This is a genomic window from Spirosoma sp., assembly GCF_026391055.1.
Classification (GTDB): domain Bacteria; phylum Bacteroidota; class Bacteroidia; order Cytophagales; family Spirosomataceae; genus Spirosoma.
The window spans coordinates 1-57,671 of the sequence record NZ_JAPLET010000010.1 but is presented as its reverse complement, the minus strand read 5'-3'; the positions used below and the strand labels follow the sequence as shown (position 1 = coordinate 57,671).

At 48.2% G+C, this 57,671-nt stretch carries 50 protein-coding genes, 3 tRNA genes and 1 pseudogene (1 of these 54 running past the window's edge); 21 read left to right on the top strand and 33 right to left on the bottom strand.

Features of this window, described 5'->3' with window-relative positions:
* On the top strand, positions 1-261 hold the 3' portion of the coding sequence (locus tag NT073_RS02530; protein WP_012930300.1) for a response regulator transcription factor. 399 nt of this gene lie to the left of the window's left edge; the window shows 261 of its 660 coding nt (coding positions 400-660); its start codon lies off the left edge, out of view; it ends in the stop codon at positions 259-261.
* 145 nt (positions 262-406) lie between these two features.
* Here NT073_RS02530 and NT073_RS02525 read toward each other — a convergent pair whose 3' ends face one another.
* Positions 407-1,204 (bottom strand): SDR family oxidoreductase, encoded by a 798-nt coding sequence (locus NT073_RS02525; protein ID WP_297368287.1) that lies wholly within the window; start codon positions 1,202-1,204, stop codon positions 407-409.
* 146 nt (positions 1,205-1,350) lie between these two features.
* Between NT073_RS02525 and NT073_RS02520 the strand changes: the two genes are divergently transcribed.
* The 4 genes from NT073_RS02520 (at position 1,351) to NT073_RS02505 (ending at position 5,792) form a co-directional block, all read left to right on the top strand.
* Positions 1,351-1,932, top strand: a complete 582-nt coding sequence (locus NT073_RS02520) for a LemA family protein (protein WP_012930302.1) — start codon at positions 1,351-1,353, stop codon at positions 1,930-1,932.
* A gap of 93 nt (positions 1,933-2,025) precedes the next feature.
* On the top strand, positions 2,026-2,460 hold the full coding sequence (locus NT073_RS02515) for a TPM domain-containing protein (RefSeq protein WP_297368284.1): 435 nt from the start codon (positions 2,026-2,028) through the stop codon (positions 2,458-2,460).
* Positions 2,461-2,467: 7 nt separating this feature from the next.
* On the top strand, positions 2,468-3,316 hold the full coding sequence (locus tag NT073_RS02510) for a TPM domain-containing protein (protein ID WP_297368282.1): 849 nt from the start codon (positions 2,468-2,470) through the stop codon (positions 3,314-3,316).
* Between the two features lie 118 nt (positions 3,317-3,434).
* Positions 3,435-5,792 carry a DUF5916 domain-containing protein gene (locus NT073_RS02505; protein WP_297368279.1) on the top strand — a complete coding sequence of 786 codons (2,358 nt, stop codon included), beginning with the start codon at positions 3,435-3,437 and terminating at the stop codon, positions 5,790-5,792.
* A gap of 33 nt (positions 5,793-5,825) precedes the next feature.
* Here the strand turns inward: NT073_RS02505 and lpcA are convergent, their stop codons facing one another.
* Both lpcA and NT073_RS02495 read right to left on the bottom strand, forming a co-directional pair.
* Positions 5,826-6,398, bottom strand: a complete 573-nt coding sequence (gene lpcA / locus NT073_RS02500) for a D-sedoheptulose 7-phosphate isomerase (RefSeq protein ID WP_297368277.1) — start codon at positions 6,396-6,398, stop codon at positions 5,826-5,828.
* A gap of 92 nt (positions 6,399-6,490) precedes the next feature.
* Positions 6,491-8,287 (bottom strand): hypothetical protein, encoded by a 1,797-nt coding sequence (locus NT073_RS02495; RefSeq protein WP_297368275.1) that lies wholly within the window; start codon positions 8,285-8,287, stop codon positions 6,491-6,493.
* A gap of 133 nt (positions 8,288-8,420) precedes the next feature.
* On the opposite strand from NT073_RS02495, the gene upp reads away from it, so the two are divergent.
* Positions 8,421-9,068 carry a uracil phosphoribosyltransferase gene (gene upp / locus NT073_RS02490; RefSeq protein ID WP_297368274.1) on the top strand — a complete coding sequence of 216 codons (648 nt, stop codon included), beginning with the start codon at positions 8,421-8,423 and terminating at the stop codon, positions 9,066-9,068.
* Between the two features lie 97 nt (positions 9,069-9,165).
* Here the strand turns inward: upp and NT073_RS02485 are convergent, their stop codons facing one another.
* From NT073_RS02485 to cysM, 4 genes are all read right to left on the bottom strand, one after another.
* Positions 9,166-9,807 (bottom strand): outer membrane lipoprotein carrier protein LolA, encoded by a 642-nt coding sequence (locus tag NT073_RS02485; RefSeq protein ID WP_297368273.1) that lies wholly within the window; start codon positions 9,805-9,807, stop codon positions 9,166-9,168.
* Positions 9,808-9,933: 126 nt separating this feature from the next.
* On the bottom strand, positions 9,934-12,504 hold the full coding sequence (locus NT073_RS02480; protein WP_297368272.1) for a DNA translocase FtsK: 2,571 nt from the start codon (positions 12,502-12,504) through the stop codon (positions 9,934-9,936).
* A gap of 158 nt (positions 12,505-12,662) precedes the next feature.
* Complete coding sequence (locus NT073_RS02475) at positions 12,663-13,712, bottom strand: quinone-dependent dihydroorotate dehydrogenase (protein ID WP_297368270.1); 1,050 nt, start codon at positions 13,710-13,712, stop codon at positions 12,663-12,665.
* 34 nt (positions 13,713-13,746) lie between these two features.
* Complete coding sequence (gene cysM, locus NT073_RS02470) at positions 13,747-14,619, bottom strand: cysteine synthase CysM (protein WP_297368267.1); 873 nt, start codon at positions 14,617-14,619, stop codon at positions 13,747-13,749.
* A 272-nt stretch (positions 14,620-14,891) separates the two neighbouring features.
* Here cysM and NT073_RS02465 point away from each other — a divergent pair, with 272 nt between their 5' ends.
* The gene (locus tag NT073_RS02465) at positions 14,892-15,329 is read left to right on the top strand and encodes a LytTR family DNA-binding domain-containing protein (RefSeq protein ID WP_297368264.1); all 438 of its coding nucleotides are present in this window, start codon (positions 14,892-14,894) and stop codon (positions 15,327-15,329) included.
* A 153-nt stretch (positions 15,330-15,482) separates the two neighbouring features.
* On the opposite strand, the gene NT073_RS02460 is transcribed toward NT073_RS02465, so the two are convergent.
* From NT073_RS02460 to NT073_RS02450, 3 genes are all read right to left on the bottom strand, one after another.
* Positions 15,483-17,186, bottom strand: coding sequence for an AMP-binding protein (locus NT073_RS02460; RefSeq protein ID WP_297368262.1), 1,704 nt, complete (start codon positions 17,184-17,186; stop codon positions 15,483-15,485).
* A 484-nt stretch (positions 17,187-17,670) separates the two neighbouring features.
* Positions 17,671-20,223: an FdhF/YdeP family oxidoreductase gene (locus NT073_RS02455; RefSeq protein WP_297368259.1), complete on the bottom strand. Its 2,553-nt coding sequence runs from the start codon at positions 20,221-20,223 to the stop codon at positions 17,671-17,673.
* A 1,033-nt stretch (positions 20,224-21,256) separates the two neighbouring features.
* Positions 21,257-21,805 carry a hypothetical protein gene (locus NT073_RS02450; RefSeq protein WP_297368256.1) on the bottom strand — a complete coding sequence of 183 codons (549 nt, stop codon included), beginning with the start codon at positions 21,803-21,805 and terminating at the stop codon, positions 21,257-21,259.
* A 396-nt stretch (positions 21,806-22,201) separates the two neighbouring features.
* Here NT073_RS02450 and NT073_RS02445 point away from each other — a divergent pair, with 396 nt between their 5' ends.
* The gene (locus tag NT073_RS02445; RefSeq protein ID WP_297368253.1) at positions 22,202-23,386 is read left to right on the top strand and encodes a type IIL restriction-modification enzyme MmeI; all 1,185 of its coding nucleotides are present in this window, start codon (positions 22,202-22,204) and stop codon (positions 23,384-23,386) included.
* 21 nt (positions 23,387-23,407) lie between these two features.
* Positions 23,408-25,672, top strand: a pseudogene (locus NT073_RS02440) (DNA methyltransferase); the annotation flags it as partial.
* A gap of 107 nt (positions 25,673-25,779) precedes the next feature.
* On the opposite strand, the gene NT073_RS02435 reads toward NT073_RS02440, so the two are convergent.
* The 8 genes from NT073_RS02435 to NT073_RS02400 all read right to left on the bottom strand — a co-directional run bounded on the left by NT073_RS02435 (position 25,780) and on the right by NT073_RS02400 (position 30,344).
* Complete coding sequence (locus tag NT073_RS02435) at positions 25,780-25,986, bottom strand: hypothetical protein (RefSeq protein ID WP_297368246.1); 207 nt, start codon at positions 25,984-25,986, stop codon at positions 25,780-25,782.
* 72 nt (positions 25,987-26,058) lie between these two features.
* Positions 26,059-26,991, bottom strand: a complete 933-nt coding sequence (locus NT073_RS02430; protein ID WP_297368243.1) for a hypothetical protein — start codon at positions 26,989-26,991, stop codon at positions 26,059-26,061.
* A gap of 91 nt (positions 26,992-27,082) precedes the next feature.
* The gene (locus NT073_RS02425; protein WP_297368238.1) at positions 27,083-27,538 is read right to left on the bottom strand and encodes a hypothetical protein; all 456 of its coding nucleotides are present in this window, start codon (positions 27,536-27,538) and stop codon (positions 27,083-27,085) included.
* Positions 27,539-27,614: 76 nt separating this feature from the next.
* On the bottom strand, positions 27,615-28,049 hold the full coding sequence (locus NT073_RS02420; RefSeq protein WP_297368235.1) for a hypothetical protein: 435 nt from the start codon (positions 28,047-28,049) through the stop codon (positions 27,615-27,617).
* The gene (locus NT073_RS02415; protein WP_297368232.1) at positions 28,046-28,378 is read right to left on the bottom strand and encodes a helix-turn-helix domain-containing protein; all 333 of its coding nucleotides are present in this window, start codon (positions 28,376-28,378) and stop codon (positions 28,046-28,048) included. Before NT073_RS02415 ends, NT073_RS02420 begins: the two co-directional genes overlap by 4 nt.
* A gap of 84 nt (positions 28,379-28,462) precedes the next feature.
* Entirely contained in the window at positions 28,463-29,374 is a 912-nt protein-coding gene (locus NT073_RS02410; protein WP_297368229.1) for an RteC domain-containing protein, read from the bottom strand.
* A 25-nt stretch (positions 29,375-29,399) separates the two neighbouring features.
* Positions 29,400-29,684: a hypothetical protein gene (locus NT073_RS02405; protein ID WP_297368226.1), complete on the bottom strand. Its 285-nt coding sequence runs from the start codon at positions 29,682-29,684 to the stop codon at positions 29,400-29,402.
* A 426-nt stretch (positions 29,685-30,110) separates the two neighbouring features.
* A complete protein-coding gene (locus tag NT073_RS02400) occupies positions 30,111-30,344 on the bottom strand; it encodes a hypothetical protein (protein ID WP_297368223.1) in 234 nt (77 codons plus the stop codon).
* 190 nt (positions 30,345-30,534) lie between these two features.
* Between NT073_RS02400 and NT073_RS02395 the strand changes: the two genes are divergently transcribed.
* A complete protein-coding gene (locus NT073_RS02395) occupies positions 30,535-30,822 on the top strand; it encodes a DUF3892 domain-containing protein (protein WP_297368220.1) in 288 nt (95 codons plus the stop codon).
* A 106-nt stretch (positions 30,823-30,928) separates the two neighbouring features.
* Here NT073_RS02395 and NT073_RS02390 read toward each other — a convergent pair.
* The 5 genes from NT073_RS02390 to lipB all read right to left on the bottom strand — a co-directional run bounded on the left by NT073_RS02390 (position 30,929) and on the right by lipB (position 35,806).
* Positions 30,929-31,000 (bottom strand) — tRNA-Arg (locus NT073_RS02390).
* A gap of 115 nt (positions 31,001-31,115) precedes the next feature.
* Positions 31,116-33,593 (bottom strand): ribonuclease R, encoded by a 2,478-nt coding sequence (gene rnr / locus NT073_RS02385; RefSeq protein ID WP_297368217.1) that lies wholly within the window; start codon positions 33,591-33,593, stop codon positions 31,116-31,118.
* Positions 33,594-33,792: 199 nt separating this feature from the next.
* Positions 33,793-34,530: a 3'-5' exonuclease gene (locus NT073_RS02380; protein ID WP_297368214.1), complete on the bottom strand. Its 738-nt coding sequence runs from the start codon at positions 34,528-34,530 to the stop codon at positions 33,793-33,795.
* A 51-nt stretch (positions 34,531-34,581) separates the two neighbouring features.
* The gene (locus NT073_RS02375) at positions 34,582-34,986 is read right to left on the bottom strand and encodes a hypothetical protein (RefSeq protein WP_297368210.1); all 405 of its coding nucleotides are present in this window, start codon (positions 34,984-34,986) and stop codon (positions 34,582-34,584) included.
* 82 nt (positions 34,987-35,068) lie between these two features.
* Positions 35,069-35,806 (bottom strand): lipoyl(octanoyl) transferase LipB, encoded by a 738-nt coding sequence (lipB, locus tag NT073_RS02370; protein ID WP_297368203.1) that lies wholly within the window; start codon positions 35,804-35,806, stop codon positions 35,069-35,071.
* Positions 35,807-35,907: 101 nt separating this feature from the next.
* On the opposite strand from lipB, the gene NT073_RS02365 reads away from it, so the two are divergent.
* From NT073_RS02365 to NT073_RS02345, 5 genes are all read left to right on the top strand, one after another.
* Positions 35,908-36,261, top strand: coding sequence for a YraN family protein (locus NT073_RS02365; protein ID WP_297368198.1), 354 nt, complete (start codon positions 35,908-35,910; stop codon positions 36,259-36,261).
* A 104-nt stretch (positions 36,262-36,365) separates the two neighbouring features.
* A complete protein-coding gene (locus tag NT073_RS02360) occupies positions 36,366-37,838 on the top strand; it encodes a S41 family peptidase (RefSeq protein WP_297368194.1) in 1,473 nt (490 codons plus the stop codon).
* 88 nt (positions 37,839-37,926) lie between these two features.
* Positions 37,927-39,417 (top strand): TonB-dependent receptor, encoded by a 1,491-nt coding sequence (locus NT073_RS02355; RefSeq protein WP_297368190.1) that lies wholly within the window; start codon positions 37,927-37,929, stop codon positions 39,415-39,417.
* A gap of 93 nt (positions 39,418-39,510) precedes the next feature.
* Positions 39,511-39,744 (top strand): hypothetical protein, encoded by a 234-nt coding sequence (locus tag NT073_RS02350; RefSeq protein ID WP_297368186.1) that lies wholly within the window; start codon positions 39,511-39,513, stop codon positions 39,742-39,744.
* 408 nt (positions 39,745-40,152) lie between these two features.
* A complete protein-coding gene (locus NT073_RS02345) occupies positions 40,153-40,431 on the top strand; it encodes a hypothetical protein (protein WP_297368183.1) in 279 nt (92 codons plus the stop codon).
* Positions 40,432-40,791: 360 nt separating this feature from the next.
* On the opposite strand, the gene NT073_RS02340 is transcribed toward NT073_RS02345, so the two are convergent.
* Together NT073_RS02340 and NT073_RS33280 are read right to left on the bottom strand one after the other, a co-directional pair.
* Complete coding sequence (locus NT073_RS02340) at positions 40,792-41,031, bottom strand: hypothetical protein (protein WP_297368180.1); 240 nt, start codon at positions 41,029-41,031, stop codon at positions 40,792-40,794.
* Between the two features lie 301 nt (positions 41,032-41,332).
* Positions 41,333-41,605 carry a LytTR family DNA-binding domain-containing protein gene (locus NT073_RS33280; protein WP_366107221.1) on the bottom strand — a complete coding sequence of 91 codons (273 nt, stop codon included), beginning with the start codon at positions 41,603-41,605 and terminating at the stop codon, positions 41,333-41,335.
* A 469-nt stretch (positions 41,606-42,074) separates the two neighbouring features.
* Here NT073_RS33280 and NT073_RS02335 point away from each other — a divergent pair, with 469 nt between their 5' ends.
* The gene (locus tag NT073_RS02335) at positions 42,075-42,911 is read left to right on the top strand and encodes a retropepsin-like aspartic protease (RefSeq protein WP_297368177.1); all 837 of its coding nucleotides are present in this window, start codon (positions 42,075-42,077) and stop codon (positions 42,909-42,911) included.
* A gap of 123 nt (positions 42,912-43,034) precedes the next feature.
* Here NT073_RS02335 and NT073_RS02330 read toward each other — a convergent pair whose 3' ends face one another.
* Positions 43,035-43,304, bottom strand: coding sequence for a hypothetical protein (locus NT073_RS02330; RefSeq protein WP_041617694.1), 270 nt, complete (start codon positions 43,302-43,304; stop codon positions 43,035-43,037).
* 312 nt (positions 43,305-43,616) lie between these two features.
* Between NT073_RS02330 and NT073_RS02325 the strand changes: the two genes are divergently transcribed.
* A tRNA-Arg gene (locus NT073_RS02325) sits at positions 43,617-43,688 on the top strand.
* Between the two features lie 142 nt (positions 43,689-43,830).
* On the opposite strand, the gene NT073_RS02320 is transcribed toward NT073_RS02325, so the two are convergent.
* Positions 43,831-44,475, bottom strand: coding sequence for a VWA domain-containing protein (locus tag NT073_RS02320; protein WP_297368171.1), 645 nt, complete (start codon positions 44,473-44,475; stop codon positions 43,831-43,833).
* Positions 44,476-45,105: 630 nt separating this feature from the next.
* On the opposite strand from NT073_RS02320, the gene NT073_RS02315 reads away from it, so the two are divergent.
* A complete protein-coding gene (locus NT073_RS02315; protein WP_297368168.1) occupies positions 45,106-45,963 on the top strand; it encodes a PfkB family carbohydrate kinase in 858 nt (285 codons plus the stop codon).
* Positions 45,964-46,200: 237 nt separating this feature from the next.
* Here NT073_RS02315 and NT073_RS02310 read toward each other — a convergent pair.
* The 3 genes from NT073_RS02310 to NT073_RS02300 all read right to left on the bottom strand — a co-directional run bounded on the left by NT073_RS02310 (position 46,201) and on the right by NT073_RS02300 (position 48,141).
* A tRNA-Gly gene (locus NT073_RS02310) sits at positions 46,201-46,273 on the bottom strand.
* Positions 46,274-46,328: 55 nt separating this feature from the next.
* Positions 46,329-47,600, bottom strand: coding sequence for an adenosylmethionine--8-amino-7-oxononanoate transaminase (bioA, locus tag NT073_RS02305; RefSeq protein WP_297368165.1), 1,272 nt, complete (start codon positions 47,598-47,600; stop codon positions 46,329-46,331).
* Between the two features lie 28 nt (positions 47,601-47,628).
* The gene (locus NT073_RS02300) at positions 47,629-48,141 is read right to left on the bottom strand and encodes a 3-deoxy-D-manno-octulosonate 8-phosphate phosphatase (RefSeq protein ID WP_297368163.1); all 513 of its coding nucleotides are present in this window, start codon (positions 48,139-48,141) and stop codon (positions 47,629-47,631) included.
* Positions 48,142-48,188: 47 nt separating this feature from the next.
* Here NT073_RS02300 and NT073_RS02295 point away from each other — a divergent pair, with 47 nt between their 5' ends.
* The 3 genes from NT073_RS02295 to NT073_RS02285 all read left to right on the top strand — a co-directional run bounded on the left by NT073_RS02295 (position 48,189) and on the right by NT073_RS02285 (position 51,648).
* The gene (locus NT073_RS02295) at positions 48,189-49,649 is read left to right on the top strand and encodes an RNA methyltransferase (protein ID WP_297368160.1); all 1,461 of its coding nucleotides are present in this window, start codon (positions 48,189-48,191) and stop codon (positions 49,647-49,649) included.
* Positions 49,646-50,698 (top strand): alpha/beta hydrolase, encoded by a 1,053-nt coding sequence (locus tag NT073_RS02290; protein ID WP_297368157.1) that lies wholly within the window; start codon positions 49,646-49,648, stop codon positions 50,696-50,698. The genes NT073_RS02295 and NT073_RS02290 overlap by 4 nt, the downstream gene beginning before the upstream one ends.
* Positions 50,699-50,832: 134 nt before the next feature.
* Complete coding sequence (locus NT073_RS02285) at positions 50,833-51,648, top strand: SDR family oxidoreductase (protein WP_012930345.1); 816 nt, start codon at positions 50,833-50,835, stop codon at positions 51,646-51,648.
* A gap of 166 nt (positions 51,649-51,814) precedes the next feature.
* On the opposite strand, the gene NT073_RS02280 is transcribed toward NT073_RS02285, so the two are convergent.
* The 3 genes from NT073_RS02280 to NT073_RS02270 form a co-directional block, all read right to left on the bottom strand.
* On the bottom strand, positions 51,815-52,837 hold the full coding sequence (locus NT073_RS02280) for an alkaline phosphatase D family protein (RefSeq protein WP_297368151.1): 1,023 nt from the start codon (positions 52,835-52,837) through the stop codon (positions 51,815-51,817).
* A gap of 196 nt (positions 52,838-53,033) precedes the next feature.
* Entirely contained in the window at positions 53,034-56,123 is a 3,090-nt protein-coding gene (locus NT073_RS02275) for an SMC family ATPase (protein WP_297368148.1), read from the bottom strand.
* Positions 56,120-57,346 (bottom strand): exonuclease SbcCD subunit D, encoded by a 1,227-nt coding sequence (locus NT073_RS02270; protein ID WP_297368146.1) that lies wholly within the window; start codon positions 57,344-57,346, stop codon positions 56,120-56,122. The genes NT073_RS02275 and NT073_RS02270 overlap by 4 nt, the downstream gene beginning before the upstream one ends.
* Positions 57,347-57,671 lie beyond the last annotated feature (325 nt).

Here is a 57,671-nt window from a genome sequence, read left to right as displayed (position 1 = left end):
GCCATGCTCCGAAAAATGACTAACAAGACAACCATAACGAAGCCCGTCAATGCATTTTATAACAGCAAGATACTGCTTTCCGAACGCGAGAAAGAAGTGCTGATGCTAATCTGCGAGGGCCTTTCTACGCTGGAGATCAGTGAGAAGATATTCCTTAGCCCCCGAACAGTTGAAGGCCATCGGTTACGGATATTAGAAAAAACAGGTACCAAAAATACAGCGGGCATGGTCGCCTACGCCTTTAAAAATAGCCTCGTTTAAGGGTGGTTATTGGTTAATGAGTTATTAAGTTAATGGTTATTAGTTGATGAGTAGACGCTTCTGAGGTTAGACTGTTTTCATTAACCATTAACCATTAACCATTAACCATTAACCATTAACCATTAACCATTAACCATTAACCGGATCAAAGACTGCCCGTTCGTCCGCCATCTACCGGCAAGTTGATACCGTTGATCGACGCGGCTGCGGGGGTGCATAGGAAAGCGATAGCGGATGCCACCTCTTCGGCTTTGACAAAACGCCCAGTCGGAATTTCACTCTCCATTTGTCTGGCTATCTCTTCTTCCGTCTTTCCCGACGATTTCGACGATTTCGCCCGCATGGCAAGTACAGCGGCCAAACGCGCCGTTTCTGTGTAACCAGGCAGTACATTATTGACCGTAATACCAAAGTGGGCAATCTCCAGCGAAAGTGTTTTGGCCCACTGCGCCACCGCTCCCCGAATGGTGTTCGACACACCCAGCCCTACAATGGGTTGTTTTACGGACGTTGAAATGACATTAATAATCCGTCCGAAACCGGCATCCTTCATGGCGTGAAAAACCGCCTGAACCAGCGCCTGATTATTGAGCAGGTGATTGTGAAATGTCTGGGTAAATTCATCTGGTTTGGCGTCGATCAATGCGCCACCTGCCGGCCCGCCGGTGTTATTAATCAGAATGTGCATGGCCGGAAACTGCGCCAGGTGCTGGCTGAGTACCGCCGGGGCTTCGCCCGGCTGGCTGAAATCTGCCACCAGATACCGGTGCATTTGGCCCTGGCTGGCATCCAACTCAGCCACTGTTTCGCGGAGTGTTTGTTCGTTGCGGGCCATCAGCACAATATTGGCTCCCAAAAGGGCCAGTTCAACAGCCGCAGCGCGGCCAATGCCTTGTGTACTGCCGCAAACAAGGGCAGTCTTTCCAGTTAGTGTAAGATCCATTACAAGAGTATTATTGCGTATACCAGTCATCAATACAAATCCGATGCAAAATGGTTAAAAAAACCACTGGCGTAGTTTTGCGTTTACAAAGTATTAGTTTTGACCAACTTTGAATCCAGTATCAACTATTTGCATTTCAACAGACCATGTCAAAGACATTAATTATTGTGGTGGTTCTTGCCCTTATCCTGGGCATGTACGGCTGTAGCTCTTATAACGGTTTAGTCCAGTCAGACACAAACGTGCAGGAAAAGTGGGCACAGGTGCAGACCCAGTACCAACGCCGGGCCGATTTAATTCCTAACCTGGTTCGGACAGTACAAGGCGCGGCTAACTTCGAAAAAAGTACGCTGACGGCTGTTATTCAGGCCCGTGCCAGTGCTACACAGGTGAAATTTACAGCCGACCAGTTGACGCCAGAGAACGTCCAGAAGTTTCAGGCCGCTCAGGATCAGTTAAGTGGTTCGCTGTCGCGTTTGCTGGCGGTGGCCGAAAGTTATCCTAACCTGAAAGCCAATCAGAACTTCTCGGAGTTACAGGCTCAGTTGGAGGGAACAGAAAATAGAATTGCTGTGTCCCGGAATGATTTTAACGGCGCCGTAAAGACCTATAATCAGTCTGTTCGGTCATTTCCGAATAATATCTTCGCCGGTATTTTTGGCTTCCCGGTTAAAGGCTTCTTCGAAGCATCGCAAGCTGCTCAAAGCGCTCCGACAGTACAGTTTTAAGTAGTGATTGGTGAAGTAAGTCGATTACGTGAAGAAAGGCTAATTGCCTACACCACTTGATCGGCTTACTTCACTTACTTCACAAAGCATCCTATGCAAAACAATCCATTCACCCAGGACGAACAACAGCGCATTGTGGAAGCCATCCGTCAGGCCGAAAAGGCTACGTCGGGTGAAATTCGGGTGCATGTAGAGCCACACTGCGCCCACGCCGACCCCGTACAGCGGGCCATTGAGGTGTTTGCGCAATTGGGGATGCACCAAACAAAAGAACAGAATGGGGTGCTCTTTTACCTGGCACATACCGACCGCAAATTTGCCATTTTAGGCGACAAGGGAATTGACGCCAAAGTACCCGATAATTTTTGGGAAAGTACAAAAGAGCTGCTTCGAAGCTATTTTAAATCAAGTCGATATGCCGAAGGGTTAAGTCTTGGTATTGAACGTGCCGGGCAACAATTGAAACAGTACTTTCCCTACGCCAGCGACGACGTTAACGAACTCGCCGACGATATTTCGTTTGACTGACACTGCCGTGAACGTACTCACCTTTATCTCATCGATTGCCCGATGGCTACGCCTGGGACTGCTATTGGTTCTCCTTGCAGTTTCACCGTCTATCATACAGGCACAGGACACCGCAACCGACAACGGTGCATCCGCGAATGATGTTATTCCTGACAAGCCGAATCCACCCCGTCTGGTTAATGACTTTGTCGGGATCTTAAACCCGACCGAGCGCAGCCAACTGGAACAAAAACTGCGTGCGTATAACGACTCCACATCGACTCAGATTACGATTGTTATCGTCAAAACTACAGAGCCTTATCCCATCGGCGATTTCGCCTTTCAGGTCGGACGCAAATGGGGAGTTGGGCAACAGGGCAAAAACAATGGGCTGGTGCTGGCCTGGGCTACCCAGACCCGTAAGATTTTTATCGCCCCTGGTTATGGGCTGGAGGGAGCTATTCCCGATGCGATTGCCAAGCGGATTATTACCAATACCATCGCTCCGGCTTTTAAGCAGGAGCAGTATTACCAGGGACTGGACGAGGCAACGACCGAAATCATCAAACGTGCTCAGGGTGAATATAAGGCTGAACCAGACACCGACTCAGACGGCGGCCCAGGGGCATTCCTGATCATACTCATCGTTTTCATGGTTATTATATTCATTATTTCCCGACGCAATCGGGGTGGGGGTAATAGCGGCAATCGCGGTGGTGGTTGGGGTGGTCCCATCTTTTTCCCAACATCTACATTCTCTGGTTGGGGCGGCTCCAGCGGGGGCGGCTGGAGTGGCGGAGGGGGCGGCAGTGGTGGCGGCTTCGGTGGATTTGGTGGTGGTAGCTTCGGTGGCGGTGGCGCTGGTGGCGATTATTAGCAGGTAGATAAGTATTCATATAGACTGCCGGTGAGTGGGCCTTATGGGCCGCTTATCTAAAAATAGGTACATGTACTTAAGCATGTGCCTATTTTTGTTGGTAAGCCATTCCCAGCGTATGTTTCTTTTTACTGTTCGCAACGTTTTATTGTTCGTTTTTTTGCCACTCCTGTCGCGAGCACAAACCAATCCTATTACCCCAACTACAACTCAATATAATGTCGTTGCTCAGTCAGATTCTACTGGTGATGCGATAACCGAAGAAACTACACCTTCTACAAACGTGGGTGCTGGGCAATCGGTCATCTTTGCGCCCTCCACCCGTCGCCGGGCTATCCAGGCGGTTGAAATAAAGAATAGACTGAAAATTGATGGTCGTCTCGACGAAGCTGAGTGGAAGCAGAGTAAACTCGCCCGGCGATTTATACAGGTCGATCCGCAACAAGGACGTCCGGCTACGTTTGGCACCGATGTACGCATAGTGTACAACCGCCACTTTCTGTATATAGCCGCTATAAATCACGATTCACTCGGCCAGAAAGCCCTACGCGTGCCTAACTTCAAGCGCGATTTCAGCAGTCGGGCGCACGACTTGTTCGGGGTGTCTATCGATGGTTTCAACGACCAGCGAAACGCTATGACCTTTGTCACGAATCCGCACAGTACACAGCGTGATTTGCTTTCGTTTGATGATGTACTTTACGACGAAGACTGGGACGGCTTTTGGAAAGTGCGAACCACGAGGACCGATTCGGGCTGGGTGGCTGAGATGCAGATTCCGTGGCAGACACTGCGCTACGCGCATTCGACCGATTCGACTCAGTCGTGGGGGATTAATTTCTTTCGTAACCGTCGATACTCCAATGAACTATCAGCCTGGTCGCCGTTTCCCCGCGCCTTCACATCGAGCCGGATGACATACGCCGGGTTGCTAACTGGCCTGAAACCGCCCCCGCCATCACCCAATATTCGTATTCAACCCTATGTATTGGTAAGCGATGACCGTTACAACGGAACGGAAGTTGGCTACGGTCAGAGCGCTAACGTAAAACTTGGTGGTGATGCCAAGTGGGCGATCAATCCTAATACGGTGCTCGATTTGACGTTAAATACTGATTTTGCACAAGCTGATGTTGACCGTCAGGTTAATAACCTCACGCGTTTTTCGGTGTTATTCCCTGAACGGCGGGCCTTCTTTCTGGAAAATGCGAGCCTGTTCGGGGCGGGTTTACCGGGCAACAATATCACGGGTGAGGGAGGAAGCATGGTGATCAAGCCGTTCTTTAGCCGTACAATTGGTCTGGCAACGTTAGCCGATGGCACCAGCGGTCCTGTCCCGATTGATGCCGGTGCCCGGCTGGTGTATCGTTCGCTCAACCGTAACTATGGCGGCATGGTTATCCGGCAGCGTGGCGTTCCTGGTAGCCCAACAACCGACTTTGTTGTGGGGCGCTATGTCGAAAACATTGGTCAGCGAAACCGCATCGGAACGCTGTTTACCCTAAAAAATGTACATGGAACGGATAGTATCGGCAGTCGACAGAACGGGACGCTGGCGCTGGACGGTTTCTTTCGGCTGAGTGAGAAATGGACTTATAGCGCTATGGTCGTGGGTTCCCTAAGCTCGGCCGGAACGGATAAGGGGCTATCTGCCTATAGCCAGGTTATCTACCGCACTAATCAGGTAGTTGGCTGGTGGACACAATCTCTTGTTACCAGAACATTTAACCCGGAAATGGGCTTTGTATCGCGCAGCGATGTGATCGCTACCACGCCGGGACTGTATCTGGTTAACCGATCGAAATGGTTGCCAAAATGGGTACGTAACTTTGAGCCCGGTGCTTTCTTCGAGATCTACCATAAAGCGTCGACCGGTTATTTGCAGGAAACCCAGGCAAACTTTAACCCAATCTGGCTAACGTTTCAGAACGGGGGTAGTATAGGGATTTTCGCCAATTCAACGTTTCAGCGGCTGGACGATGGCGACTATCGACCGCTGGGTTTGGGGATTGCTTCGGGAAAGTATCGATATGTTCGGTATACAACTATGTTCAGCACCGATCCATCCAAGAAGGTGTCGTTTCAGTTCAACGGGGAGACGGGGGCCTATTATGATGGCCATCTGAATTACGGCCGGGTTACGATGCTTGTTGCACCGATCCCACATGCGGCTTTTACGTTCAGTGCCGAAGCAAACGACTTTAAGAAGGTAGGCGGTTACACCGGCACCATTTCCCTGTACAGCGTAGAGAGTCGGCTGGCGGTTAATCCCCGGCTGCAGCTGATCAGCTTTTTTCAGCGAAATACATTTACCGAAAAGAACGCTTGGAACATCCGGCTGGCCTGGGAGTTTCAACCCCTTTCGTTTCTGTACATCGTCTATAACTCGGGAACCTACGCCGGTTCTATCCGCACCATCGACCGCCAGCGGGAGCAGCACGTAATTGGCAAGCTGTCGTATTTGAAGCAGTTTTAACCGTCGGGCGGCCCCTCGGGATTTTAACAAGATTTAAAGGACCTGTTTCTCGATCAGCAGGATAAACAGATGAATAACCTTTATGTGAATTTCCTGAATGCGGTCGGCGTAACCGAAGTGGGGTACCCGAATTTCAACATCGGCTTTGTCGGCTAGCTTGCCACCGTCTTTGCCGGTAAGCAATATGACTTTCATCCCTTTTTCGCGAGCCGTTTCAACGGCGCGGACAACATTGGCTGAGTTACCACTTGTGCTCAGGCCCAGCAGAACATCACCTTCATTGCCCAGACCTTCGATGAAACGGGAGAAGACGAAGTCATAGCCAAAATCATTGCTTACGCAGGAAATATGGCTAACGTCAGAAATGGCAATAGCCGCCAGCGACCGGCGATTGTCCCGGTAACGACCCGAAAGCTCTTCGGCAAAGTGCATGGCGTCGCAGTGAGAGCCACCATTACCGCAGGATATGATCTTGCGTCCGTTTTTGAGCGCATCGGCCATCAGCACGGCGGCCTGTTCAATGGCCGAAAGGTTATCGGGATTGCCAAGGAATGTCTCTAAAACAGTCTGAGCTTCGGTCAGCTCCCGGCGAATAATATCAAGCATTTTTAAATCGTACGTAATAAAGTCCTAAGTCGTCAACAAGCACGGCGCCGTAAACTTAGTTACGACTGGTGACTTTTCGGCTGTTGACGGGCTTAAAACACCCAATTTCGGTAGGGGAGATTCCAGCGAAGGGCAAAGCTGGCCGTCTGATCTGTATAGCTCTGGGCCTTATTCTGGCTGTCCTGAAACCTGTACAAGTAACGGCCTTCCAGAAAAATATTGTGCCGTATCATATACGAGAGCCGTAAATCGGCGTAGGTAGTAACCGTTTTGCGGCCCTGGCCAATAAAATTCCCTTCATCTCGAAACCGAAAGGTGTAATCTTTTAAAATGTTGCCGCCATAATTAATGTCAACTGCGGGATCGGCACCAAACATCATTACTCCGAATATGCCGTTAGCCGATAGCTTCTGGCGCTGAAAGCGAACAATACCCAGCCCTTCCATAAAGTTACTCCCCAACGGATGCGCCAGTGGTTGGCTATAATGCGCATAGTTGGTTTGACCAGAGGTAACGGTAGGGGAGGATTCGTGCGAATACGTATAGGGGCGTGCCAAATTAAATTCCGTTTGCAGATCGAGATTTGGCACGCCGAAGGCATCAATGTATTTAGCTCCGATTTGAACCGCAAATTTGTTTGTCCAGTCGCCTTTGCCCGCCAGCAACGGTCTTAATCGGAATTCATCCAGCATAAACTGGCTGTATACTAGAAAATGCGACAGGAAATTAGCTTTGAAGTCGATGCCAATAAAGGCGTTGTCTCTACTCCCCAGACTCGACTCTACATATCGGTATAGAATGATTGGGTTCAGATAGCTTAGATCAAGGCGGTCACGACTAAATACTTCCGCTTCAAAAACGCCTACGTTTATATGGTCGCTTATATTGATACTAACATGGTGCATGGCCGCAAACTTGGGCGGAATAAGCTTATCGTCCTGAACGCGGGGCGTTTGTGTGTTCTGCAGCGATGTAAACAGATTTGTGTACTGAATACGGCTTCCCAAGCGAGTCGATAACTTCAGGAAGAGATAAGCCGGACTATTGTCTGACAGGAGCAGCGATCGAAAGCCATTTCCGAAGAAGTTTCGGTCGTGGCCAAACTGGACGTTGATTACCTTAAGTGTGTTAAAGGTAATGTACCCTCTGGCCGTCAAAAAATCGGCTCCGTTGGTGCGAAAGGGCTTCACAAATCCTTCGCCCGGTGCTGTAGTCTGTAGTATCCCCTCAGCGTTATAAGTCTGGCCGTAAGTTTGTCCGTAACGTTGAATGTACTCGGGGTAGATCGCCTGATTATCCGCAAAAAAGGTGTAGAAGCCCAACTTACGGCCAATGGTTCCACGCACTTCCAGCCCACGCGTATTGACAAACAGCGGGTCCGGTTTGTTGGTTGTTGCCGTTGCCAGCCCGGAAAGTGTTTCAGCGCCGAAGCCAATGTTAAATACCGGGTTTACATGCAAATCAACGTCCGGCGTTTGCAGATTATAAAAGTCCGCCTTCTTTTTATAAAAATAAGTTAGAACTGGCTTCCGGCTGTCACCTGCTGCTGTTGAAGTGGCCGACTCTACCCTTGTAAAGAGGTTTGGATTAAGCGAATCGGCGGGAGAAACCCATTCCCAACTGTCATTCAGCAGGTAATTGAAATTGAAATAGTCGGTATCCGAAAAATCACGGCTTGGGTGCGCGGCAACACTATCCGCCAACTGAACAATACTTTGGCGATTGTAAGGCTTTACCGAACTGTGAAACCCCTCAGCCCAACTGTTTTTGCGGATTTCGAGCCGGTCGATGAGGTGGTAATAATCTGCATTGAGCGGAGCAAAAGGACTCTGTGCCCGAACTGACAACGAAAGCAGAAGAAAAGAAATTAAGTAAACGTTGATGCGCATGTAACTACTGACCGGGGGTCTTATCGTGCTTATCTTGTGGCTGATTAGGTCATAAAAGCCGCTTAAATTAGCCATTAAGTTTGGATATACGCCAACCTTGCAACTAATTTACAGGCAAAGACGTCTCCAGACTATGTTTGTGTTTACCCACCAGCCTTCGTTGGCCAATCAGTACATTGCCGAACTCCGGGATGTATCTATCCAGCAGGACAGACTTCGGTTTCGTCGAAATCTGGAAAGATTAGGGGAGTTGATGGCGTATGAAATCTCCAAGAATTTGTCTTATCAGGCAATTGCTGTGCAAACACCCCTGGGGGTTTCCCACACGCAAGTACTTCGGACGCAACCTGTTCTGGCCACCATCATGCGGGCTGGCCTACCCTTTCATCAGGGGTTTGCCAATTATTTCGACCAGGCTGAGAACGCCTTTGCGGGGGCTTACCGGGGGTATACGCCGGATGGAGATGATGAGTTTGAGATTGCCATGGACTACATTGTGAGCCCCGACCTAAGCGGCAAAACACTAATCCTTTGCGATCCGATGCTGGCCACGGGCCGTTCGCTCGAAAAAGTTTATCATGCGCTCCTTCGCTACGGAATTCCGGCCCAAACGCACATTGCCGCTGTTATTGCCAGTCCGGAAGGCGTGCGCCATGTGCAGCAGCAATTGCCCCAATGCCATTTGTGGCTAGGCGCTATCGACGACCACCTGAATGAGCATTCTTACATAGTGCCCGGACTTGGTGACTCCGGCGATCTGTCCTTCGGCCCAAAAGTGTAAATAGGAAATATTGGTTGTACTTATGGGCCGGGCCGCGTTTGGCTTCAGCCCGTAACTCAGCCCATTTATTAAAGCCCATAGTTACAACCAATACACCTTATCTCAAGTCTACTACTTCTACGCCGGGATATTTTGATTTGTCGAAGGCGAAAAAGGAATCGGGGACGTTCACGTTTGGCGTGAATTTGGTAATCGTATACGACGTTTGCTTACCATCTCTGTTGCTGATCAGCCAGTTGCGTACCGACTTGTCTGCCTTGTCGACTGCGATCTGCACGGTTTTGATGGCGCTTTTCGGACGGTTGGACGTCAGCTCAATAACCTCTAGTGTGCGTCCTGCCTGTTTCTGCTCTTTTAAAAAACGATAATCGAAACCACGTTTGTAGATGGTATAGATCTGCGTTGGATTTAGCTCACTGTTGTTACCAGCATCGTAGTCCTGTACGTTGACTTCGTTCGACTCTTTGATGTATGTAGACATCGTTTTGCCGTCGGTAAATACTTCCTGGCCACCGAGCAGCAACCGAAATTTCTCGCTTTTTACAGTCAAATCGCCTTTATAGGATTCTTTTGCTCCGCCACCGGCACTGGCAAACGTAAAACTTGCCTGATACGATTTCAGCGATTTATATTTTTTACTCATCGCATCCAGAATACTCTGTGCCCGTTTGTCTTTTTGAGCGAAAGCAGGCAGCGTCATCACAAACGCTAAACTAAGCAGTACTGCAAATTTCTTCATTGTTAGTGGAATTACTCGTCAAGCCAACTCATGGATTCGTTTCCTGAGCGAATCTCTATTTTCTTAGACGGTAAAATAAAGGGAAAAGTTTAATATAGAATTTAAACCACTTTTGTGCCGTGCCAGTTACTCACCTTTCAGTCGCTTCAATATCTCTTCCAGCGTCTGTAAATCCTGTACTAGCACATCGCGGGCTTTGCTTCCCTCAAACGGCCCGACAATTCGGGCCGCTTCCAACTGGTCTACCAAACGGCCCGCGCGGTTATAACCGAGTTTGAGCTTACGCTGAATGAGTGAGGTGCTTCCCTGCTGATGAATAACGATAAGTCGGGCGGCCTCATCGAACATCGGGTCGCGGTTGGTCATGTCTACGTCCTTATCGTCTCCCTGACCGCCCTCGTCGCCAACAAATTCCGGCAGCGCATACGCGTCATCGTAGCCGCGCTGATTGCCGACAAACTCACAAATGTCTTCAATCTCGTTGGTGTCGACAAAGGGGCATTGCAGCCGGATAATATCGGAGTTGGAGGATAGCAGCATATCGCCCATACCTACCAGTTGTTCAGCGCCACCCGTATCCAGAATGGTGCGGGAGTCGATTTTTGACGTAACCTTAAACGACAGACGTGCCGGGAAGTTGGCTTTGATGAGGCCGGTAATAACGTTTACGGACGGCCGCTGCGTAGCGACGACCAAATGGATACCAATAGCCCGCGCCAACTGCGCCAATCGGGCGATGGGCTGCTCGACCTCTTTGCCCGCCGTCATCATGAGATCGGCCAGCTCGTCGATAATCAAGACAATATAAGGCAGGAAATGATGGCCCTTGTCGGGGTTGAGTCGACGTTTTATGAACTTGGCATTGTACTCCTTGAGGTTCCGGCAACCGGCATCTTTGAGCAGGTTGTAGCGGTTATCCATTTCGATACACAATGAATTCAGCGTATTGACAACCTTCTTGGTATCGGTAATGATTGGCTCTTCCGAATCAGGAAGTTTAGCCAAAAAGTGCCTTTCCAGCTTATTGAATAGGGTTAATTCCACCTTTTTCGGATCGACCAACACCAGCTTGAGCTGTGAAGGGTGCTTTTTGTAAATAAGCGATGTTAGCAGCACGTTCAGCCCTACCGACTTACCCTGTCCGGTAGCCCCGGCCATTAGTAAGTGCGGCATCTTGGCCAGGTCGGCTACATAAATTTCGTTCGAAATGGTTTTTCCCAGCACAATTGGCAGGTCGAACTTGCTGCTACTGAAAATATCGCTGGTGATAACCGACCGCATTGAAACCATTTCCCGGTTTTTGTTCGGTACTTCAATACCAATGGTTCCCATACCGGGCATGGGGGCAATAATCCGAATGCCCAGTGCCGAGAGGCTCAGTGCGATGTCATCTTCCAGGCTTTTGATCTTGGAAATGCGCACGCCTTTGGCCGGAATGATTTCGTACAGCGTAACCGTTGGTCCGATGGATGCCTGAATCGAGTCAATTTCAATCCCGAAGTTGCGGAGCGTATTCTCGATCTTCTCTTTGTTGACCGTCAGCTCATCGTCCGAAACCTGCGCTTTACGGCTGTTCGGATAGTCTGTCAGCAACTCATTAACCGGATATTGGTACTGAGGTAAGTCAATGGTTGGGTCGTACAGGCCATGAAGCGCAACCAGATCGTCTTCTTCGAATGGGTCTGGCTCAAAAGTAGGAGCGGGGGTTGCACTCAGCTCTTCTGCCGAATCGGGAGTGTCTGCTACGGCTTCGCGGTTTTTGATCGTAAGCGTAACCCCTGTTGTTTGAGCGATAACCTCCGGCAAAGGCGTTTCCTGCTCTCTGGCCGGTGGCGCTACCGGCGTATTGGCAAAAGTATTTATGACCGGAGATGGAATGGACTCGGGTGCCGTTTCCAGTGAATCGTCGAGGTCCTGCTCGTCTTCTTCGTCGGGTTCTTCTTCACTCTCTGAATACGTTTGCAGAGGATCGGACGACCGCCGGTTGGGCTTGGGTGACGACGGGCGGGAGAAAGTTGGCAGCTTGATCGATCTTACATCGAAGAAATAAATAACGAAGGCGAAAAGTGCAAAGGCAATAAAGGCCAGGTTGCCCCACCCAAAGAGGCTATACAACGCTACATTGAATTCGTACCCAATACCTCCGCACCAGACACTGGCCGTTTCGGCAGAATCGGTAACGAGTACGATGTAGCCCAGCATGAGGCTGATCCAGACGGCGGCAAACAGAAGCCCCGTTGTTGTTCGGCTCAGGGGGAGCAGTTCACTCCCAAAGGTCATTTTGTAACCCGCCAGAAAAACGATGATCGGTAGAGCCAGCGCCCCCACTCCGAACCAGCGGAAAACAAAGGCGTGAGCCACATACGCGCCCACCAGGCCGACCCAGTTACGGGTTTCGCTGCCAGATTCTGCTAGCGGTTCGGAGAATGCTGCGCCCACTACACTCTGGTCGGCAGGGCCGTTTAGCAGGTAGGACATGAAAGCTACCATCAAACCGAGCGCCAGGCCCATCAATAACACGCCAAGTGTTAAGGTCGAACGCTGGTCGGTAAGCCATCGGTCAAGTGCCGCCCCCCAGTTGAACGACGTACTTTGCGAACGACCGGGCGACGGATTACTATCGCGGTTTACGCGCGGACGCGGTTCAGCAGGTCGTCGGAGTGTATTCTGGCGGGGCGATGTTGTTGGTTGTGCCATGCGTTGATGTTAGGCGGTAGCTACAGGTAAATTTCTCACTTTTTACTGAGAAACTACGATGAGAACGGTGTATACACACAAAAATTTGACTACCTGATTATCCGGTACATTCATGCAATAAGGGCTTGCCTAAAGGTAACGGCTTTCAATGGGCTGCTTTACAAATCGTTCAGCAAAGCTTTATTAATTCGTTTGGCCAGAGCAGGCCCTTCGTAGATAAAACTGGTGTATACCTGCACCAGACTGGCACCGGCGCGGAGTTTCTCCTGCGCATCCTCAGCCGAGAAGATGCCCCCAACGCCAATGATCGGAAACGCTCCGCCCGATTGCTGGTGAAGGTACCGAATTACCTCGGTAGCCCTTTCCCGGAGAGGTCGGCCACTTACACCACCCGCACCCATTTGGGTAACCGTGGCTGTGTCGGTTGCCAGGCCATCCCGGCTGATGGTTGTGTTGGTGGCAATAACCCCTGCAATGCCTGTTTCGGCAACGATCCCGATGATGTCGTCCAGTTGACCATTGGTTAAATCGGGGGCGATCTTTAACAGAATTGGCTTAGGTACCGGACGCTGCCGATTTTCCTGCTGAAGGGCCGTCAGGAGTTGGGTGAGGGGCCCACGTTCCTGCAAATCGCGTAGACCCGGCGTATTGGGCGAACTGACATTAACCACAAAGTAATCGACCGCGTCGAACAGTTCGCGAAAACAGATCAGGTAGTCGCTCAGTGCCTGTTCGTTAGCTGTGTCTTTATTCTTGCCGATGTTGCCGCCAACGATCACCTGCCGTCCGCCCCGGTTCCTGGCAAAATGCCGAAGTCGTTCTGCGGCCGGGCCAGCCCCTTTGTTGTTAAAGCCCATGCGGTTGATCAGGCCCCCATCGGCTTTCAGCCGGAAAAGGCGTGGGCGTGGGTTGCCGGGTTGAGGGCGGGGGGTTACCGTACCGATCTCCACGAAACCAAATCCCAAGTCGCTCAGCTCACTGACCAGCTCCGCGTTTTTGTCGAATCCGGCGGCCATGCCTATCGGGTTCTGAAACGTCAGGCCAAAAACCGTACGAGCCAAGCGTTGGTCGTTAACGACGTAGAGCGAACGGAAAAGCGCCGACATGCCGGGAATTGACAGGGCTATTTTCAGAAATCGCGTTACGGTATGGTGAATGGTTTCCGCGTCGAAACGGAAAAGTAGGGGCAGAATAATATGCTTGTACATAAGTACAAAGATAACTGTAGCGTCGGTACTACACTCAACCGAACAGGTCTGATGAAAGATAGCGGTCGCCCCGGTCGCAGATGATACAGACGATAACGCCTGATTCGAGTTCCTGCGCCAGCTGCACAGCCGCGTGAACAGATCCGCCACTACTCATGCCCGCAAAGACACCTTCTATGTTGGCCAGTTTACGGGTCATGTGGGTTGCTTCGTCGGCAGAAACCTCTATAATGCGGTCTACGCGCTGTGGTTCGAAAATTTTGGGCAAATATTCGACCGGCCATTTCCGGATTCCCGGTATCGAAGAACCATCGGTAGGCTGGCATCCAACGATCTGGACATCGGAATTCTGTTCTTTCAGAAAGCGCGACGTACCCATAATGGTGCCCGTAGTGCCCATTGATGAGACAAAATGCGTGATTTCTCCGGCCGTGTCGCGCCAGATTTCGGGACCTGTTGTCCGGTAATGCGCCAGGTAGTTGTCGGGGTTGGCAAATTGGTTGAGCATCAGAAAGCCACCTTTCTGAACCTGAGCATCGGCGTAATCGCGGGCACTTTCAATCGTTTCAGTCAGGGTCACTTTAGCCCCGAAAGCTTCCATAGTCAGTACGCGTTCGCGCGTTGAGTTTTCGGGCATGACCAACTCAATAGGAATGTCGTAGAGCCGGGCAATCATGGCCAGGGCAATACCGGTATTCCCGCTGGTGGCTTCAACGAGCGTCATGCCGGGCTTAAAATCTCCTCGGGCCAATGCGCCTTGAATCATGCTGACGGCGGCTCGATCTTTTACACTACCTCCTGGATTATTACCTTCGAGTTTACCGTATAACGTAACGTTGGGATTTGGATTTAGTCGGTTGAGTTCAACTAAAGGCGTATTGCCGACCAAATCAAGCAGGGTTGCCATGCTGATGTATGAAAAAATGTCCTGTAGTTTTCAAGGAGAAAGAAGCTCAATAAGTTCGTTCGCCGGGCTGTTTCCCTAAAAATGAGCGCCAGCCAACCAGAATTCAACTACCCAGATCAGGGTATTTTTTTGTTTAACAAGGTATTTTTAGACGGTAACTGATTGGAAGACAGGTAAAAATTTGTAAACTTGATTGCTTGTTCAGGAAGCTACAGGATCTCCTGTTAGTCTGTTGACGAGTCTATTATTCACACCCATATTGCTAAAATAGTATGAAAACTCCCCTAGTGGCCCGTCCTCTTTCCAAAGTAGCCGTCGAACAGCTTGCGGGCGAGTTTGACCTGTCTGATTTAACGCTGCCTTTTTGGGGATATCGTAAAAAGATGCCCATGCACCGCATTGTTCGGTTAGAAGGTGAAGGGAACTATACCTTGTTTCACTTTGCCGACGGAAGCCAGTTAATAGTATCCCTGACGCTGAAAAAAATGGAGAGCCGGTTATCTTCGAAAGTGTTTGTCCGGCCGCATAAAAAAAACATTATCAACCTACTGTATCTGGAAGGTATTTACCCCGGTCAGCAACTTTGCGCCGGTCTTGTCAACGGCGACCGTGTCGAAGTGTCGCGCCGAAAAGCCAGTCGCTTTATTAAGCAGGTGAAAGGGTTTCAGCAGGAACTGAAAACAATGTATACACCCTGGCCAGTAGCGTAGAAGTCTGAACTTATACAGTCAGTATTTATAGAAAAGGCGTTCTCTTATCAAGAGAACGCCTTTTCTATAAATACTGACTCAATTACTTAATTCATTGTATAAGGCATGGTGTATTGGGCAACCGAATGCGGTCCGTTACACCATGTCTGTTGACTACTTTTTCAATTTGGCTAGCTCTTCGTCCCGTAGAGGTTTGCGAAGGATTTTGCCAACGTTTGACTTTGGTAGCTCCGTTCTGAATTCGATAATTCGGGGTACTTTATAGGGTGTCAGGTTCTCACGGCAAAAAGCTTTGATTGTGTCAGCCTCAAGCGCCGGGTCTTTCTTTACAACAAAAATTTTGACAACCTCCGTCGATTTCTCGTCGGGAACGCCAATACACGCCACTTCGAGCACGCCCGGACACTGGGCCACCACATCTTCTATCTCATTCGGATAAACGTTAAAGCCAGATACCAGGATCATGTCTTTCTTGCGGTCGACAATCTTAAAGAAGCCTTCCTCATTCATAACACCCACATCGCCGGTTTTAAACCAGTCACCCAGCATGGATTTGGCGGTTTCTTCGGGCCGGTTGTAATACCCGCTGAACACCTGCGGGCCACGAGCTACAATTTCGCCGGGTTCGCCAACGGGGGCATCGCTGCCATCGTCGCGGATGATCTTCATTTCTGTACTCGGCCAGGGGATGCCAATCGTGCCTACCCGTGCAGTGCCATCGGTAGGGTTAGAACAAAGGACCGGCGATGTCTCCGTTAGGCCATAGCCCTCGCAGGGGGTATTTCCGGTCAGTTTCGCCCATCGTTCGGCAACAGATGTTTGCAGAGCCATACCACCGGCCGATGTGATTTTAAGGTGGCTGAAGTCGACTTCGCCAATTCGAGGGTTATTCAACAGGCCATTATAAAGTGTGTTGACGCCTGTAAAAGCAGTGATCTTGTATTTTTTTAGATCGTCGATAAAGGCGTTCATATCGCGCGGATTGGTAATCAGCAGATTCATGGACCCGCTTTTCAGTGCCGCCAGTGCGTTGGTCGTGAGTGCATATACGTGGTAGAGTGGTAAAGCCGCCACAATGATCCCTTCGCCATCGGGAATACCACCCGGTTTCATCCAATAATCCTGCCCTTCAACATTAGATAGGATGTTTCGGTGCGTTAGTACAGCACCTTTCGAAACACCCGTGGTGCCTCCCGTGTACTGAACAAAAGCCATGTCCGTATTTTTGATCGCTACGGGTTTGAAAGGCTGGCTGCTGCCCCGGCTCAGGGCATCATTGAATGAGATTGCGTTGGGGAGGTTGTAAGCCGGAACCAGCTTTTTCACATACTTGACAACCGCATTAACGATCTGCTTCTTGGGGAAACCCAGCAAATCGCCGAGCGAAGTGACAATAACGTGCTGTATGTCCGTTCGGTCCAGTATTTTCTCCAGATTGCTGGCAAAGTTGGCCAGGATCACAATGGTTTTTACTCCGGAGTCCTTGAACTGATGCTGCATCTCGCGTGGTGTGTACAACGGGTTTGTGTTCACAACGGCCAGACCCGCACGCAAAGCACCAAACATTGCCACCGGATATTGCAGCGTGTTAGGCATTTGAATCGCTATGCGATCCCCTTTCTGGAGCTTCAGTTCGTTTTGCAGAAAGGAGGCAAACTGCGCTGAAAGCTTATCGACCTCACCAAAGGTGATTTCTTTCCCCATGCAGGAATAAGCAGGCCGGTCCGTGAATCGTCGAAAACCCTCATCCATCAGCGTTGCCAGCGATGAATAAGCATCTGGGTTTATCTCGTCCGGCACCTCTTTGGGGTAAAAACGGCGCCAGGGATAGGGATTTAGTGTTGACTCGGTGTTCATGTAGTGCGTAGGTTTTAGCGCGAAAATGAATTCGTCTGTCTTAGATAGGTATAGTAGGTATGACTTACGTTCCTCAGCTTAGGTATCCATAAATCATTGATACGTACAACAAAACTAAGGAAATTGTTCAATCTGGTGCGTATCTCAAAAACCTTTCTGTAATAACGCACAAACGCCGGACTTGGTAAAGCCCGGCGTTTGTATGCTGCCCATTTGTACAGGAATTATACCGTTTGTACAAAATGGACATCTTGATGCAACGCTAGAGACGAAAATTTCGTCATATACCCAGCGCGTAACAGCGTTTAAGTTAAGAAAAGAGTGCAGAAACGCCGGGCCTTTAATGAGTTCGGCGTTTTTAGTTTGGCACTATACGCAAGTTACACACTATTTTAATGACTTCATCTATGCTGCCTTATTTTTGTAACCAGTTGTAACCATAATCAAGTGACCTCCTTGCTTTATGTAGGTTGGAAACCGACAACTAACTGGCTTCTAACACCATGGGAACGGCTGATGTACTGCCTTCGGGCAGGCGTTCGGCAACGGGCTCTACCGTAACAACGATAAACTTAGACGTTGGGGTGTTGCTGATATACGCGACGCTGGCAACGGGAACCAGCGGGTTTACTTCTGGATAATATGCGGCTGTGTCGCCCTTCGGAATGTGATAGGGTATGGCTACGAACCGCTCCAATTTCCGTTGCTGCCCCTCAAAATGGCTGGTGATATTGACCAACTGCCGTTCCTGAATACCCCGCTCCTTCATATCCTGCGGGTTCATAAAAATAATCCGGCGTTCGCCATATACACCCCGATACCGGTCATTATAATCATAAATCGTGGTGTTGAACTGGTCGTGGCTGCGGATTGACATCAGCACGAGCTGGCCTGGTTCAAGGGTATGTTTGACCATGTCGGTCACCGTAAAATTGGCTTTTCCGTTCTCGGTGGTGAAATTCCGCTCGCGAGGTCCGTTGGGCAGATAGAAACCGCCGGGTTTGCGGATTTTCTCGTTGAACTTGTCAAAGCCTGGAATCACACGGGCAATAGCATCCCGGATTGTGTCGTAATTTTCGGTGTAGGCTACCCAGTCGACTTTGGTGCGCTCCCCCAGGGTAGTTAGGGCAATGCCCGATAGGATAGCAACTTCACTGAGCATTTCACCTTCTAATGGCTCCAATACGCCTTTGTTTTGGCTCACCACACCCATGGAGTTTTCACAGGAGGTGAACTGATGCCCTGATTTCTGCATATCAATATCCAGATGAGCGAAGCAGGGCAATATCAGCGACGTTTTACCCGTGACGAGGTGACCACGGTTGAGCTTGGTACTGACAAAGACGGTCAGACTCTGTTTTCGAAGCGCTTCGGCTACCAGTTCGGTATCGGGTGAGGCCGACAGGAAATTGCCGCCCAGACTCATGAATACGTTCGTTTTTCCTTCATGCATCGCCTTAATCGACTCTACGGTGTCGTGACCATGTTCGCGCGGTGGTTCGAAGCCATATTCTTTCTTGAGAGCGTCCAGAAAATCATCATGCGGGCGTTCCCAGATCCCCATTGTACGGTCGCCCTGCACATTGGAATGACCACGGACGGGACAGGTACCGGCACCGGGTTTGCCCACCGCTCCTTTCAGCAGGTGCAGGTTAACAATTTCCTGAATGCTCATCACACCGTTTTTCTGCTGGGTCAGGCCCATAGCCCAGCAGGTAATGATCTTCTGTTTGGGCGCAATGATGTTGGACGCTTCGAGCAACTGCCCGCGCGACAGACCACTCATTTCTTCTATATCTTCCCAAGCGGTGTTGCGAATTGTCGTTATGAACTCGTCATAACCGGCGGTGTATTCCCTAATGAATTCATGATCGATAACCTGACCGGGATTCTGCTCTTCAGCCGCGAGCAGGTGTTTCATAATGCCCCGCAGTACAGCCATATCGCCGTTGATTTTCACCTGTAGATGCAGGTCAGAAATGGGCGTACCCTTGCTGAGCAACGTTCCCACCGCTTTGATAGGATTCATGAAATCCTGCGGGTTCTTGAAGTGGCTCAACCCGGCTTCGTGCAGGGGATTAATGGCAATGATCTTGGCCCCTTTTCGCTTGGCGATCTGCAAGGCCGTAAGCATACGTGGGTGGTTGGTGCCAGGATTTTGGCCCATAATCAGGATAACCTCGGCATCGTGAACGTCATTGAGCGTTACCGATCCTTTGCCCAGCCCGAGGGTAGGACTCAGCGCCGAACCACTGCTTTCGTGGCACATATTAGAACAGTCGGGCAGGTTGTTTGTACCAAACTCCCGTACAAAAAGCTGATATAGATAAGCCGGTTCGTTAGGCACTTTCCCCGACGTGTAGAAAATAGCTTCGTCGGGCGATTTGAGCGCGTTCAATTCATCAGCTACCACCTGAAAAGCGTCCCGCCAAGTAATAGGACGGTAGTGCGTATCGCCGGGGCGGAGTACCAGCGGGTGCGTTAATCGACCCGAATTGTTCAAATCCCGGTCGGTCATATGCGACAAATCGACCAGACTATGCTTCGCAAAAAATTCGGGATCAGCCCGCCGTGAATCGGCATCGGAGGCCGTGGCTTTGGCACCGTTTTCGCAGAACTCGGCTACCGACCGATGATCGTCGGGGTCAGGCCAGGCGCAGGACGAACAGTCGAAACCGTCTTTCTGATTAAGTTTCAGGAGTGCATGCGTACCCCGGCCAACGCCCGCTTCGCTCCACGAAAACTCCATGGATTTAAGGACGGCGGTAACGCCAGCGGCCACCGTGGCGGGTTTGCCAAGTTTAAGGCCGGTGAATTCTTCGGGTGGCTGTGCCAGCACCGGGTTTTTATGTTTTGCGCCCACGTTATCGGGAGTTGGGAAAATACGTTTATCGGCATCGGGTTTTCCCTGCGGGTCGTAATGGTCATTGGTCCGCTCGCTACCCTGACCGGGTCGATCACCGCTTTGGGGAACGTTGTTAACATCCTGTTCGGCCGGATTACTGGGCCTGCTCTCGTTTTTAGGCGTCTTTTCCATAGTATAGGGCGGCCTGCGGCCGATAGTAAAATGTTGATAAAGCACGTATCTATCTAACGAAATCCAGGAACTGATGGCCTGACAGGGTATCCATTTTTGCTGTATTTTAATGGCATCCTCAAAACAATGCATTGTTGAGCCAACTTGTTTTGAGGGAAAAGATAAAGTAAAGGCATGGTTACTAACGAAACGGTGAGTATATCTTGTCCAGCCTCCTGTACCCGGCAACGTAGTATGGAAGGTGAGTATGTTGCGTGTGCGGTTTAAGCTAGTATCTGAGCTATGCCTGCATAGAAAACAAACGTCTGAAAACAGTAAAAACATTCACACATATAGTATGAAGGCTTTTACTGTTGTTTTGCTCCCGAAGGGACTTGAATATTTATTGTAAATAGCTGATTTACAGATTCCTTTTTAAGGATTTTAAAAGTGGTTGACGGCTTAGTTGACGGTTTGCTAAATATGCCTAACTATTTATAAGATAGTTGACGAATAGGTTGACGCTGGGTTGTATTCTTACCTCTTCATTGGTCTTTATTGGCTAGTTTGTTTGGTCAGAGCCAGGCGGGTGGGTGTTTTTAATGATAGTTCTGCCGGGTTGATTGACATCACAGTCTAAATTGGAAACACCTGTTACGTCACATCACGAAAACCGAAACATTTCAAAATGAGACGAAAAAGTTTTTACGTGCTCAAAGTCAGCTCATTTATAAACAAAGAAGCCCGCGAATTTTCTGAATTTGCGGGCTTCTCTTATGGCAATTATAGAAGGATGCCATCATAAGTTTTGTAAGTCTCTAATGCCAGCTATGAGTTGTAGCTAAACCACCTGTTTGCCTAGTTCTAGATCCCTTACGCTTTGTGTCGTTTTTTTCTTGTCGATACGTTTTAAATGAAACGTCGCCTTTATGAGATCTTTTTTGTATCTGTATTCGTCTGAAGACTATACACAGCGTCAATACTTGCACAAGCACTACAATAGCGATTTTAACGATAGTTGCTAATTGTCCCACAGTATTCAAGTCTATACTACTCATACTAATTCCTTGCGATAGCTCATATATAACGACAGCCCATAAACAGCTATTGTCAATATGAGATTGGTCCAAAAATCGAATAATTCACCTTTAGCCGTAGCTACATTTGCCAACGTCCATATCACAAACTCTACAAATAACAATAACCAACACCAACGGATAATGTTGTGATCGCGCTTGTGAAAACGGCCATATTCGAAGCCTAGATTATCTACGTATTTTGCAGTCTCTTGGTTTGTTGGCAATTCTTTGGGCTTCAGATTGCCAAGCAGTAACCCCATTGCAGCACTAATAGTGCCCACAATCCAAAACGTGCCGAGTTCTCGACTATTGGTAGCCCATTTAAGAATCCATTCAGCTCCGATTAAGACGAATGGAAACATCGCATTGACAATCAAATAAAAATAATCCCTCCCTTCAAGGGGTTCATCATCGTTTTTAGCCGTATTGATGAGCCTTCTTAGTAAATAGAAAGTGGGTACAAGTATAAGAGTTATAACAATGCCAAGAAAAATAACAACTAATAGTGTGGAAATATTACTCATTCGCAATTACTAACAACTTACTCTTGTTACTTTGACCCACTGATTACGAGTGCAATATAATATATTTATGAACTAATTGTTCCCATTTGATTAAACGGCTGACTCAACTATGCTTTGTTATGCAATGATCCTCATTTCCCTAATCTGACTTGCTGCTATGATGCTAAATTTCCGTCCTTTTACGACATATGAAAGGACAGTGGTACCCCCTTTCTAATTTTGACGGTGTTTCTTTTTGCCTAGACTAGCGGTCGTTAAAGGGCCTGTTTCCAAAGATTTCACCTACCCCTCCCCATTATATCCCAAGCACAACTAATGCTATTGAAATTATTATCATTATTTCTTAGGTCAATTTGCCTTTCCTGTTCAGTGTACTGATTATTATTCTATTCACCCGTGACTTACTTAGACTTTGAAGCCCGATGGAAACCGGCCGGAGGTGCCGAACGCGCCAACTATAGCCTGTTTCTACAAGACCTTTGCGACCTTATCGGCGTTACCCGTCCTGATCCCACTACTGACAATCCTATACAAGATGCCTATGTACTCGAACGGGCCGTTGAGTTTAACGACCACGGCAAACGAAGTATAGGCCGTATTGACCTTTATAAACGCGGTTGTTTTGTATTGGAAACTAAACAGGGAACTGAAACGCCCGACCAACAAAAGACCGCTGAACGCGCTGAATTAGGTTTGCCGCCTGAAAAACGCCGGAAAGGTCATGCCGTACGCGGCACAACGAAATGGGTACAAATGATGCAGACCGCCCGCCAACAGGCGTTAGGGTATGTACGGGCGTTACCAGCCGATGAACCCCGGCCCCTGTTTGTTCTGGTGGTTGACGTTGGTTATTGTATTGACCTCTATAGCAACTTTGCCGGGGTAGGTGATCAATTTGTACCTTTTCCTGACCAAACCCGCTATCGGCTCCCTTTGTCGAAACTGGCAGAGGAAGAAACGCGGGAAATGATACGGCTCATCTTCGACGACCCCCGCGAACTAGACCCTAGCCGACGTGCGGCCCGCGTAACGCGTGAATTGGCTGAATACCTAGCGAAACTATCTACACAATTAGAACGGGCGGGACATTCGCCCGATTTGGTGGCTCAGTTCCTTATGCGTTGTCTGTTTACGATGTTTTCGGAGGATGTAGGTTTGATACCTAAAGAATCGTTTACGGGCATGTTACGGCAATACGCACAACCTGACCTACGCGAATTTTTACCCGATGCCTTACAGACCCTTTGGCGTACAATGGATACAGGCGGATTTTCGCCCGACCTAAAGGCCCGTTTACGCAAATTCAATGGCAAACTGTTTCATGATGCCAGGGCGTTCACATTAACGGCCGATCAAATAGCCTTATTACTAAAGGCGGCTGAAGCTGATTGGACGGCCGTAGAACCGGCTATTTTTGGTACCTTACTGGAACGGGCGTTAGACCCCCGCGAACGGCATAGTTTAGGTGCTCACTACACCCCGCGCCGGTACGTTGAACGGTTGGTACTGCCTACGGTGCTGGAACCCTTGCGCCGGGAGTGGGCGGCTGCTCAGGCTGCGGCCGCACAGCTATTGGACTAGGGCAAAGAGAAAAACGCCCGCGCCGAACTGGAACGGTTTTTACGTCGGCTGACGACAATTAAAATACTAGACCCGGCCTGTGGTTCGGGTAACTTCTTATACGTTACCCTAGAACATTTAAAACGGTTGGAGGGTGAAGTATTGGCGGCTATCAACTCATACGGACAAACCGCCCTACTCAATCTTAGCGGAGGTACGACCATTTCGCCCCGGCAATTGTTGGGCCTTGAACTGAACCCCCGCGCGGCCGCTATAGCCGACGTGGTACTAAAAATCGGTTATTTACAATGGCATCTACGGACACACGGCGTTAGTGAATTACCGGAACCACTTTTAGACGAATACGAGAACATACGCCAACAGGACGCTGTATTGCAACACGGCCCGCCCGTTCCCCGTCTGGACGCAAACGGCCTACCCGTTACGCGTTGGGATGGTGTAACGACTAAATTACACCCCGCAACCGGCCAACCCGTACCAGACGAAACCGCCCGTACTACGGTTTATGACTATCCAAGCCCTCAACCCGCCGAATGGCCGCAAGCTGATTTTATAGTTGGAAACCCCCCGTTTGTTGGCCCCGCCCGTATGCGCGACGCATTAGGCGATGGCTATACAGAAGCGTTACGAAAGACGTATAAAGGTAAAGTTCCTGATTCGGCTGATCTGGTTATGTATTGGTGGTATAACGCGGCCGAACAAGTCAAACAGGGCAATACCGAACAGTTCGGTTTTATCACGACAAACAGCCTTAAGCAAACGTTTAACCGACGTGTAATGCAACCGTTTTTAGATGGTGATGCACCTACGTTAGCGTTAAAGTTTGCTATACCTGACCATCCATGGGTTGAAGGTGCAGACGGTGCGGCTGTAACTATCGCTATGACTGTTGCTGAAAGAACTACGCCTTCACGTTCAGGCGCAAACCTTTCAGGCCTGTTGTTAACAGTTAAAACGGCTACTGTACCTACCGGCGACGAAGCCGCTGAGGTTACTTTTGAAGCAAAAGAAGGAAGAATTTTATCTGATTTGACAATTGGTGCAGAATTGGATTCTGCTACCCCATTGAAGTCAAACGAAAATTTAGCTAATCGGGGAGTAAGCCTATTCGGTTCAGGGTTCATTGTAACGCGTGACAATGCCAAAACTTTAGGGCTAGGTCAGATAGTTGGACTCGAACGGTATATCCGTGAATACCGTAATGGAAGAGACTTAACGGATAGGAACCGTGATGTACTAGTTATTGATTTATACGGCCTTACTATAAAAGAAGTTTTAGAAAAATACCCTTCTGTTTATCAACATCTAGTAGAAACGGTTAAACCTGAGCGTGACCTTAACAATCGTGCATCCCGTCGCGAAAACTGGTGGCTGTTTGGGGAAACCAATCCCAAACTACGGTCTATGTTGAAGGGCATACATCGGTATATAGCAACAGTTGAGACCGCCAAACATCGTATTTTTCAATTTTTAGATACAACAATATTACCTGATAACAAGTTGGTCGCTATTGCTCTAGACGATCCTTACTACTTAGGAGTTTTGTCTAGCAATATTCATATGGTGTGGGCTCTAGTAAGTGGAAGTGACTTGGGGGGTAATACGCCCGTTTATGTTAAATCGCGTTCTTTTGAGCCTTTCCCTTTCCCTAATGCAACAACGCAACAGCATGCCCGTATTTGTGATTTAGCCGAACAGTTAGACGCACACCGCAAACGGCAACAGGTAGCAAACCCTACCCTAACACTAACCGATCTATATAACGTCGTAGAAAAGTTGAGGGCGGGGGAATCCTTAACTACCAAAGAGCAAACGATTAATAAAATGGGGTTGGCGTCGGTGGTACTCAGTTTACACCAACAGATTGACGCGGCCGTTGCCGATGCCTATGGTTGGCCGCACGACTTACCAGAGAGCGAAATATTAAACCGCCTTGTTCGGCTGAACCATGAACGAGCCGCTGAGGAAGCTGCCGGGCATATTCGCTATTTGCGCCCCGAGTATCAGGCCCCCGGCCAACAACAGTTAGGTATTGACCTGCCTACTACGGCAACAAAAACAAGTGCTATCGTTACTGATACAGTTAAACAGGATTGGCCTAAAGAGTTGGCCCAACAGATGCAAGCCGTTCGGGATACCGTACAACAGGCGGGCGTTCCGCTAAGTACAAAACAGGTTGCCGCCTTTTTCCAGAAAACCCGGCCCGAAAAAGTACAACCGTTATTAGATACGTTAGCCGCCCTAGCGTTGTTACGTCAAACGCCCGAGGGTTCCTATGCTATGTGATTGACCCAAAATGTTACGCCCCTTTAAGATTACCTAAACGGGTATCTAAACGAGATATATACATTCAGCAGAAAAACCTGACTGGGTTAGTTAACCTAGTCAGGTTTCTAGGTCAATTCCTCAACAAACACGTACTGACCTTGTTGGTCGGGTTGTACCGAAGTATGTGCATCGGCTCCGCCAAATACAATCCGGTCGGGGATTTCGGTAGGATAAGCCGAACACGTCATTTTGCCACGCTCATTAAAACTATAGCGGCAACGCAAACAAGTAGGGAGGGTGAATAGTCGTAGCCCGGTTAGATCGTTAGTCATAGAACTTAAGATACACTTTTTGCGGAGTATAAACAACCTATCAAACCCCTTCTTTCGTTTTATACAGCACGTTCAAAATTGCACTTCGTAGGGCGTACCTTTCCAGTAATCGAGCGCGGCCCGCTGTTCGGGTGTAAGCCGTAGCGTGTCGGTTACGTCGAACAGTGTAGGGGTATTGTAAATCCTGTTAACATCACGTCGGAGATTGTTACGCTGGTTACTTTCCCTATTCCTGACGTTGTGAGCCGCCCGACTGTATTGGTCCTCTTTAGAGCCTTTGGTGTACTGCCGGTGTTGGCGTTCGAGCGTCAGTAACAGGTCATCATTATTGCGTAGCATAGCCGCCGATACAAACCTTTGCTGCGGCTGTGGCTGATCAATTGTCACACCCGTAACCGGACAGATAACGCCCCCCGCCGTGGATGTGCCCAGTTTTCCCTTGTCACAATGTACCTCGGAATATAAAGGGTTAATTCGTGACATACCGGCATTTTGGAAGTCGGTTAATTTGTGACTCGTTGCCCCCGGAGTGATCACTGTTTTATCACTGTTTTTAGTCTCAGTAACCCCGTCCAAGATGTCAGGTTTTGACAAGTTTTGCCAGACCTTTTTACGGTCGTTAAACCGTGTCAGAAGATTGTCATCTACGGCCGTTAGCTGCGTCCATTTTTGCTCAATGAGCGTAGAAACATCTTCCTGCCAGTTGTTACCGTATTGATTAAGTAAGACACGAAAACGGTCTTTATTGCGGCTCAGGCGTTGGTGGTGGGTTGCGGCCTGTTTTGGAGTTAAATCATTGGGTGTATACCAATAGCGCGGATTACGGCATTGTTGATAAACGGCCCGTTCTTTAACCGGTAAGGTTTTTAAGTTGATTGCAGGATCATCAAACAAAATGTTGTTAAACGTATTGACCAGTAAGGATCCCAACGGTCTATAATTCGCTACATTTAGCAAGTCAGCCAACGTGCGTAATTGAACGCCAGTACCATTAAAGTACTGCATCTTTCTAACCCGAATCTCAAACCGTAGCAGGTCACTGCCTAGCCCCTTCTGTTTGCCTTTATCATAGATTTTTACAGTGTAACGTTTTCGATTACAGGCGTAATACGGCGTCTGACTGCATGAATCTAATGCAAAAGGCTGTTTTTTTGTAACAGATGAGGTTAGCAAATACCTGGCTAATGGCAAATGGCAATTCAATGTTAACGCCGAACTCAATGTTATTGATTTTCGACTCAGACAGGTTGAATCCGTAGTCAGTTACTAGCCGGTTGAGCGTCAATAACAGGTCGTTTGCCGTGTATTGGTCGGCATTATGAATCCCATTGTTATAGAATTTGTGCAAACTACCTTTTACCTCAACTCGATACCCCTGCCCTGTTTGGTACGGTATGAGCCGAAAATTTAACCCCTGATCCTGCGCCCTACGTATTGGACTGAGTATAAAACCGGTTTGCGTATCAACCAATCCCCCAAACGTCAGGCGGTCGTTTTTTAGCAGAGCGTCAACGTTTACCGAAACGTCTTGCACTTTGATTCCGTCGAACATGGTATAGTGAACCCGCCCCCACGATTAACGCGTAGTACTTGCCCAAGTGGGGGCGGGTCGATACGTGAGAAATGAATCAGAGTAGCCCCCGGTTGACGATAGCCGACACAAACGCGGCCCGGTCTTTAGGAAAAGGGTAGTAAGCCGGGAAATAGCGGAGGACCATACGCCCGGCGTCGGCTGAGAAGTGAATTAGTACACCGTTACGGACCTTGCTACCGCCCTGTCCGAACGTCATAACATTGCCAATATAAACGCCTGCATGGTCGGTGCGTTGCAGTCCAGTAAAGAACTTGATTGTTCGCCCTGCGCCTTTGCCCGTTCCTTTCTTCTGCGTTTCGGGACCTCTCAAGATAAATTCTGCGTCTATCTTGTCATTGAACCTTCGTTCTTCAACAGTCAGCTCACGCGGAACCTTACAGAAACCCGGCTCACATTCTTTGACAATGTAACGCCCCCTGTCAACGTCAAGGCGATACGTCAGGCGGTGGGAGGTTGGTATATAGGTCATGCTACCCGCCCCTCCCCGGCCTTATTCTTAAAACGACGTGACTCCTTGAGTGCGGCCAACACGTCAGCGCGACTATAGCGAACCCGCCCGTTAATTTTGAGGGGCACCAATACAGCCGGGCGTTCGTCTGAATCTTTTGCCCACTCGTGTAGTGTTGTAAGAGATACTTGCAACGTTTCTGACGTTTGCCGACGGGTCATTAGGTCAGGCAGGTCTGAGCCTTCCGGCGCGGGTGGTGTGTAGTTCGCTAACTCTGAGCGAACGGCAATCCGTACCAGTTCCGTTAACTGGTCGGGTGTTACTTGTATTTGTGTTACTGTGCCAAACATGATTCGTAACTGATTTAGTACGAACCAAAGTTGGTGGGTCTGAATAAGGGGAATGTACCAGTGGTATGAAGGTGGTATAAAGTATTAGTCTAGTACCCGTTTATCTAGGAGTGTTTGCAGATCATTAACAAACGTTCTGCCTTCTTGTGCCTTGTATGTCGTTGGCTTTCCTTTTGTTCCATAGCGGCCCTTCATCAGATTTGCCACGTCCAACGAATCAAGACCCAACATGGCCATAACTTGGTTTGCTAATTCTTTTTGTGTTACAGGTAGTCCTGTTGAGGTGTCACTAATACGGCCTGTTTTTGCAAGTGCATACACCAATTCCGCTAGATCGGTTTTATCTCCCTTCCATTCGAGTCTTATACCCGACTCTTTCATGGGAGAATCTGCATCAGTTATCTGCTCAATAAAATCTTCAAATGTGATTTTAGAATAATTAGTGTCAATGACAGTTGATAGTAATTTTTCAAGTTTATGCTCGTAACCACCACTGAACGACATATTAGCGAACACCTCGTCAAGATGTATGTCTATTGCCTTCTCTAAGTCAACAGTTGCTATATTCTTTCGATAAGTGTCTATTTTTTTATGCTCGGTCCTAAGTGGAGTTTCGTTTAGTTCAGCAACTGTTTTACCAGCATAGTATGCTTCAAAAATTTTCTTGTCTCTTGCTAATATAATCGGCTCAAGCTGTTCAATTGGTGCGATGGTTCTCCCGTTGTAATGACGATAACCTTTGTATGTGATGGTATGAGTATGCTCGTTGATTAAGTCGATCTCAAATGAATCTATATATTGAGTTGAAAATAAGTCTTTTATAACCCAATGTAGTTTTGTTGCATACTTGATTTTACTCGCTGTCGGGCCAAATTTCGCATCACTGACAATTTCGTAAATAAGCTCATAAGCTGGTAGACCATATTTCTGTTTATTGAATAATCGGAAAAGGTGAGCATTAATCTTTTCTTGTAGTTGCGTCGTTGAGTCCTTCATTATGAGGTGCGCCTAATGCCGGGGTTTATTTTCTCTTTCTGACTGATATTATTTTATAATCGAATCCTAGCAGGTACTCTTGCACTCTCTCGGGAACGAGTGCCGCGTAAGTAGCGGCTTTGGCTTTCTTACCACGTTCTGAAAATAGTAAGTACAGATCGAAGGCGGCTCCAGCAGGGGTAATAAAACTGCGATAGACTGATTCTGTTATTGGTTCTGGAAATTGGATGCCATGGTAAATGCAGTGCAATGTGTCTAAGTAAATTAGCTCTTCGGCTGGCGTCAGGCTGTGGTCAAAAACTGTTTCCATTAAGTTAAAATTTATCCCAGGGTGATCTTTTTGGATGATAAGTTATTCCACTCAGACACATAATGACGTTCATCTTGTATGGTTAGACCCATGTTTTGGAGCGCATTTGTTAGCGGAATATTCAGAGAAACTAGTTGAAACAAAGCAAAGTCTGTATGTTTCTTTTCGGTTTCTGGGCTAATCAGAAATTCAGAGTGCAAACCTTCAGTTAATTCATCTTCCGCATTGAGTTATGATAAAGGAAGAAGGTAAAAAGTAGACAAAAAAAGTAAGCATAAGTAAGCATTTTGCTACAGTTGAAGGGAAAATGGGATAGACGTAACGGAGAAATGTAACGGATAGTAACGGAGTAGCTCTATCGCCTTTAATCAGATTTAGCCACTACTGTATAGAAACACTAACCTTAGAAATCTGATGCTATGCCGCCTACCGCTGAATAATCAAGCCGATAGGTTGCACCAAATCAGCAAACTCCTGTACGTATTCGTCCCGTAGTTCGGTATACTGCCGAATCGCTAGTTTATCGGGTTGTTCCTGATTCGTATGCCGATCAATAGCCGCGTTTGTGTGTTCAATCAGGTCGAGTAACCGGGCCACCAGTGCGGCCCGATCATCCGTGTTATTTGGGTCTTGGTCACGTGCTATTAAGACTGTCTTCATGATTAGAAAAGATTAGAGGTTACGCAAGATGACTGATTATAAGCAAATGCTTAATTCCATACAAAGGTCGATGCCTTAATAAAATCTTGTAAAAATAGTGGTAGTAAAGCACTTACCTTTTGATGGCTCATTCTATACATAATTGCTGCCAGAATGGTAGTGCTAGAATTCACTGATAGACAAGAAAGACATGGCACAACGAGTAGAGATTAAGTGCATTAACAAAACTGATCGTTACAATGCGCACGAACGAATTAGAAATATTGGAGGAACCAACGGGGATGGGAGTCGTTGGAGAATGAGTGTTTCAGATGCAATCGTCAAAATCGAAGACGGAACCTATTCTTTTTACGTAAGTCGTGGCGGAGCATCTGTAGATGTGATTGTTGCTAGTAACAACGGCAATAAATACATTAAAACAAAGAATGATGGCCTACAGCCCGACAATCTGTTGAGCTTACCAGAATGCCCTGTCTAGTCATGATGCCTTATTGGCTTTGATGCAGCCCAAAGGAGGATGTGATAATTGGTCGGAAACGAAAAAAGCCTTCACACTGTATGTATGAAGGCTTTTACTGTTGTTGTGCTCCCGAAGGGATTCGAACCCCTATCGTCGGTACCGGAAACCGAAATTCTATCCATTGAACTACGGAAGCAGGCAATGTCCCTGTTTGGGAGTGCAAATATAGCAGATTACACTACTAAAACGCAAGCCCTTTTCTAAACAACCGACAGGGATTACACCATTTTTTAGCGTAATCCCCATAAACACTATCGGCGACCGCGCCCTCCGCGTCGGTTTTCGCCTTTCGCAGCTACGCTTTCTTTACCCCGGCTGCCGCCTGCTTTGCGGCTGGACGACGACCCGCCCGACCGGCTGCTGTCGCTGCGACCCGACCGGCGGCCTGAGCCCGCATCGGTGGCCCGACCGGCGCTGTCGCTGACGAGTGCAAAGTCCATGCTTCGGCGGGCGAGGTTGGTTTCTTTCACCCGAACCACTACTGCATCGCCAAAGGTGTACATCTTTTTGGTACGGCTCCCAATGATGCGGTAATTGTCTTTGTCGAACTCGTAGAAATCGTCGCTCAGGTCCTGCATACGCACCAGGCCTTCGCAACTGTTCTCGGTAATTTCAACGAAGATGCCGAACTCGGTAACGCCCGAGATAACGCCTTCAAAAACCTGATCGGGAGCCATTCGGCTCATGAATTCAACCTGCTTGTACTTAATACTGGCACGCTCGGCATCTGAAGCCATTTTCTCTCGTTCAGACGAATGCCGACACTTCTCTTCGTATTCGTCGCGGTCGGCGGGTTTGCCTTTGTCCAGGTAATGCTGCAACAACCGGTGCGCCATCATATCGGGGTAGCGACGAATGGGCGAGGTGAAGTGCGAATACCGTTTGAAGGCTAGGCCGAAGTGCCCAAGGTCTTCGGTGCTATAACGCGCCTTCGACATGGTTCGTACGGCCAGTTGCTGAAGCATATTGGCTTCCGGTTTGCCCTCAATGCTTGCCATAAAGCGGTTCATGGAGTTCGACAGATGCTCATCGTCGACATTCAGTTTATAACCCAGCCTCCGGGCGAAGTCCGAAAAACTGCGGAGTTTGTCTTCGGCAGGCGACTCGTGTACCCGGTAGACCATCGTATTTTCTTCGCCCCCTTTGTTGCGCTTCGAGAGCGAATGGACAAACTCGGCTACCCGTTTGTTGGCCAGCAGCATAAACTCTTCAATGAGTTTGTTGGTATCCTGCCGAATTTTGGGGTAAACGGCCAGCGGAACGCCATTCTCGTCGAGCCGGAAGCGTACCTCAACCGTTTCGAAATTGATCGCTCCATTTTTGAACCGCTCGTCGCGAAGTTTGTAGGCCAGCTCGTTCAGCAGGCGCAGTTCTTCAATGTAGTCGCCACTGTTGCTGTTCAGGATGTCCTGCGCTTCTTCATAGGCGAATCGTCGGTTTGAGTGGATGGCTGTCCGGCCAAACCATTCGTTCACGATTTTGGCATCGGACGTCATCTCGAAAACGGCCGAGAAAGTCAGCTTATCTTCATTGGGCCGGAGCGAGCACAGGCCGTTCGACAGTTTTTCGGGAAGCATAGGCACAACCCGATCCACGAGGTATACCGAAGTGGCCCGCTTGAACGCTTCTTCTTCCAGTTTCGAGCCGGGCAGCACATAGTGCGTGACATCGGCAATGTGAATACCAATTTCGAAGTTGCCGTTGTCGAGTATTTGCACCGATAGGGCATCATCAAAGTCCTTGGCATCAATCGGGTCGATAGTGAAGGTCGTCACATCACGCATATCGCGCCGTTTCGCCAAATCCTTTTTAAGGATTTTAGTCGGGATGGCCTCGGCTTCTTTCTCCACATCGGCGGGGAAGTGAATCGGCAAACCGAATTCCGCCAGAATGGCGTGCATTTCGGTGTTGTTCTGACCGGCCACACCTAGCACGGTAATCACCTCGCCCTCAAACCGCTGTTTGCTGCTGTTGGGATCGGGGAATTTTGTCAGGCGAACAATGACCTTTTCGCCGTCATTGGCACCCCCGAGTTTTTCTTTCGGGATAAAAATGTCATCGTATATCTTCTTGCTGTCGGGCACTACAAAACCGTAAGTTGGCCAGACTTCAATGCGGCCTACCAGTTCTGTACGGCCCCGCTCTACTACGCTGGCTACTTTGCCTTCAATCCGCCGTCGGGCCGCATTACGTCCTCCGTTGCGCGAATCCTGAAAACGTACCACGCGTACGCGGTCACCATCGACGGCACCGGCGAGGTCGTCGGATGATACCCAGACATCGTCGTCGCGGTCGCGGGCGGTGCCAGCGGCTGTATCGGGAATAACAAAAGCAAAGCGTGAGTTAACGTGATCGACCACGCCTTCAACAATGTTGGCGTCGGCATCGGCGCGGTAAGTGCCGTCGGGCTGGCGCACAATGGTACCTTCGTCGGTCAGTTCGCCAATCAGGCCGTGCATAATAAGTTTCATGCGCCGGTCGCTGGTGTCGAAATGTTCGAGAACCTGCTCCTGGGTAAACGATTGTTCGTCGTTAATTTGAAAAAACGCCATGATGTCGTTTTTCATCTCATCCAGAAAGGAGTCTGCCTGTTGAATGGGGCGAACATGGTTTTTGCCTGATTTTTCTACCCCTTTTTCGCGTGGGCGTGCTGTGTGAGATTGCCTGCCGGCCGGTTGGCTGGCAGCATCCTTTGTATATTTAGTTTGTTTCGGTTTTCCGTTTCTCATGTTAAATGCCGGGTATGATTGGCCCGACTGAAAATTACAGACTGCTGTTGCAGTCATTCGTTATAAAGTTATCCGTCATTGAGTTCCTGACGTTTGGGTTAAGGCTATCGATGTCGAGAGAAGTACGGCTAAAACTCAAACGACAGGTTATTGTTGAGTACATGCATAATCAACTAATAACCAGATAACTACTAACTGCTCAATCACTCAATACAATATGCTCGTCGGCCACGAGCGGGGCACCCACCATTTTCAGGTAAACCTGCACCAGCATCACCATCGAGTCGCGGGCGTATTTCTCAATACGTGGCCAGTCGTGTTCGCGGTAATACACCTCGCTGGTGCGGTCGCCGGTCCATTCGAGGGGGCGGGTGGGTACATTAAGCACGGCGGCAAGCAGGTCGAGGGGCACAAAATGCCGTTTATCGCCAAATTGCCAATACTCAAGCGTGTCGCGGTGGGGAATATCCCAAGGTTTCTTACCGGAAATCTGGAGGGCTGGCGGTAATGGAAGTCCATTGGCCATCAGCCGCCGACACAGATAGGGAAAGTCAAATTCCTTGCCATTGTGAGCGCAAAGGGTCAGTTCGCCGGGTGGGTACCGATCCACGATGGCCAGAAATTCGGTGAGCAGGGGTACTTCATCGTCATTGCTGAGCAACTTCACTTTCAGGTGGGGTTTGTCGTCGTCATCGAAAAACAGCCCACCTACACCAATGCAGATAATCTTGCCAAATTCGGCGAAGAACGAAGCTCGTCGGTCGTACCAGCCTGCGGGCGAAAGTTCATCATCATGTTTAAAATACCGGCTCTTCTCTTCCCACTGTCGCTGCAATCGGGGATCAACCGATAGGAGCGATGGCTCTCCCGCCACCGTTTTGAGGTCGATAAACAAAAAGTTTTTAAGACGACGTTTCCAGGAGACGGGTTGAGGCATACGGTATTTTGAGTAGCGAAGGTAATCTGTTGTGCGGAGAGTCCGCGTTACTTAAGCGTGCAGAATTCCCTCCAGACCCAGTGCGGGGACGGTAACAAGATTTTCTTCAACGATGCTGTCGGGCACGAAGATGAATTTCTTGTCGAAAATCTGATCGTCGATAAAATAGCTGACCCAGTATTCATTATTCAGATGAAATACGTCGGGCATGATCGTTTCGACTACCTCATGGGCACCTGGCAGCACTTCTACAAAAAAATGCCGCAAGGTCGACGTTTTCTGCTCTTCGTCGTTTTTGAGCCCGTATCCCTTCGAGGTGACAAAGACCGTTTTAATCGGCACGTCGTTTTGATTAATCAGAAACACCTGCCAGTCGTAGCCATCAAGCTCATTCTCTTTCCGGGCAATTACTATCTGTACGCCCTCAACGGGCAAAAAATTAATGTCTTTTTTCATTGTCAAGGTTTAGATAAAAGCAAGGCTATAAAGATGGGGCCGGGTCATGTCCGGGCATCGGGCCACGTCTTGTATCACGATCTTACTGAGTAACCGGTTCCATGTCGAACAGAGTGAACAGATGCTGCTGCACTTTGTCTGACACCTCGTCCAGCGGCACCTCATGACCCAACTCAAGCGCCAGTGAGGTGACGGCTTTGTCGGTGATGCCGCAAGGGACAATATGGTTAAAATAACTCAAATCTGTGTTAACGTTCAAGGCGAAACCGTGCATCGTTACCCAACGGCTTGCTTTTACGCCTAATGCACAGATTTTTCGGGGGTTGTTTCCAGCCACATCGAGCCACACACCGGTGAGCCGCTCGGCTCCGACGCCCTCGATCCGGCCCGCCTGCAACCCGTAATCGGCCAGCGTCAGGATAATACTTTCTTCCAGCAGCCGCATGTACCGATGAATATCGGTGAAGAAATTATCCAGATCCAGAATTGGGTAGCCTACCAACTGGCCGGGGCCGTGGTAAGTAATATCACCCCCGCGCCGAATTTTGAAAAGCGACGCACCAAACTCCGAAGCGAGCCGGTTTTCATCGACTAAGAGGTTTTCTTCGTGCCCACTTGTGCCGATGGTGTACACGTGTGGATGTTCGCAGAACAGCAGGTAATTGGCGGTTGACTGCTGCTCATCCGGAGAACCAGCGCGGTTTGCCAGTTTCCGGTCAACGATAGTACTGAACAGACGCTCCTGTTCATCCCAGGCTTCCTGATACGCGATTGAGCCTAATTTACGAACGTCAACTTGTTTATTAATAACCCTGTTCATTGCTTTACGTAGGAACCAGCCTTTCATAAGGCAACTTCCTTGTATTAACAATCAGACGAGGCTGTTTCGTTCGATTTTGTCCCCGTAACCTACTTAAACCGATGGCGCAACACAATGAAACCGGCAAACAGGGCGAAGCCGAAGCCGCCCGTTACCTGCGTGAACAAGGCTATGAAATCGTGGCTCAAAATTACCGTTACCAACATGCCGAGATTGACGTGATCGCCAAAAAAGGGAAACTGATGGTCTTTGCCGAAGTAAAAACCCGCACCAACATCAGCTACGGTAATCCAGAGGAGTTTGTATCGTACACAAAGGCCAAACTGGTTATGAAAGCGGCCGAGCACTATATATTCGCTCACGGCTGGATGTTCGATATTCGGTTCGATATCATCGCTATTACGATGGCTAATAACCAAATGGCCGTAAAGCACATTGAAGACGCGTTTGCCTGAGAGGGCCAGCCGATTTTGGGCGTTAAATAAGTAGATATAACTAAATTTTTTCGCCACTGATTACGTTACTAATAGGCATTGAATTTGCACATCAGCAACTTACTATGAAGGTATCAAACGTTTGGCGCCCGGCTCTGCTTGTAGCGGTTTCGGCTACTATTCTTCTTACGTCCTGTAAAAAGACAGAAGATGGGTCGGTCTCACCCGGTAATGTATCATCTACAACGGCTGTAGCAGACGCGGAAGTAAATGACTGGATTCTGCAAAATATGCAGACGTACTACTTCTGGAACGATAAAATACCGGCGAATCCCAATAAATCGCTCAGTCCGGATCAGTTTTTTGCCTCCCTGCTAAATACTTATAATGCTACGAGTAATGCCGACGGCGACCGCTTTTCGTGGATTCAGGCGAGCGCCGAAGCATTGAAGGCTTCGCTGAGCGGACAGTCGAAGACAACGGGTATGCAATACAAGTTGTATTACCGGGATAATGCCAAGGCCACGGTTATTGCGTCGGTCCTATATGTGTTGCCAGGCTCACCAGCCGCCAAGGCAGGTATTAAACGGGGCGATGTTATCTCAAAAGTGAATGGGCAGATGTTAACGGGCACCAATTATTCCGAACTGTTGTCGGGGAGTAGCTCGGACACTTACACGTATGGGTTCGCTACAGTAGCCACTAACGGCTCAATAATCGATACCGACCAGACCAAACAGGTAACTGCTATTGTCTTTCAGGAAGACCCCGTTTTTCTGGATACGACTTACACTGTCAATGGTAAAACAATAGGGTATGTTGTTTATAATCAGTTTATTCCCGGTGTATATAAGTCGGATGGTACGACTGACAAGACGTATGATCTGAAGCTTGACAATATTTTTGCGAAGTTCAAGCAGAAAGGTGTGAATGAACTGGTGCTTGATCTGCGCTATAACCGCGGAGGGTATGTAAGTTCATCGACTAATCTGGCTAGTTTAATTGGTAAAAATGTAGATGCCTCCAAAGTGTTTTATGCCCAAAAGTGGAATTCTACAGCAGCGGCTATCTATGCCGCCAAGTATGGAGCTAACTGGAACGTTCAAAACTTCGTAACAAAATCCACGACTATCGGCGCGAATCTGAGCCGGGTATTTGTATTAACGACGGCTAGTACTGCTTCGGCCAGTGAACTGATTATAAATGGGTTAAGGCCATTTATGACCGTTACGACCATTGGTACTACAACCGTTGGTAAAAACGTCGGGTCCATTACCATTTCAGATGCTGCAGGACGTATCAAATGGGGGATTCAACCCATTACGTTCAAATCGGCCAATGCGCAGGGATTTACCGAATACGGCAATGGATTTACTCCGTCCGTTGAAGTGAAGGAACCAACCATAGCGATGAAAGCCTTTGGCGATTTGACCGAACCCATGCTAAGTGAAGCTGTTTTTCAGATTACGGGTACACGAAGTGCCCGTCGGGCAGCTACTGTAGAAATTGACCGGCCTTTGATTGGATCATCTCTCGACGAAAAAGCTGGTGGGGGGAACATGTACATCAGCGATACCGAGTTGGGACGAGCACATTAATATTGTATTATTTTGCGTTTAAGGCAGCCCAGAAGGCTGCTTTTGGCGTTTTATACTGTAACTTTAACATCAGCAAGCTAACGAGACTATGTACGAAAAGAATATAGGTACTAAGCAAAAAGCATTACGTATAAATCTTGACCGTCGTATTTATGGCTCCTTTGCCGAGATCGGAGCCGGTCAGGAAACTGCCGCTATGTTTTTTAAAGCAGGCGGCTCGTCGGGTACTATTGCCAAAACCATGTCGGCCTATGACATGACCTTTAGCGACTCTATCTATGGGGTTGAGGAAAGTGGACGGTATGTGGTGGAGTCCCGATTAGTGAAGATGCTCAACAAAGAGTATAGTTTGCTGGAAAAAAGATTAGCCGAAAAGCGCGGGTCCGACACTACTTTCTTTGCGTTTGCCAATACGGTTGTTGCGCTGAATTATCAGAAAACCAATGAAGCGCATGGCTGGCTCGGCTGTCGGTTTCAGTTGAACCCGCAGTCGGGTTACAACGATGTCATCATCCACGTTCGGATGATCGACAACGAGAACATTTTGCAGCAGCAGGCTCTCGGTATTATCGGTGTTAATTTGATTTATGGGTGCTATTATTACTCGAAATCGCCCGAAACACTTGTCTTGTCGCTCATGGACGATCTGGCTCCCGAACGGATTCAGATTGATATGATTCGGTTCAGTGGTCCCGATTTTGCCGATGTCGATAACCGACTGATGAGTTTACACCTCGTTAAAAACGGGTTTACCGATGCCGCACTCTTCGGACCCGACGGGCAGGTGCTCCAGCCATCGGAAGCCCTGTATAAGAAGCATATTCTGGTCATGCGTGGGCGACTTCGGCCCGTAACGAACGTCCAGATGGATATGATTGAAAATGGGCTGAGGCAGTTTAAGGACGAACCCGATGTCGACTCGAACCGGGTGGTGTCGATGGCTGAGCTGACACTGCACAACCTGAAAGCCAACGAACAGGGAATCGACGAGAAAGACTTTCTTGACCGGGTTGATATCTTGTGCTCGATGGGGCAGACCGTGATGATCTCCAACTACCTCGAATACTACAAACTCGTTGCTTATCTTGCCCGGTTAACGCGGCTCAAGATTGGCCTGATTGTGGGTATTCCGAACCTGGAGTACATTTTTGAAGAAGGGCACTATGAGTTTTTGCCGGGCGGTATCCTGGAGTCGTTTGCTACACTGTTTAGCCGGAAAGTCAAGCTGTTCGTGTATCCGACCCTAAAGCACGGAGCTATTTATACCTGCAACGAGTTCAAGCTGCCACCCACTTTAGAACCCTTATTTCAGTATCTGGTACGGAACGACAAAATCGAAGACATCACCGATTACAACGAACAGAACCTGCATATTTCTACGGATCATGTGCTCGAAATGATTCAGCAGGGTGAAGATGGGTGGGAAAATATGGTGCCTGCCCGAGTGGCTGAGCAGATAAAAACCAACTGTCTGTTTGGTTATCCGTGCGAGATAGAATATGTACCTATCGGTCAGCAGGTACGCCAGCAACAGGTAGAGGAACAAACGTCAACTACGTTATCAGCTCCTGTAAATTAACTCTCTTACTAACCACTGGATAGCTTTTTGGGGATAGCGGATGTATTGTGTGCTGCAATTAAGTTGATGAACAAACTAACGTTCATTTGAGCAATGGCAGTAAGGAAAGAGCAGGTAACATTAACCGTTTGGACGGGACTCGCCTATGGCGCAGTAAAACGGATTGTTGTCCCTTATGAATATGGCCTGATTATGTCGGAAATGATGAGCCAGTACGCCGAAGAAAATGGTTTTGTACTGGCTCTACGGGGAGAAAACAATACTGCCGGACTATTCTGGAATAGAGAAGGCCAGATCGTACGACTGGCAATTGAGGAAGCCATTTGAGTTAGTGATAAGTTGTATAACGGAGTGTTTAGCTTATAAGTCCACTCCGAAATCAAGCGTAACAAGAGGCTGATTTCGGGCAACGGGCAGTGAAAGTACTCTGTTTCTGATTTGACTAGTGTAATCCTGACCTAACTAATATCCGCTAGCACACCGTTATTGTCTCTAATCTTACTATTTTAAACTACCTTGCCCATTGACTATATATCTTATTTAGTTGGGATGGTCCGTAGAATAAAGAAAATCACCTGTTGTATATAATTATGCCTTTAATGAACTAAATAATTGCAATTTAAGATACATTTTTAGGTTATAAATTTGCTTAAAAAGTTTTTATATTACATATAGCTAATTATAAGTTACAAAAATACCTTTAGGTGGTACCCCAAATACACGCAACATATAGTTATGATCATCACCTTCGCTCAATATTGTATTCTTACTGCAACCTACAATGGAGCAACTGCCAGCGAGGTTCAGTGTAAAACAACACTTAACCCGTTGATGATCAATTTTCATCTAAATGAGCTACTGAAAAGCGGGTTCGTGACGATTTTGGAAGAGAAGGATGCAGAACCGCTGCGATATGAGGTAAATGAACTGGGGTTGATGTACATCGAAGATTATGAGCGGGCTAATCCAGAACTGGTTATCAGACGAGCTACGTACAAGGCTGGAATAATATAACTTCTTTAGCCGGCACCCCTCGCCAATGGTAGTTAAACAAACCTATACGCCCTTTTACGGGACCCTCTGAATCCGTGACTGTAGGTTACAATGCTAGTTCATTCATACACGTTAGCTACTGGTTGCCATCATCATTATAGGACCAAGGCAGGAGATTAAAAAATAACGCGTATTTGTTGTTTTATTTTTATTTTAGTTAACATGTTGTTAAATTTATATCGAAAAATTAAAAAGAATGAAGATATATAAACCCGTGAACATTTTGATTTGCGGGTTTTTTCTACGCGTTAAAAAAAGGTATTGAAATACCAGTGCAAGGGCTACTTTGGGGCTAGAACATGGATACCAGTAAACCGCAGACTAACTGGGCACTTGATCTGCATCGGCTTGCTGAAGCAACCACTCTCGAACTTCCTGCAACATTACAGCCGCCGATTTCCTGGTAGCGGCTACTTCACTATGTAACCACTTAACCTGGGTGGCTACTGCACCCGGCAGGTTAAGAAATACGCTGTATTCATTAATGTGCTGTGGGCCAGTGGGAAGGGATCGGCCATTGAAAAAACGTTCTAATTCTTCGTGTTCGTTACTAAGATGCATAGGACGAAAATAGACATCAAATAATTTATATGCACTATGACCGGGTAGATAGCTAGGTTCTGGCTAGAGTTTATAGCCCGTTTCGGCTGGTTGCCGTGGTTTGATCAAATGGCCCAGAAATGTAACAGATTGGATCGTACACGCCATAAAAAAACAAAAGCCAGGCATTGCCCGGCTATGTCGCACCTAACCCTTGAAATAAAAACCCCTATCTAAATACTTATTGATTTTGCTTCTGACTATTAATGTGTTATCTATTGTATGGCTACTACTATCTATGTAATCTGTAATTTAATTTAAACTAATTTCTTCTGGTACTAGAATGAGTTTCGAGTTGGCTGATAACTAAAGGTACTCGTCTCCGACTTACATGAAGCCAGTTTCCGGCCACTAGTACTTCTGCTGATCGATCACTATTCCGGCGAATTTGTAAAATATGATTTGGATTCACAGCCAGGCTTTTGCTAAGCCGAATAAATCCGGGCAGCATATCAACACATTTTTTTAAAGTAGTTGCATTAATTGTAGACGAGGAATCGACCAGAAACACTCGTGTGTAATTTCCCCAACCCATCAAATACATAATGCGAATGTTGTTGGTACTTAGTTTACCAAAAGTCATGTATTGTATGCGTTGAGCGGTAACTAATAGTTAATGAAAATGTTTCTTATGCAAACTTAATCATTTAAATATGTTATCCAATAGGAAAAGAAGAAATTATTTATTGACCTGTAAAAGAACTCAGTATGTACGTTTAGCGAAGTTGCCTGGATGTGCTTGCCTAGATAATTTGTATCACTTTTCGAAAAAAAGTAGATCGAAAATAAACAGTGAATTTTGTGCCAGCTTAGTGCATAACGGACGTTTACTATACAGTCATACAACCTTGCAATTGGCTGTTCGGTAAAAGCCCCTTACATTTATACAGTTGCTGACAATGCTGATATACAATATCTCAGTGACAGAAACGCCAGTCCGGCGACAGATAAAGCAGAGTCGCCCTGCCATTATTAACTCTTCTCATTGACCGCCGATTCAAGCGATGTTACTCCATATTGTGCGGATATTCACGGCAATTGTGATTGTACTGCTATCGAATTATGCGGTCGTTGCTCAGCCGTTCCGGCAGCAAAGTCCGATCATCATCAGCGATGACTTGGTCTATGTGAAAGTCAACGTCAATGGCCGGGGCCCCTTTAATTTTATTCTTGATTCCGGTACGGCCGGTATCGGGCGGATTGATCGTCAGCTGGCTAAAGAGATTGGATTAAAAATTATCGGTTACCAGCAGGTTTCGGATATTTACCAGTCAAAAATTGAAATTCTGGTTTCTGTGGAAAGCCTTGGCCTGGGTCAGGTTACACAGTCGGGGCTTAGATTGATGATTGGTGATTACAACACCAAACCCAAACAGATACGGATAGATGGCGTATTGAGCCGGGATTTCTTTTACAACTACCTGCTTACCATTGATGGACCAACACGTCAACTAATTCTTTCGAAAGAAACATTGGAGATGGGGGCAGAAGGCGTTCTCAGCTATAGTAAAGCCTTTCTGATTCCGGGTAAGATCGGGCAAACAGATTTGCTGTTCAACCTGGATACCGGATCGAACTTACCCCTCCATTTTCCGGTGGCTAAATTGACGGGCATTCGCTACGAAAACACCCTGAACAAGCGGGAAGAAACAAAAGCCAGTGCAACCTTTATGGTACAGGAAGCGGTAATAAAAGACGAACTGGTAGTAGGATCAGTCCGGATAAAAAACCAAAAAGTGTATTATTCCGACAAAGCCCACCAGATCAATGTAGGGGAGGGTTTTCTGAAAGACCATGTCGTTACGTTCGATCAGCGCAAGAGGTTAGTCAGAATAGACTAAAAGCTCCCGGCCGTTTAGCCGGGAGCCATTGTGTTCTCCAAAATCGAAGGGACCTGAATAGGTGTTGTCTACGCTGAAGGAAGCAAAGCGGGTAACTGCTGCACGTCGTTTGAGCTATCTTACTTAATAGGCCAGATCAAACATGTCTTTTTCTACATTGTCACCCTGTTGCTCCAATGCTTCGAGTACAAGCGTTGCAAAAGCTACTTTATCTGATTTACGATAGTCGCTCTGACGTAATCGACCGGAGGGAGCTTTAAAGTCCTGACTCACTCGCTCACACATCGCCCACACTTTAGGATTCATTCTGATTTTGTATTGCCGAATTGGAGTGTCTTCACCGAACCAAAGAGCAATGACATTTTTCGTTGTTAACTTAATAATAGCGCCCACACCCAAAATTTTAGATGAAAAGGATAAACGTGATATTTTTTAACGATAAAATTATCTAAATAACATAAATATTCTGAAAAAGTTAGTGATAGCCAGATGCATAGGGTTCACAAAGTCATTCAAAACTGCCTAATTCGAGAGAATTAGGCGGTTTTTCGTATTTTCAAATTTATTTAGACGAACTACGTCTGCAAAGTAAACTAAAGCCAAATTAAGGCGTTGTTAATTTTTGATCGTCTCCCGTTTGATGGACTAAATAAATGGGAAAAGTTTTCTGACGGCATTAAGAAAATAGGTTTATTTTTGTGCCATGGCTTTATGGTGTAATGGATAGCATCACAGTCTTCGGAACTGTTGGTTGGGGTTCGAGTCCCTATAAAGCCACTTATTCAACTGCCCCTACAATCCGACGCTCCTCGTTCGGGTATTAATTCAGACCGTTTATTATAATCTGACTGTCCCCATGTAGAAACGCGGGTTTTGCGTCGCTACATGGGAAAACAGAATAGCCGTCAGACCTGCGTCGCTACGGTTGAATAAAATAACTACTCTCAGCACTCTGAACCGTATCGCCTTTGCTGCGTTTGTCATAAAAGGCTGTACGCCCCTTGCGTTCCTGCGCAAACAGATTCTTCATGTCGGCCTCGTTGGTTTGAAACGCAATCGACTGTGTGATGGAAAGCGACGAAGCCACTTTCTGAACGTCCTGGTTGGCACCCATGTAGGTAAATGACCAGTTGTGCTGTTTAAGCCTTTCTACCATCGCCTGAATCTGACGGCCGGTAAATTCGCGTGATGCGTTTTCTTCCCCATCGGTTAGGATGCTTACTAGTACCGTATAGTTCGTTTCATTCTCGGTCAGCCATTCCATACGCATAAGACTGCGCCCCATAGCATCGTAGAGCGGTGTACCAGCATTGGGGTTAAATAACGCGTCGGTCAGTTCGGTCAGTTGATCAGCGGGCTGATTGTCCAGTCGGGTCCGAATACCCAAGCTATTAAAGGTTACCAGCGTAATAGAGTGCTGCTGTTCTGCAAACTGCCCGCTAACTCCTCTAATGGTTTGTACGACCTCATTAAAGCCACTGAGCGTTGGTACTTTAATGCTTTCCATAGAACCGCTCTCATCGAGAATAATCAGGTTAAAAATTTTGTGTGTTGTTGTGTTCATTGTATTTGAAGGTTTTATGAAACTATAATTTACGCATAAATAAGCAGAGAAGGAAACTATTGTTAGTATTTAAGTATTTGATATTCAATGGTTTGTTTATTTATTTTTAGTTGAATTACCTGGATGGAAACGCTGATTACTTGTATGGTCTTCAGAGAACTAAGTCATTAGCAGTTCGAAAAAATAAGGCCGAAAGTATATGGCCTGCTGGGATTAGGAAAAGGCAAAATCATGGCTCAGGAGTAGTACAACTAATTTTTGGATTAGAGGGACGCTCTCGATAAATCAATAAATAGGATAATTTTAAGAAAGAGAGTGGCTTTTTCTAACCGGGCGTAAATGGAAGCAACTCGCTGCTGAAGTGATTATGTTAATAAATAAATTAGCTGATAATCAGGGTGGTATACTCCTTTTGTATGTTACGTAGCGCCTGATTCTCTCATGAAATTTAACGCAATGAAACTAGTTTGCTCGGGAAAGGTTTGAGATAATAATCACATAAAGTCTGTAAACTGTAAACTTTACAAAAAATGGGCTCGGCGTTGGACCCGGGCTTTAAAGAATAGTTGATTCGTTCCAGTGAAAAACTGATACTTAACGTAACCTGCCATGCATTGGTAGGCTTAAATTATGATAGATATTTGTGCAATTGGCCACATATCGCTCGATGAGGTTATTACACCTCTTTCCGTGAAGCATATGCCAGGAGGAACCGCATTCTACTTTGCTAAAACGCTTTTACACGCTGATATTAACTTTAAGCTGGTTACCGCCCTTGGCTTGCAGGAATATCAGGTCGTTGACGATTTAAGGCAGGAGGGCTCAAGCGTGTATACCTTACCAAGCAAGTCGACGGTGTATTTTCAAAACAAGTACAGCGACGACCAGAATCATCGCCAACAACGTGTTCTCCGGCAGGCATCTCCATTTGCTGTCGCTCAAATGCCGGCAGTAAACGCAAAAGTTTATCATTTAGGGCCGCTGCTGGCCAATGACATTCCCATTGAATTGATCGAAAACCTATCAAAGAAAGGATCGGTATCACTCGACATACAGGGCTATCTGAGACATGTATGGCACAATAAAGTAGTTTACAGAGATTGGGCTGATAAAAAGAAAGTACTTCCTAACGTAAGCATCTTGAAAGCCAACGATCACGAAATGGAGGTTGTGACAGGACGAAAAAATGTGAAAGAGGGAGCCGCTTACCTGGCAGACATGGGTGTTCGCGAAGTGATCATAACGCTTGGCAGCAAGGGGTCTTTAATTTACACAGGAGGTATTTTTTATACCATTCCAGCCTTCAAGCCAACGGCTGTAGTCGATGCAACGGGTTGCGGTGACACGTATATGGCTGGTTATCTGTGGAAACGAGTGCAGGGCCAAGACGTACAGGAAGCTGGAGAATTTGGTGCTACCCTGGCTACGCGTAAAGTCAGTTCATCGGGTCCTTACACGGAGACTCCTGTTAGTGTTCAGGTTAAATAAACAAGGGCTCTCGTTGGCAACGCCTAAGTGTCACTTCTATTGGTCAACGTATATGGATAAGAAGTTCAACGCAAAGTTCGCTTTCCAGCATGCCGGATTAGACTAAATTACTAGTTACCCGATCTTACTCGTTAGAGGACTAACTGTACAATTAACTTTAAACAGGCATCGCTAATAAAAAAAACAAGCCTGTCAATCACTTCGATTAACCGGCTTGTTATCAGTATTTTACACTTGAGCGGGAAATGGGTCTCGAACCCACGGCCTGCAGCTTGGGAAGCTGCCGCTCTACCAACTGAGCTACTCCCGCACTGATTGGTAAAACAAAGGTGTATTATTAAAATTAAAATGTCAAGCCGTACTGATCAGAGGGTCGTTAAGAAGGCCTGTATCTGCTCATGCGTATAGGCAAGCTGCTCATCGGTGGTGCAATAAGGCGGCATCATGTACAGCACATTGCCCAATGGACGCATCAAAATACCCCGATCAAGCAAAAAATTATAGGCAGTATCGCGGATGTTGTTGAAATAGGACGTTTGCTCCCCAGCCTTTATATCAAATGCCAGCAAAGTACCGTGTTGCCGAATGCTTTCTACGGTTGAAAAGGTCGCTAGCTGCCGAGCAAATGTTGCATGGCTGGCGGTGATGCGTTCAATATTAGCCTGCGTTTCGGGAAGTAGCAACACATCCATACTGGCAAGGGCAGCCGTGCAGGCCAGCGGGTTTGCCGTGAAGGAATGACCGTGAAAAAGTGTCTTGTGCTTATCGTCAGACAGGAAGGCGTTGTAAATGCTTTCCGCGCAACTTGTAACACCCAGCGCCATGGTGCCGCCAGTTAAGCCCTTCGATAAACACATCATGTCGGGCTTTTCGGCCAGGTAATCAGATGCGAACAGTTTGCCCGTTCGACCGAATCCTGTCATCACTTCATCGGCAATAATGAGGGCACCTTTGTCGCGGGCTAATCGAAATAACTTATCGAGTACGTCGGGTTGGTACATAACCATACCGCCAGCGCCCTGCACGAGGGGTTCCGCAATGAAAGCAGCTACCTCCTCATCAAACAATGCCTCGGCCTGTTGTAGAACGACCTCCTCCTGCCCTGGAATGGGTACTGGCAGATAGACGACATCAAACAAAAACGGGGTAAATGGAGCAGTGAACGCACTCCGGCCACTGACCGCCATAGCGCCGAAGGTGTCACCATGATAGGCATTCTCGAACGCCACTATTTTTTTACGTGGCTTGCCCAGGTTGTGCCAGTACTGAAAGGCCATTTTTAACCCCACTTCAACAGCAGTTGAGCCATTGTCCGAATAAAAAACCTTTGACTGGTTTGCGGGTAGAATAGCCAGAAGCCGCTCGGCCAGCTCAACGGCGGGATGGTGCGTGAAACCGGCAAAAATAACGTGTTCCAGCGTGTGAAGCTGCTCCGATACCCGTTGAGCAATGTGTGGATGGGCGTGCCCATGGATGTTGACCCACCAGGAAGAAACCATATCGAGGTACTCCCGGTCATCGGCGCCGTATAAGACTGAACCGCTGCCCCGCACAATCGGAATGGGCAACGGGGCTGTTTGCATCTGCGTAAACGGGTGCCAGATAACGGCCCGGTCACGTTCGGCTAAATCATTCATTAAACGTCAAGTCTTGTAAACATAAATTTTATAAACCCCATTTCCCCTGCGCCTTCATTACCTGTTCGATCACATCCCGAACGGCACCACGGCCTCCCACTTTGGGCGATATATACCGACAAACCGCCTGAACCTCGTCGACGGCATCTGCCGGGCAGGTGCTCAGTATCGCCGAGCGGCTCAAAATCGGCAGATCGGGCATATCGTCGCCCATGTACAGGATTTCGGATTCGTTTAAGCCATCGCGGGCGATATAGCCGAGGAACGCATTTACTTTCTGATCGGAAGGACCACCCATGAAAATGTCTTTCACATTCATGGATGTTAGCCAGCTCCGAAGGCCGTCGGCATTAGCCGCTGAAATAATGGCCACCCGAAAGCCACCTTTCAGGGCCTGTTCAATGGCGTAGGTATCCCGGATAAAAACCGTTCTATAACGTTCGCCTGATGCGAGCAGTGAAACCCCACCATCGGTTAGCACACCATCTATATCGAAAATGAAGGTTTTTGTTTGCCTGAATTGCTCCTCGGTTGCTGTCATGCTGCAAGTTTAGTGAAAACCGCCCGACAGTTCCGTATTTTTGTGGTATGACAACAAACAAGCTGCCAGGTAAAGCTCATCTTCCGGCTGAGTCGTCCCAGTCAATTCAGCCTGGGGCTGAGTGGCCTTCCGCGTTTCTGGCGCAGATGCAGGCGCAGTTGGGGGCAGAGTTTGCCGAATTTAAATCGGCACTGGTGCAATCAACGCCGGTGAGTATCCGCATTAATGCCCGAAAATTGGGTGGGGCGGCTTATGACACCACTGATCTGGTGCCCATTCCCTGGTGTCCCGATGGCTATTACCTGCCCGAACGCCCCAGTTTCACGCTTGATCCGTTGTTTCAGGCCGGTGCTTATTATGTGCAGGAAGCTTCGTCGATGTTGTTGCACGAAGCCCTTCGGCAAACAGTCAATCTCGACCGGCCGTTGAGGGTGCTGGATTTATGCGCGGCTCCGGGCGGTAAAAGTACGTTACTGGCGTCGGCCCTACACTCCGATAGTCTATTAGTATGTAATGAAGTGATTCGGAGCCGGGTGTCGGTATTACGCGAAAATGTGGACAAATGGGGGTACCCAAATGTGGTAGTAAGCAACCACGACCCGGAAGACATGAGCAAGCTGACTGGCTTTTTCGATGTGGTGCTGGTCGATGCACCCTGCTCGGGAGAAGGCCTGTTCCGAAAAGATCCCGACGCCATGCAGGAGTGGTCGGAAGCGAGTGTCGAGCTGTGTTCGGCTCGACAGAAGCGCATTCTGGCCGCAGCCGCGCCCCTGCTGGATAAAGACGGTATTCTGATTTACAGTACCTGTACATATAATGATCTTGAAAACGCCGGAAACGTCCAGTACCTGACCGAAATCGGGTTTCGTAATAAGCCGCTCATTCTGCCTTCGGAATGGAATATCGTTGAACGACAGGCGGGTGATCCCGAAACGGGTGAGGCTGTCGGGTATCAATGCTATCCGCAGCGGGTTCGGGGCGAAGGTTTTTTTATCAGCGTCTTCAAGAAAACGGCGTTTACGGCTCCGGTTAAACTCGACGCCCGCACGTTTCGCACCATTCGCGCCCTTAGGCCCCGCGAAACGGCGTCGGCGGCTAAGTGGCTACAGCATCCGGCCGATTTCTCGTTTTGGGAAAAACCCAATGGTGATGTAATGGCCTTGCCCAAAGCGCTCGAAAAAACGTATCTTTTCCTCGATAGTGCTTTGAAAAGCAAAGGCTTTGGTCTGGAAATGGGTCAGTTTAAAGGAACGGACTTTGTGCCGTCGCACGCGTTGGCGCTGAGTACGGCGGTGAATCAGGATTTGCCGGGGCTCGAACTGAGTAAAGAGGATGCCCTGCGCTACTTTAAGAAAGAGAATCTGGTGTTCGATGAACCCGTAAAAGGCTGGTTATTGGCTAAGTACAAAGGGGTAAATCTGGGTTGGGTAAAAGGAGTAGGTACTCGCGTTAACAACTATCTTCCGAAAGACTGGCGAATCAGAATGGATATAAAGGAATATGTATGAAACGGTTTTTTACGATTACAGGCCTGCTGGTAGCCGCTATCGGCGTTAGTTACTTTCTGGGTCCTACCGCGCACCCCGATGCTGTTAAAGAAGAAGCCATTATACTCGACCCTGACCTGGTAAAGCTGGAGAAAAGCCTTGCAGACTCGGAAAGCAAGGCGAATCTGCGCCCCGATAATGAAGCCCGCATTATTTGGGCCGACAGTCTGAAAAAGGTTAAAACGCCTTACAGTATCGTTTACATACATGGTTTTTCGGCCAGTTGGGCCGAAGGTGATCCGGTCCACAAACAAATCGCGAAACACTTTGGGTGTAATCTATACCTCGCTCGTACCGCCGAACACGGCGTCGACTCGCCCGATGCGCTGAAAGACATAACCCCCGCCAACTACGCAGCTTCTGCCGAACGGGCGCTGGCGATTGGCAAATCACTGGGCGAAAAGGTAATCGTGATGGGCACATCAGCAGGAGGTATGCTCACACTTTATCTGGCCGCTCACCACCCCGAAATTGATGGCTTGGTCCTTTATTCACCCTGTATCGCCACGGCTAATTCAGCACTGAAACTAACCACAGGACCCTGGGGCAAGCAGATACTCGACCAGGTTTTTAAAGGCGAACACGTTATCAATACCAATTATAGCGGTGAGCGGGCTAAATACTGGTTTCCGCAATACCATACCAATGGGTTGATTACCCTGCAAACTATGCTTGACCGATACATGACGCCCGAACAGTTTCAGAAAGTGAAGCAGCCGGTATTCATGGGTTATTATTATAAAGATGACGAGCATCAGGATAAAGTAGTGTCGGTACCGGCCATGCTGGCGATGTTCGATGAACTGGGAACGCCCGCCGACAAAAAACAAAAAATGGCTTTCCCGAACGCGGGCGAACACGTTATTACTTCGCACTTCACCTCCGGCGATCTGAAAGGTGTTTATCAAGCCACCGAAACGTTTATGTCGACTGTTCTGAACATGCCACCGGCTCCGGCATCAACACCTGTATTTGCCCTGCAATCAAAAAGTGGTACGACAAAAAAATAACCTAACTTTGCGGCAATTAGTGAAGAGTTAAGAATGAAGAGTAGAGAACAGATGGTGATCGCCAGTGAGTTCTTTACCACACAGGTGCCTCGTCTTCATTGTCTATTTTTCATTATCCATTATACATTAAATTTATGGCTTACGGATTACTGAACGGAAAACGCGGCATCATTTCCGGTGCCCTGGACGAAAAATCAATCGCCTGGAAGGTCGCTTTGAAAGCGAAGGAAGAAGGTGCTACGTTTACCCTCACTAACGCGCCCATTGCAATGCGTATGGGAGCAATTAAACAACTCGCTGAACAGTGTAATGCAGAGATCATTCCGGCTGATGCGACGTCGGTCGAGGACTTGGAAAATCTGTTCACCAAATCAACCGAAGTGCTGGGTGGTAAAGTTGACTTTGTGCTGCACAGCATTGGCATGAGCCCCAATATCCGTAAGGGCAAAGCCTATACAGACCTGAATTACGACTGGTTCAAACAAAGCATCGACATCTCGGCGCTGTCGTTTCATAAAATGATGCAAACAGCCTATAAGCTGGATGCGATTAGCGAATGGGGTTCTGTGGTGGCGCTGACCTACATGGCGGCCCAGCGGACGTTTCCATTCTATACTGATATGGCCGATGCCAAAGCGGTGCTGGAGTCGATAGCCCGGAGTTTCGGCTATCGCTACGGCAAGTCGCACAAGGTACGTGTGAACACCATTTCGCAATCGCCCACGCCAACGACGGCGGGTGGCGGTATTGGTGGATTCGACAAGTTCTATGACTTCGCCGACAAAACTGCGCCCTTAGGCAACGCCACCGCTGATCAGTGCGCCGACTACTGTATCACGCTCTTCTCCGACCTAACCCGCATGGTCACCATGCAGAACCTGTTCCATGATGGTGGTTTCTCCATGACCGGCATTTCGGAAGAAGTTATGGCGCTGGTAACGAAAGAGTAATTTAGTGTTGTCAGTAAAATGGGTGCAGTAGGTGTAATGGTTCTGACCACTCCACTTACTGCACCCATTTTACTGACAACTTAGTCAAACTGTGAGATGTTCGATTGATGTACAACGGATTGGTCTCGCAGCTTGACTTCAACTGCACTCATTTCACTCACTATACCTAAAACGTTATTGCCTGCGCTAGGTATGTTGCCTGTTCATCGCCATTAATGCGGACGGTGGCTTTTAGCGGTTTAGCGTTCCAGTCAATCATGATCAGGCCGTAGTTTAGTTTGGTGATCATCTCGCCGACGCGGTGGCGGTTGGGTTCTACGTGCGGAGCCGATACGTGGGTAAGCCCACTGCTCGTAATATCGAAGAGGTCGTATCCGAGGCCGGGCACACTTACTTTTGAGACTTCGGCCATGTGCCGGTCGCCACTGATAAAGAAAGCTCCCTTCGGTTTTGTTTTGGCGATTAGGTCCAGCAGTCGTTTGCGGGCGGTGGGAAAGTTGGCCCATTTTTCATAGACATGCTCTTCGGGCAATACCTGAACGCCACTACCAATGATGTGTACGTCGGCATCGGATTTGGTAAGTTGCTGTTCCAGCCATTTCCACTGTGTTTCGCCCAGCATGTCGCCCGATGGATCAGGCACGTTGGCTTTTCCGTCTTTCTTTAACGGGTCGCGGAAATAGCGGGCATCCAGCAAAATAACTTTCACCCGCTGGCCTTTGGGGCCGTATGTATGGGCGGAATAGCCACCTTCCTGGGTGCGCAACGGACTGGTTTTGGGAACGTCCAAAAAATCAAGCATCAGTTGCTGGCTCTCTTTCCGCTTCGGATATTCCATGCCGCCATCATTTACGCCATAATCGTGATCGTCCCATACACCAATAATAGACGTCTGCTGCCGCAATTGCTGATACACCGGGTTCGACTTTTGCCGGGCGTATTTGGCACTGAGCGTGTCCATTACCTCCGAATCGCCATAGATGTTGTCGCCCAGCCAGATCCAAACGTCTGGCTTCTGCGCTACAATATCATCCCAGAGTGGCTGAGGCCGTTTTTGGTCACTGCACGACCCAAAGGCGATTTTAGTAACCGGCTTTTCGGCTTGAACAGAGGCCGTACCCATTTTGGGCGTACGGCACCCGGCCAGTGCTACGGAAGCGAGCAGGCCAAGAGTAATGATTTTTTTCATTTGAGTAAGATTAGTTTCGTAGCGTGGATCTTTAGTCCGCGCTACAATTCGGGGCCAAAAGTAAAACAGCCCCGTTGTTTACCAGTCAACTTCAAGATTTGTTAATAATTGGATACGGAGCTTGGCGCGGGCATTTGTCGCACGGGCGCCCCCGCCGTGCTTCTTCATGAAGCTAGTGTTTACTCGGCCAGTATTTTCAACTCTCCCAACTCCGAATAATCCGGCTGCCGTTCTCGGTCGACTCGGCCCGAATAAAATGATCCACTTCCTGCTGAAGCTCTTCAACGTGCGAGATAATGCCAACCACCCGGTTTTCGGCACGGAGTGCTTTCAACGTTTTGAAGACCGTTTGTAGGGAGTCTTTGTCGAGCGTGCCGAATCCTTCATCCAGGAAAAACAGATTTTGCTTTGCTTTTGTCAAATGCTGAATATTATCCGACAGCGCCAGCGCCAGCGACAGTGCTGCCTGGAATGTCTGACCACCCGAAAGCGTCTTAACACTTCGTACCTCACCGCTGTTGAGGAAATCACGCACCAGGAAGTTGTTTTTGTCGTCAAGCTCCAGCCGAAGCTGGTTATTGGTCAGCTTGAAAAAACGCTCATTAGCTGATTCGCAGAGGTTTTTCAGGTAAACCGACGACACGTAGTTCACGAAGCCCTGCGCCCGGAACATTTCGTCCATTTTCTTCAAATCCTGTTTCCTCAAGTCAAGCTCGTCATGGCGTTTCTGGTGTTCCAGTTTTTGCTGCCACTGGCTTTCGAGTGCAGCCAGCACACTGGTAGCACGACCATGTTCCTTATTGAGCGCATCTTTCTCGGCTTGTAATGTCGCCAGTTGTTGTTGAACCGCTATTAATTCGGCCGGGTCGAATGGATGTTCGGTCAACTCAGTCTGTAGTGTGTTGACTTGTAGTTGCAGACCGCTTCGCTTTTCGTTGTATTCGTTGATCTGTTGTCGTTCCTGACCGATGTTCAGGTTAGATTGTAGAATCTGGTTCACCTGCTCGCGGGTTAGGTTTTGATCGGCCAGATTTTGCGCGATGGTTGCTTCCAGAGTGCTCAGTTCAGCCGCGATGTCGGCCAACTGATTGTGCAACTGCTGAATCTGTTCGTCAACCGTTGCCTGGTCTTTTTCGGCTTCACCCTGCTGTTTTGCCGTATTGTCGAAGTGAACTTTCGCCTGATGGTATGTTTTTGTGAGTGACTCGCGTAGATCGGCGATCTGGTCGAGGCCCCAGTTTTTCACTTCTTCCAGCTGAAAATGTTCCAGCGATTCGGCCGCTGTTTTCAACTGTCCGCTCAATCCGGCAATGGCATTCCCCGCGTCGACCACTTTTTTGGTCAGGTCGTTATAAGTCGCTTCAGCTTCTCCTATCAGCTTTTCGAGATCCTGAATCGCTTTTTGAGCGTCCATAAGTTGCCTTTGTGCGTCGCTTTCTTTCTGAATAGCCTTGATCACGTCGCCTTCCTGCTCTTTTGAGAACTCCGGCCACATAAAATTGTCCTCGTGCTCGGTCAACTGCCTGACGATTTCGGTGCGTTCCTGCGTGATCCGTTTGCCGTTTTCGTGTTCGCTCCGCAGTTTTGTCGTCAATTCCTTAATGGCGAGCTGTAGCTTGCTGGTAACCTCTATTCGCTGGATCACCTTCTGTAAACCCGCTTCGCTACCTTTCACGTCAATGCTTTCCTCATCGCCTTTGTGTCGGTTAGGATGGTGCGTTGATCCACAAAGCGGGCAGGGTTGTCCTTCGTTCAGGGCATCAGCATACTTTCGTAACTCATCCTGAACGAGTAATTTCCGGTGTCTATCCTCGCGTTCCTGCCGAACTTCTTTAAATTTGACAAGAGCCTCCTCAATTGCATCCGGTAAGGTTTTGAGCGTTAGATCAGTCCAATCGGGCGGAAATCCCACCAGCGCATCGTTCTTCTGCTGCTTAAGTTTTTCAATAGCCCGGTCGTATTTATCAACGGCCAATTGAAGATCGTCGGCCTGTTTCTTCAGGGGTTTATAGGCCGCAAACCAGTTCCTGACCTTGTAGAGTCGCTCCAGATCGGACGTCCGCCCGATGCCGTTATCAAGAATAAGCTGGTGTCGGGCGCGGGTCGCTTTATGCCGTTCGATTAAAGCCTCTTGCTGGTTGAGTTGACTGGCCAGCGTGTCGCGGTTACGGGTTTGCTGACTAACGGTTTGTTGCAGCGTTCTAATCTGCTGCACCGTATCCAGTTCGTCGATTTTCTGCTGTAGCTCATCGCGGGTTTCGTAGGCTTGCTTTGCCGCTTCGTACAAACTCCGCAAACTCACCAGCCGCTTCGTTACGGACAGGAGTTGTTGCTGGGCCGCTCGTTCCTGATCGATTAGCCTGGACTTCCGGGAATGGAGTTTGTCAATGCTGGAAAAATCGGCCTGAAAGACAAGTAAACACGTTTCGTACATAGCCAGCGCCTGTTCCCGTTGGTGATAAAGCGGTGCCCGGTTGAGGAGTTGTGTAAGTTCCTGTTGGGTCGATGCCAGCGTTTGACTTCGTTTCTGGTTTTCGAGTAGTCGTTGTTCAGCAGGAGACAGCTCGTTGATTTCGGCTTCTTTTAGGCTTAGCGACTCAGAGATACCGGTAATCGCTGCCTTTGCCTGATCAATCGCTTCGGGTGTAACGGCTTCCAGGGGGGATAACAACCCGCGAAGTTCAGCCAGTTGATCGTCATTCGCTTTGCTCAGTTTACTCACCCGGGCGGCCAGGTCATACTGGTCGAGCTTGAACAACTGGTTCATCATCTTCGTCCGCTCGGTAGGACTAAGCTCTAGAAACTCTCTAAACTGGTTTTGCGGAATAATGATGGTCCGCTTAAAGTTGTCGTAATCCAACCCCAGAATCTGTTTGGACAGGACGGCGACATCTTCTTTCTCGTTACCGATAGGTTGCCACTCATCGCCCTGCCGAATGAACATCCGACGTTCACCCGGCCCTATTTCGTGGTGCTTTTTCGGATGACGCTTCGCTTCATAAACAAACTTGTATAACTGTTGCTCCGGACCCGCCTGAAACTGAAAGTCGATGATCAGGTGCTTCGACTTCAGGTTCATCATATTATAGGCCTGATTATCTTTTGCGTTCAGTCGCTCGGTCTTTCCGTATAAGGCAAAACTTATGGCTTCCAGCAGCGAGGTTTTGCCGCTGCCCACTTTACCGAAGATGCCAAAAACACTCGAACCAATTAATTGCTGGAAGTCGATTTCCTGTAAGTCCTGATATGAATAAAGTCCTTGAATTGACAGTTTAATGGGTATCATTCAGGTTCGGTTGCTAAAATCTCTTTGAACAAATGCTGTAGCCGCTCGTTTGGCTCCTGCCCTTTGTTCTTATTTTTAAAATAACTCGTGAACAGCGCTTCCATACTCTGGCTAAGGTCAATAGCGGGTGCTGATTCCTGCTCCGTTTCTTCCACGTCGCGTACGTCCGGGATGATCGTCACCAGCGATTCATGCGCCTGCTGTAATTGCCGGCGTTCGTCGCTTGTCAGAAACGCTGTCGTTTGCAGGGTTATTTCGGCATAACAGTTCGGGTTTTCCCGCAGCCATTCCACCGCTTCATCGACCCGCTTGAACTTTGGACGCAGCAACCGCTTTCCAGTAGCTAGTGGGACCGGGGTAACCGTAACGGGATGCCCGGCTTCAGCGTCAATAAGAACGACGTATTTCTGCTGATCGGCCTCGGCAAAACTATACGCCAACGGGCTGCTGCTATATATAACAGGAGAAGGACCGCCCGCTATCTGCTGATACCGGTGTAAATGCCCAAGCGCTGTATACTGGATCTGGGGGGGGATCATGTCTGTATACACAACCGACGCGCCACCCACCTGCAGAATACTACGCTCATCATCCGATTCTTCGGGCTGCTCACCCCCCCGTTTCATCACGAACAGATGAGCCATTAGTAAGTTGATGCCCTGCTCATCCATATAAGTATCGGCCAGAGCCGCCCAGTGCTTCTGCAAATGCTGCCGGAGTTCATCGTCGAGGCCTATCATTCCAAGGTAGGCACGAAGGCGGGTCTCATTAGCATAGGGCGTTAGTATAATACGAACAGGCGCATCATGCCGGGGCAACTTCAACTCAATAAATCCCGGTGCCGAGCAAAGCAGTTTGGCTTCGCAACTTAGTTCATAGGAACGAACCTCTGTCTTTGGAAAGCCGGCGAAGATAATTCCGCACTCCCGCCCGAAATGATCCTGTGCTTCGATCCGGTCCGGGTTATCGTGATTCCCGGCAATGGCCACTACCGTCCGTTGACCATTTGCTGTTAACTCTTTCAGCGTACTATACAATAAGTCCTCAGCTTTGGGATCTGGATTGAAGGTGTCGAACAAGTCGCCCGCTACTAAAACCAGATCTACATCCTCCCGATTAGCGACCTGAACAATTTCGGCCAGTACATCCCGTTGTTCCTGAAGTCGCTGAAAATCCTGAAGTCGCTTCCCCAAATGCCAGTCTGCCGTATGTAGTATTTTCATTAGATGACAAATTGTATTGGATGAATTGATACAAAAGGAAGATGCAATATAACTCATGAGGTCCGCATAACGGGCATAAAGACGGCTTGAGTGGCCTTTTTACCTCATGAAGCGCGCCAAAACAAGAGTATTCGAAAAAAGTTTTCAACTTTTTTCGAACGGTAACTAATTGAGATTGCGCACCTTACCGAATAATGTTTGGTGTAGCCCCAATTATTTTCAGGCCGGGCCTTGACAAGGGGGTAAAATCAGCCTACCTTTGCACTCCCAAACATCGGGAATGAGTCGAAAACACAAGCGAAAGCTACTGGTAATCAACTCGTTA

Bases quoted from the DNA above. Each gene is read 5' to 3' on its own strand.
- NT073_RS02355 (WP_297368190.1), top strand. From the start codon at position 37,927: ATGTACGAAAAGAATATAGGTACTAAGCAAAAAGCATTACGTATAAAT.
- cysM (WP_297368267.1), bottom strand. From the start codon at position 14,619: ATGGCAACCCTGCTTGATTTGGTCGGCAATACGCCTTTAGTTGAACTC.
- rnr (WP_297368217.1), bottom strand. From the start codon at position 33,593: ATGAGAAACGGAAAACCGAAACAAACTAAATATACAAAGGATGCTGCC.
- lipB (WP_297368203.1), bottom strand. From the start codon at position 35,806: ATGAACAGGGTTATTAATAAACAAGTTGACGTTCGTAAATTAGGCTCA.
- NT073_RS02520 (WP_012930302.1), top strand. From the start codon at position 1,351: ATGTCAAAGACATTAATTATTGTGGTGGTTCTTGCCCTTATCCTGGGC.
- NT073_RS02295 (WP_297368160.1), top strand. From the start codon at position 48,189: ATGACAACAAACAAGCTGCCAGGTAAAGCTCATCTTCCGGCTGAGTCG.
- NT073_RS02290 (WP_297368157.1), top strand. From the start codon at position 49,646: ATGAAACGGTTTTTTACGATTACAGGCCTGCTGGTAGCCGCTATCGGC.
- NT073_RS02430 (WP_297368243.1), bottom strand. From the start codon at position 26,991: ATGCAGTACTTTAATGGTACTGGCGTTCAATTACGCACGTTGGCTGAC.
- NT073_RS02400 (WP_297368223.1), bottom strand. From the start codon at position 30,344: ATGAAGACAGTCTTAATAGCACGTGACCAAGACCCAAATAACACGGAT.
- NT073_RS02405 (WP_297368226.1), bottom strand. From the start codon at position 29,684: ATGGAAACAGTTTTTGACCACAGCCTGACGCCAGCCGAAGAGCTAATT.
- NT073_RS02435 (WP_297368246.1), bottom strand. From the start codon at position 25,986: ATGACTAACGATCTAACCGGGCTACGACTATTCACCCTCCCTACTTGT.
- NT073_RS02365 (WP_297368198.1), top strand. From the start codon at position 35,908: ATGGCGCAACACAATGAAACCGGCAAACAGGGCGAAGCCGAAGCCGCC.
- NT073_RS02335 (WP_297368177.1), top strand. From the start codon at position 42,075: ATGTTACTCCATATTGTGCGGATATTCACGGCAATTGTGATTGTACTG.
- lpcA (WP_297368277.1), bottom strand. From the start codon at position 6,398: ATGCTTGATATTATTCGCCGGGAGCTGACCGAAGCTCAGACTGTTTTA.
- NT073_RS02380 (WP_297368214.1), bottom strand. From the start codon at position 34,530: ATGCCTCAACCCGTCTCCTGGAAACGTCGTCTTAAAAACTTTTTGTTT.
- NT073_RS02415 (WP_297368232.1), bottom strand. From the start codon at position 28,378: ATGTTTGGCACAGTAACACAAATACAAGTAACACCCGACCAGTTAACG.
- NT073_RS02485 (WP_297368273.1), bottom strand. From the start codon at position 9,807: ATGAAGAAATTTGCAGTACTGCTTAGTTTAGCGTTTGTGATGACGCTG.
- NT073_RS02375 (WP_297368210.1), bottom strand. From the start codon at position 34,986: ATGAAAAAAGACATTAATTTTTTGCCCGTTGAGGGCGTACAGATAGTA.
- NT073_RS02420 (WP_297368235.1), bottom strand. From the start codon at position 28,049: ATGACCTATATACCAACCTCCCACCGCCTGACGTATCGCCTTGACGTT.
- NT073_RS02280 (WP_297368151.1), bottom strand. From the start codon at position 52,837: ATGAAAAAAATCATTACTCTTGGCCTGCTCGCTTCCGTAGCACTGGCC.
- NT073_RS02345 (WP_297368183.1), top strand. From the start codon at position 40,153: ATGATCATCACCTTCGCTCAATATTGTATTCTTACTGCAACCTACAAT.
- NT073_RS02515 (WP_297368284.1), top strand. From the start codon at position 2,026: ATGCAAAACAATCCATTCACCCAGGACGAACAACAGCGCATTGTGGAA.
- NT073_RS02505 (WP_297368279.1), top strand. From the start codon at position 3,435: ATGTTTCTTTTTACTGTTCGCAACGTTTTATTGTTCGTTTTTTTGCCA.
- NT073_RS02275 (WP_297368148.1), bottom strand. From the start codon at position 56,123: ATGATACCCATTAAACTGTCAATTCAAGGACTTTATTCATATCAGGAC.
- NT073_RS02410 (WP_297368229.1), bottom strand. From the start codon at position 29,374: ATGAAGGACTCAACGACGCAACTACAAGAAAAGATTAATGCTCACCTT.
- upp (WP_297368274.1), top strand. From the start codon at position 8,421: ATGTTTGTGTTTACCCACCAGCCTTCGTTGGCCAATCAGTACATTGCC.
- NT073_RS02480 (WP_297368272.1), bottom strand. From the start codon at position 12,504: ATGGCACAACCAACAACATCGCCCCGCCAGAATACACTCCGACGACCT.
- NT073_RS02525 (WP_297368287.1), bottom strand. From the start codon at position 1,204: ATGGATCTTACACTAACTGGAAAGACTGCCCTTGTTTGCGGCAGTACA.
- NT073_RS02360 (WP_297368194.1), top strand. From the start codon at position 36,366: ATGAAGGTATCAAACGTTTGGCGCCCGGCTCTGCTTGTAGCGGTTTCG.
- NT073_RS02460 (WP_297368262.1), bottom strand. From the start codon at position 17,186: ATGAACACCGAGTCAACACTAAATCCCTATCCCTGGCGCCGTTTTTAC.
- NT073_RS02450 (WP_297368256.1), bottom strand. From the start codon at position 21,805: ATGAGTAATATTTCCACACTATTAGTTGTTATTTTTCTTGGCATTGTT.
- NT073_RS02315 (WP_297368168.1), top strand. From the start codon at position 45,106: ATGATAGATATTTGTGCAATTGGCCACATATCGCTCGATGAGGTTATT.
- NT073_RS02300 (WP_297368163.1), bottom strand. From the start codon at position 48,141: ATGACAGCAACCGAGGAGCAATTCAGGCAAACAAAAACCTTCATTTTC.
- NT073_RS02285 (WP_012930345.1), top strand. From the start codon at position 50,833: ATGGCTTACGGATTACTGAACGGAAAACGCGGCATCATTTCCGGTGCC.
- NT073_RS02465 (WP_297368264.1), top strand. From the start codon at position 14,892: ATGAAAACTCCCCTAGTGGCCCGTCCTCTTTCCAAAGTAGCCGTCGAA.
- NT073_RS02475 (WP_297368270.1), bottom strand. From the start codon at position 13,712: ATGTACAAGCATATTATTCTGCCCCTACTTTTCCGTTTCGACGCGGAA.
- NT073_RS02495 (WP_297368275.1), bottom strand. From the start codon at position 8,287: ATGCGCATCAACGTTTACTTAATTTCTTTTCTTCTGCTTTCGTTGTCA.
- NT073_RS02320 (WP_297368171.1), bottom strand. From the start codon at position 44,475: ATGAACACAACAACACACAAAATTTTTAACCTGATTATTCTCGATGAG.
- NT073_RS02395 (WP_297368220.1), top strand. From the start codon at position 30,535: ATGGCACAACGAGTAGAGATTAAGTGCATTAACAAAACTGATCGTTAC.
- bioA (WP_297368165.1), bottom strand. From the start codon at position 47,600: ATGAATGATTTAGCCGAACGTGACCGGGCCGTTATCTGGCACCCGTTT.
- NT073_RS02270 (WP_297368146.1), bottom strand. From the start codon at position 57,346: ATGAAAATACTACATACGGCAGACTGGCATTTGGGGAAGCGACTTCAG.
- NT073_RS02455 (WP_297368259.1), bottom strand. From the start codon at position 20,223: ATGGAAAAGACGCCTAAAAACGAGAGCAGGCCCAGTAATCCGGCCGAA.
- NT073_RS02425 (WP_297368238.1), bottom strand. From the start codon at position 27,538: ATGTTCGACGGAATCAAAGTGCAAGACGTTTCGGTAAACGTTGACGCT.
- NT073_RS02340 (WP_297368180.1), bottom strand. From the start codon at position 41,031: ATGCATCTTAGTAACGAACACGAAGAATTAGAACGTTTTTTCAATGGC.
- NT073_RS02350 (WP_297368186.1), top strand. From the start codon at position 39,511: ATGGCAGTAAGGAAAGAGCAGGTAACATTAACCGTTTGGACGGGACTC.
- NT073_RS33280 (WP_366107221.1), bottom strand. From the start codon at position 41,605: ATGGGTTGGGGAAATTACACACGAGTGTTTCTGGTCGATTCCTCGTCT.